Origin of the sequence: Kitasatospora sp. LaBMicrA B282 (assembly GCF_050325825.1) — a bacterium.
Taxonomy (GTDB): domain Bacteria; phylum Actinomycetota; class Actinomycetes; order Streptomycetales; family Streptomycetaceae; genus Kitasatospora.
In genome coordinates this window covers 1-56,335 of the sequence record NZ_JBNQTI010000018.1, presented here as the reverse complement: position 1 = coordinate 56,335, position 56,335 = coordinate 1, and the positions used below count along the sequence as shown (strand labels likewise).

The 56,335-nt window shown below is 72.5% G+C and carries 52 protein-coding genes and 2 pseudogenes (1 of these 54 cut by a window edge); 27 read left to right on the top strand and 27 right to left on the bottom strand.

Translation table 11 applies throughout. The annotated features are described in order from the left end of the window. The 8 genes from ACQRUO_RS08425 to ACQRUO_RS08390 form a co-directional block, all read left to right on the top strand. On the top strand, positions 1-267 hold the end of the coding sequence (locus ACQRUO_RS08425) for a TetR/AcrR family transcriptional regulator (protein ID WP_428315118.1). Its footprint begins 318 nt before the window's first position; 267 of the gene's 585 nt are visible here — the last part of the coding sequence; its start codon lies beyond the left edge, outside the window; the stop codon is at positions 265-267. A gap of 77 nt (positions 268-344) precedes the next feature. Continuing rightward, the gene (locus ACQRUO_RS08420) at positions 345-1,565 is read left to right on the top strand and encodes an MFS transporter (protein ID WP_428315117.1); all 1,221 of its coding nucleotides are present in this window, start codon (positions 345-347) and stop codon (positions 1,563-1,565) included. Positions 1,566-1,651: 86 nt separating this feature from the next. After that, positions 1,652-2,584, top strand: coding sequence for an MBL fold metallo-hydrolase (locus tag ACQRUO_RS08415; protein WP_428315116.1), 933 nt, complete (start codon positions 1,652-1,654; stop codon positions 2,582-2,584). A gap of 88 nt (positions 2,585-2,672) precedes the next feature. Beyond that, the gene (locus ACQRUO_RS08410; RefSeq protein WP_428315115.1) at positions 2,673-2,882 is read left to right on the top strand and encodes a hypothetical protein; all 210 of its coding nucleotides are present in this window, start codon (positions 2,673-2,675) and stop codon (positions 2,880-2,882) included. Further along, on the top strand, positions 2,869-4,260 hold the full coding sequence (locus ACQRUO_RS08405; protein WP_428315114.1) for an amidase: 1,392 nt from the start codon (positions 2,869-2,871) through the stop codon (positions 4,258-4,260). The genes ACQRUO_RS08410 and ACQRUO_RS08405 overlap by 14 nt, the downstream gene beginning before the upstream one ends. 259 nt (positions 4,261-4,519) lie before the next feature. After that, positions 4,520-5,293 carry an ABC transporter ATP-binding protein gene (locus tag ACQRUO_RS08400; protein WP_428315113.1) on the top strand — a complete coding sequence of 258 codons (774 nt, stop codon included), beginning with the start codon at positions 4,520-4,522 and terminating at the stop codon, positions 5,291-5,293. Between the two features lie 5 nt (positions 5,294-5,298). Then, positions 5,299-6,687 carry an FtsX-like permease family protein gene (locus ACQRUO_RS08395; RefSeq protein WP_428315112.1) on the top strand — a complete coding sequence of 463 codons (1,389 nt, stop codon included), beginning with the start codon at positions 5,299-5,301 and terminating at the stop codon, positions 6,685-6,687. Continuing rightward, positions 6,684-7,937 carry a sensor histidine kinase gene (locus tag ACQRUO_RS08390; protein ID WP_428315111.1) on the top strand — a complete coding sequence of 418 codons (1,254 nt, stop codon included), beginning with the start codon at positions 6,684-6,686 and terminating at the stop codon, positions 7,935-7,937. Before ACQRUO_RS08395 ends, ACQRUO_RS08390 begins: the two co-directional genes overlap by 4 nt. Positions 7,938-7,965: 28 nt before the next feature. Here the strand turns inward: ACQRUO_RS08390 and ACQRUO_RS08385 are convergent, their stop codons facing one another. From ACQRUO_RS08385 to ACQRUO_RS08375, 3 genes are read right to left on the bottom strand one after another with little or no spacing between them, the layout of a single operon-like run. Next, the gene (locus ACQRUO_RS08385) at positions 7,966-8,628 is read right to left on the bottom strand and encodes a response regulator (RefSeq protein ID WP_428315110.1); all 663 of its coding nucleotides are present in this window, start codon (positions 8,626-8,628) and stop codon (positions 7,966-7,968) included. A 33-nt stretch (positions 8,629-8,661) separates the two neighbouring features. Further along, complete coding sequence (locus tag ACQRUO_RS08380) at positions 8,662-9,708, bottom strand: hypothetical protein (protein WP_428315109.1); 1,047 nt, start codon at positions 9,706-9,708, stop codon at positions 8,662-8,664. A gap of 37 nt (positions 9,709-9,745) precedes the next feature. Continuing rightward, the gene (locus ACQRUO_RS08375) at positions 9,746-11,062 is read right to left on the bottom strand and encodes a PQQ-binding-like beta-propeller repeat protein (RefSeq protein WP_428315108.1); all 1,317 of its coding nucleotides are present in this window, start codon (positions 11,060-11,062) and stop codon (positions 9,746-9,748) included. Positions 11,063-11,434: 372 nt separating this feature from the next. Between ACQRUO_RS08375 and ACQRUO_RS08370 the strand changes: the two genes are divergently transcribed. From ACQRUO_RS08370 to pip, 5 genes are all read left to right on the top strand, one after another. Next, complete coding sequence (locus tag ACQRUO_RS08370; RefSeq protein ID WP_428315107.1) at positions 11,435-16,654, top strand: glycoside hydrolase family 38 C-terminal domain-containing protein; 5,220 nt, start codon at positions 11,435-11,437, stop codon at positions 16,652-16,654. After that, the gene (locus tag ACQRUO_RS08365) at positions 16,651-17,433 is read left to right on the top strand and encodes a peptidyl-prolyl cis-trans isomerase (protein WP_428315106.1); all 783 of its coding nucleotides are present in this window, start codon (positions 16,651-16,653) and stop codon (positions 17,431-17,433) included. Before ACQRUO_RS08370 ends, ACQRUO_RS08365 begins: the two co-directional genes overlap by 4 nt. Before the next feature lie 268 nt (positions 17,434-17,701). Further along, positions 17,702-18,163, top strand: a complete 462-nt coding sequence (locus tag ACQRUO_RS08360; protein ID WP_428315105.1) for a hypothetical protein — start codon at positions 17,702-17,704, stop codon at positions 18,161-18,163. Between the two features lie 202 nt (positions 18,164-18,365). Continuing rightward, positions 18,366-19,259 (top strand): GNAT family N-acetyltransferase, encoded by an 894-nt coding sequence (locus tag ACQRUO_RS08355; protein ID WP_428315104.1) that lies wholly within the window; start codon positions 18,366-18,368, stop codon positions 19,257-19,259. Positions 19,260-19,368: 109 nt separating this feature from the next. After that, positions 19,369-20,328 carry a prolyl aminopeptidase gene (gene pip, locus ACQRUO_RS08350; RefSeq protein WP_428315103.1) on the top strand — a complete coding sequence of 320 codons (960 nt, stop codon included), beginning with the start codon at positions 19,369-19,371 and terminating at the stop codon, positions 20,326-20,328. 151 nt (positions 20,329-20,479) lie between these two features. Here pip and ACQRUO_RS08345 read toward each other — a convergent pair whose 3' ends face one another. After that, positions 20,480-21,604, bottom strand: a complete 1,125-nt coding sequence (locus ACQRUO_RS08345; RefSeq protein WP_428315102.1) for an ABC transporter substrate-binding protein — start codon at positions 21,602-21,604, stop codon at positions 20,480-20,482. 315 nt (positions 21,605-21,919) lie between these two features. On the opposite strand from ACQRUO_RS08345, the gene ACQRUO_RS08340 reads away from it, so the two are divergent. Continuing rightward, on the top strand, positions 21,920-23,338 hold the full coding sequence (locus tag ACQRUO_RS08340) for a hypothetical protein (RefSeq protein ID WP_428315101.1): 1,419 nt from the start codon (positions 21,920-21,922) through the stop codon (positions 23,336-23,338). A gap of 33 nt (positions 23,339-23,371) precedes the next feature. Here ACQRUO_RS08340 and ACQRUO_RS08335 read toward each other — a convergent pair whose 3' ends face one another. Then, the gene (locus tag ACQRUO_RS08335; protein WP_428315100.1) at positions 23,372-23,971 is read right to left on the bottom strand and encodes a hypothetical protein; all 600 of its coding nucleotides are present in this window, start codon (positions 23,969-23,971) and stop codon (positions 23,372-23,374) included. A 148-nt stretch (positions 23,972-24,119) separates the two neighbouring features. On the opposite strand from ACQRUO_RS08335, the gene ACQRUO_RS08330 reads away from it, so the two are divergent. Next, entirely contained in the window at positions 24,120-24,263 is a 144-nt protein-coding gene (locus ACQRUO_RS08330) for a hypothetical protein (RefSeq protein ID WP_428315099.1), read from the top strand. A 141-nt stretch (positions 24,264-24,404) separates the two neighbouring features. Here ACQRUO_RS08330 and ACQRUO_RS08325 read toward each other — a convergent pair whose 3' ends face one another. Continuing rightward, positions 24,405-25,067, bottom strand: a complete 663-nt coding sequence (locus ACQRUO_RS08325; RefSeq protein WP_428315098.1) for a Type 1 glutamine amidotransferase-like domain-containing protein — start codon at positions 25,065-25,067, stop codon at positions 24,405-24,407. A 647-nt stretch (positions 25,068-25,714) separates the two neighbouring features. Here ACQRUO_RS08325 and ACQRUO_RS08320 point away from each other — a divergent pair. Then, a complete protein-coding gene (locus ACQRUO_RS08320; protein ID WP_428315097.1) occupies positions 25,715-26,179 on the top strand; it encodes a phosphotransferase in 465 nt (154 codons plus the stop codon). Between the two features lie 891 nt (positions 26,180-27,070). On the opposite strand, the gene ACQRUO_RS08315 is transcribed toward ACQRUO_RS08320, so the two are convergent. Together ACQRUO_RS08315 and ACQRUO_RS08310 are read right to left on the bottom strand one after the other, a co-directional pair. Continuing rightward, positions 27,071-27,958: a DUF6215 domain-containing protein gene (locus ACQRUO_RS08315; RefSeq protein ID WP_428315096.1), complete on the bottom strand. Its 888-nt coding sequence runs from the start codon at positions 27,956-27,958 to the stop codon at positions 27,071-27,073. A 67-nt stretch (positions 27,959-28,025) separates the two neighbouring features. Then, positions 28,026-28,439 carry a winged helix-turn-helix transcriptional regulator gene (locus ACQRUO_RS08310; RefSeq protein WP_428315095.1) on the bottom strand — a complete coding sequence of 138 codons (414 nt, stop codon included), beginning with the start codon at positions 28,437-28,439 and terminating at the stop codon, positions 28,026-28,028. Positions 28,440-28,524: 85 nt separating this feature from the next. Between ACQRUO_RS08310 and ACQRUO_RS08305 the strand changes: the two genes are divergently transcribed. Then, a complete protein-coding gene (locus tag ACQRUO_RS08305) occupies positions 28,525-29,337 on the top strand; it encodes an NAD(P)H-binding protein (RefSeq protein WP_428315094.1) in 813 nt (270 codons plus the stop codon). A gap of 220 nt (positions 29,338-29,557) precedes the next feature. On the opposite strand, the gene ACQRUO_RS08300 is transcribed toward ACQRUO_RS08305, so the two are convergent. The 5 genes from ACQRUO_RS08300 to ACQRUO_RS08280 form a co-directional block, all read right to left on the bottom strand. Continuing rightward, positions 29,558-29,878: a hypothetical protein gene (locus tag ACQRUO_RS08300; protein WP_428315093.1), complete on the bottom strand. Its 321-nt coding sequence runs from the start codon at positions 29,876-29,878 to the stop codon at positions 29,558-29,560. A 102-nt stretch (positions 29,879-29,980) separates the two neighbouring features. Then, positions 29,981-30,991, bottom strand: a complete 1,011-nt coding sequence (locus ACQRUO_RS08295) for a terpene synthase family protein (protein ID WP_428315092.1) — start codon at positions 30,989-30,991, stop codon at positions 29,981-29,983. Between the two features lie 141 nt (positions 30,992-31,132). Continuing rightward, the gene (locus ACQRUO_RS08290) at positions 31,133-32,104 is read right to left on the bottom strand and encodes a phosphotransferase family protein (protein WP_428315091.1); all 972 of its coding nucleotides are present in this window, start codon (positions 32,102-32,104) and stop codon (positions 31,133-31,135) included. 135 nt (positions 32,105-32,239) lie between these two features. Further along, a complete protein-coding gene (locus tag ACQRUO_RS08285; RefSeq protein WP_428315135.1) occupies positions 32,240-32,473 on the bottom strand; it encodes an RICIN domain-containing protein in 234 nt (77 codons plus the stop codon). Positions 32,474-32,502: 29 nt separating this feature from the next. Beyond that, on the bottom strand, positions 32,503-32,682 hold the full coding sequence (locus tag ACQRUO_RS08280; RefSeq protein WP_428315090.1) for a hypothetical protein: 180 nt from the start codon (positions 32,680-32,682) through the stop codon (positions 32,503-32,505). 478 nt (positions 32,683-33,160) lie between these two features. Here ACQRUO_RS08280 and ACQRUO_RS08275 point away from each other — a divergent pair, with 478 nt between their 5' ends. The 5 genes from ACQRUO_RS08275 to ACQRUO_RS08255 all read left to right on the top strand — a co-directional run bounded on the left by ACQRUO_RS08275 (position 33,161) and on the right by ACQRUO_RS08255 (position 36,518). Beyond that, the gene (locus tag ACQRUO_RS08275; protein WP_428315089.1) at positions 33,161-33,409 is read left to right on the top strand and encodes a helix-turn-helix domain-containing protein; all 249 of its coding nucleotides are present in this window, start codon (positions 33,161-33,163) and stop codon (positions 33,407-33,409) included. 21 nt (positions 33,410-33,430) lie between these two features. Beyond that, entirely contained in the window at positions 33,431-34,177 is a 747-nt protein-coding gene (locus ACQRUO_RS08270; protein ID WP_428315088.1) for a hypothetical protein, read from the top strand. 417 nt (positions 34,178-34,594) lie between these two features. Continuing rightward, complete coding sequence (locus ACQRUO_RS08265) at positions 34,595-34,840, top strand: hypothetical protein (RefSeq protein WP_428315087.1); 246 nt, start codon at positions 34,595-34,597, stop codon at positions 34,838-34,840. Between the two features lie 153 nt (positions 34,841-34,993). Continuing rightward, positions 34,994-35,191: a LuxR C-terminal-related transcriptional regulator gene (locus ACQRUO_RS08260; protein ID WP_428315086.1), complete on the top strand. Its 198-nt coding sequence runs from the start codon at positions 34,994-34,996 to the stop codon at positions 35,189-35,191. A gap of 250 nt (positions 35,192-35,441) precedes the next feature. Next, the gene (locus ACQRUO_RS08255) at positions 35,442-36,518 is read left to right on the top strand and encodes a terpene synthase family protein (RefSeq protein WP_428315085.1); all 1,077 of its coding nucleotides are present in this window, start codon (positions 35,442-35,444) and stop codon (positions 36,516-36,518) included. A 123-nt stretch (positions 36,519-36,641) separates the two neighbouring features. On the opposite strand, the pseudogene ACQRUO_RS08250 reads toward ACQRUO_RS08255, so the two are convergent. From ACQRUO_RS08250 to ACQRUO_RS08240, 3 genes and pseudogenes are all read right to left on the bottom strand, one after another. Beyond that, a pseudogene (locus ACQRUO_RS08250) lies at positions 36,642-36,811 on the bottom strand (IS5/IS1182 family transposase); the annotation flags it as partial. 51 nt (positions 36,812-36,862) lie between these two features. Further along, positions 36,863-37,414: a hypothetical protein gene (locus ACQRUO_RS08245; protein ID WP_428315084.1), complete on the bottom strand. Its 552-nt coding sequence runs from the start codon at positions 37,412-37,414 to the stop codon at positions 36,863-36,865. Between the two features lie 110 nt (positions 37,415-37,524). Next, positions 37,525-37,878, bottom strand: a complete 354-nt coding sequence (locus ACQRUO_RS08240; protein ID WP_428315083.1) for a hypothetical protein — start codon at positions 37,876-37,878, stop codon at positions 37,525-37,527. Positions 37,879-37,908: 30 nt separating this feature from the next. Between ACQRUO_RS08240 and ACQRUO_RS08235 the strand changes: the two genes are divergently transcribed. Continuing rightward, positions 37,909-38,820: a hypothetical protein gene (locus ACQRUO_RS08235; RefSeq protein ID WP_428315082.1), complete on the top strand. Its 912-nt coding sequence runs from the start codon at positions 37,909-37,911 to the stop codon at positions 38,818-38,820. A 570-nt stretch (positions 38,821-39,390) separates the two neighbouring features. On the opposite strand, the gene ACQRUO_RS08230 is transcribed toward ACQRUO_RS08235, so the two are convergent. The 5 genes from ACQRUO_RS08230 to ACQRUO_RS08210 all read right to left on the bottom strand — a co-directional run bounded on the left by ACQRUO_RS08230 (position 39,391) and on the right by ACQRUO_RS08210 (position 44,694). After that, the gene (locus ACQRUO_RS08230; RefSeq protein ID WP_428315081.1) at positions 39,391-40,107 is read right to left on the bottom strand and encodes a DUF6193 family natural product biosynthesis protein; all 717 of its coding nucleotides are present in this window, start codon (positions 40,105-40,107) and stop codon (positions 39,391-39,393) included. Between the two features lie 536 nt (positions 40,108-40,643). Continuing rightward, complete coding sequence (locus tag ACQRUO_RS08225) at positions 40,644-41,117, bottom strand: SRPBCC family protein (RefSeq protein WP_428315080.1); 474 nt, start codon at positions 41,115-41,117, stop codon at positions 40,644-40,646. Continuing rightward, on the bottom strand, positions 41,114-41,635 hold the full coding sequence (locus ACQRUO_RS08220; RefSeq protein ID WP_428315079.1) for an RNA polymerase sigma factor: 522 nt from the start codon (positions 41,633-41,635) through the stop codon (positions 41,114-41,116). The genes ACQRUO_RS08225 and ACQRUO_RS08220 overlap by 4 nt, the downstream gene beginning before the upstream one ends. Then, positions 41,632-42,534, bottom strand: coding sequence for an alpha/beta fold hydrolase (locus ACQRUO_RS08215; RefSeq protein ID WP_428315078.1), 903 nt, complete (start codon positions 42,532-42,534; stop codon positions 41,632-41,634). Before ACQRUO_RS08215 ends, ACQRUO_RS08220 begins: the two co-directional genes overlap by 4 nt. A 717-nt stretch (positions 42,535-43,251) precedes the next feature. Further along, complete coding sequence (locus ACQRUO_RS08210; protein ID WP_428315077.1) at positions 43,252-44,694, bottom strand: hypothetical protein; 1,443 nt, start codon at positions 44,692-44,694, stop codon at positions 43,252-43,254. 525 nt (positions 44,695-45,219) lie between these two features. On the opposite strand from ACQRUO_RS08210, the gene ACQRUO_RS08205 reads away from it, so the two are divergent. Then, positions 45,220-46,782 (top strand): serine hydrolase domain-containing protein, encoded by a 1,563-nt coding sequence (locus tag ACQRUO_RS08205; RefSeq protein WP_428315076.1) that lies wholly within the window; start codon positions 45,220-45,222, stop codon positions 46,780-46,782. A 154-nt stretch (positions 46,783-46,936) separates the two neighbouring features. On the opposite strand, the gene ACQRUO_RS08200 is transcribed toward ACQRUO_RS08205, so the two are convergent. The 3 genes from ACQRUO_RS08200 to ACQRUO_RS08190 form a co-directional block, all read right to left on the bottom strand. Then, entirely contained in the window at positions 46,937-47,749 is an 813-nt protein-coding gene (locus ACQRUO_RS08200) for a class I SAM-dependent methyltransferase (protein ID WP_428315075.1), read from the bottom strand. A 267-nt stretch (positions 47,750-48,016) separates the two neighbouring features. Continuing rightward, positions 48,017-48,412, bottom strand: a complete 396-nt coding sequence (locus ACQRUO_RS08195) for a DUF6355 family natural product biosynthesis protein (RefSeq protein WP_428315074.1) — start codon at positions 48,410-48,412, stop codon at positions 48,017-48,019. Positions 48,413-48,555: 143 nt separating this feature from the next. Then, positions 48,556-48,783, bottom strand: coding sequence for a hypothetical protein (locus ACQRUO_RS08190; protein ID WP_428315073.1), 228 nt, complete (start codon positions 48,781-48,783; stop codon positions 48,556-48,558). Between the two features lie 364 nt (positions 48,784-49,147). Between ACQRUO_RS08190 and ACQRUO_RS08185 the strand changes: the two genes are divergently transcribed. Further along, positions 49,148-49,630 (top strand): hypothetical protein, encoded by a 483-nt coding sequence (locus tag ACQRUO_RS08185; protein ID WP_428315072.1) that lies wholly within the window; start codon positions 49,148-49,150, stop codon positions 49,628-49,630. A gap of 271 nt (positions 49,631-49,901) precedes the next feature. Here ACQRUO_RS08185 and ACQRUO_RS08180 read toward each other — a convergent pair whose 3' ends face one another. After that, positions 49,902-50,498 carry a TetR/AcrR family transcriptional regulator gene (locus ACQRUO_RS08180; protein WP_428315071.1) on the bottom strand — a complete coding sequence of 199 codons (597 nt, stop codon included), beginning with the start codon at positions 50,496-50,498 and terminating at the stop codon, positions 49,902-49,904. 163 nt (positions 50,499-50,661) lie between these two features. Between ACQRUO_RS08180 and ACQRUO_RS08175 the strand changes: the two genes are divergently transcribed. After that, on the top strand, positions 50,662-52,122 hold the full coding sequence (locus tag ACQRUO_RS08175) for an amidase (protein ID WP_428315070.1): 1,461 nt from the start codon (positions 50,662-50,664) through the stop codon (positions 52,120-52,122). 414 nt (positions 52,123-52,536) lie between these two features. Here ACQRUO_RS08175 and ACQRUO_RS08170 read toward each other — a convergent pair whose 3' ends face one another. Then, positions 52,537-55,860, bottom strand: coding sequence for an AfsR/SARP family transcriptional regulator (locus tag ACQRUO_RS08170; protein ID WP_428315069.1), 3,324 nt, complete (start codon positions 55,858-55,860; stop codon positions 52,537-52,539). Between the two features lie 170 nt (positions 55,861-56,030). Here ACQRUO_RS08170 and ACQRUO_RS08165 point away from each other — a divergent pair, with 170 nt between their 5' ends. Beyond that, positions 56,031-56,216, top strand: a complete 186-nt coding sequence (locus tag ACQRUO_RS08165) for a hypothetical protein (RefSeq protein ID WP_428315068.1) — start codon at positions 56,031-56,033, stop codon at positions 56,214-56,216. A gap of 17 nt (positions 56,217-56,233) precedes the next feature. Here ACQRUO_RS08165 and ACQRUO_RS08160 read toward each other — a convergent pair. Beyond that, a pseudogene (locus ACQRUO_RS08160) lies at positions 56,234-56,335 on the bottom strand (IS5 family transposase); the annotation flags it as partial.

Below are 56,335 nucleotides of genomic sequence, written 5' to 3'. Positions count from 1 at the left end.
ATCCGCGACGCCCTGCTGGGCGACCCCGAGCAGGGCAACGCGGCCCGCTGCTCCGACTACGCCGCCGAGCAGTTGAAGGCCGTGGGCGTGCGCGCGGCCGGGCGCGGGGAGGCCGTGCCCGACGTGGAGACCCTGCTGGACGTGGTGGTCGCCCCCCTGATGTACCGCATCCTGTTCCGCCCCTCGGACCTGTCGGCGGCCTACACCGACCGCCTCGTGGCGACGGCGCTCGGCCGGACTCCCACCCCCTCCCTCCCTAAAAGCTAAAAGTTTGCGTTTCTGGCTGGCGCAGGGCTAATCTCTCTAACGCAAAGCGTTTGCCTTTAGGCAGTGAGAGGTGCTCCATGCTCAGCGTCGTAGCCCCGCCGTCCCCGCCCCGCCGCATGCCCGTGCTGGGCCGCCGCAGCGCCTTCCCCCTCCACGCCTCCGTCCTGGTCGGCCTGTTGGCCGCCTCGAGCGCACCGACCCCCCTCTACGCCCTCTACCAGGCCGCATGGCACTTCTCGGCGATGACGCTCACCGTCGTGTTCAGCGCCTACGCGCTCGCGCTGCTCGGGGCACTGCTGACCGCGGGCACCCTCTCGGACCACCTGGGCCGGCGCCCGGTCCTCATCGGTGCGCTGCTCGCACAGGCGGTCGCGATGGCCGTCTTCGCCACCGCCCAGGGCGTGTCGGCGCTGATCGCCGCCCGGATCCTGCAGGGCCTGGCCACCGGCGTGGCCACCAGCGCCGCCGGAGCCGCCCTGCTCGACTTCGAGGACCCCGACCGCCCGGGACGGGCGACCCTCGCCAACGGCATCACCCCGGTCGCCGGCATGGCGGCCGGCGTACTGGCCGCCACGGCCCTCGTGCAGTACGCCCCCGCCCCCACCCGCACCGTCTACCTCCTGCTGCTCCTGCTCTTCGTCGCCCAGGCGGCCGCGGTGCTCCTCACCACCGAGACCGCGCACCCCCACCACGGCGTGTGGCGCTCCCTGCGTCCGGGCATCGCCGTCGCTCCCGCCTCCCGCCCGGCCATGCGGCTGCTCGCCCCCGGCATCGTCGCCGCCTGGGCGCTGGGCGGCTTCTACTCCTCCCTCGGTCCCTCGCTCGCCCGGCTGATCGCCCCGCACGCCTCCCGCGCCACCGGCGGCCTGGTCTTCTTCACCCTGACCGCCGCGGCCGGCCTCGCCGTGCTGGCCGCCCGGCCGCTGCCCGCCCGCACCGCGAGTTCGGCCGGTACCGCGCTCCTGATCCCCGGGGCCCTGCTGACCCTGAGCGGCCCCCAGCTGCACAGCCTGCTCGCCCTGTTCGCCGGCACCGCGCTGGCGGGCACCGGCTTCGGCGCCGTCACCCAGGGCGCCCTGCGCCTGCTGCTCTCCCCGGCGGCCCCGGACGAACGCGCCGGCACGCTCGCCGCCTACTACGTGCTCAGCTACCTGGCCATGAGCATCCCCGCCGTCCTCGCCGGCCTGCTGACCAACCTGTACGGCCTGCAGACCGCCGTCTCGCTCTACGCCGTGACCGTGGTGCTGCTGACCCTGATCGGCCTCGCCCGTGGAGTGCGGCAGCCGAGCACCCCCTGACCGAGTCCTGCCTTCCCACACCGCACAGCACCACCCAGCCCCTCCCAGCCCAGCCCCACCCAGCGCCATCCGAAAGGGATCCACCCATGAGCACCGCCGCCCCCCGTCAGGCCACCGCCTCCACGAGCACGGGATGGAGCCTCGGCGACATCACCGTCCGCCGCGTCGACGAGATCGAACTGCCGCGGCAGACCGGACCCTGGCTGCTGCCGGACGCCACCAAGGAGGTCCTGGACGAGGCCTCGTGGCTGCGCCCCGACTTCGCCGACGCCGAGGTCCCGCGGCTGGCGAGCCACAGCTTCGCGGTGGAGGCGGGCGGGCTGCGGATCGTCGTGGACACGGGCATCGGCAACGCCAAGCCGCGCGCCAACCCGGCCTGGAACGGCCTCGACACCGACTTCCTGCAGCGCTTGGCGGCGGCCGGCTTCCCGACCGAGTCCGTGGACCTGGTAATCACCACGCACCTGCACACCGACCACGTCGGCTGGAACACCCGACTCGCCGGCGAGGAGTGGGTCCCCACCTTCCCCAACGCCCGCTACCTCACCAGCCGCACCGAGTGGGACCACTGGGCCGCCACCGAGCTGGACGAGGCCCGCCGCCAGATGTTCCGCGACTCCGTCACCCCCGTCCGCGACGCCGGGCAGTACGACCGCGTGGACGTGTCCGAGCAGGGGCACGAGGTGGCGCCGGGCGTCTTCCTGGTCCCGGCCCCGGGCCACACCCCGGGGCAGGTCGCCGTGGAGCTGCGCGGCAGCGACCGCCGGGCACTGATCACCGGCGACAGCATCCACCACCCCGTGCAGCTGTCCCACCCCCACGTGCACAGTTGCGTCGACATCGACTCCGCCCAGGCGGTCCGCACCCGCGCTCGGCTGCTCGACACCCTGGCGGACACCGACGCGCTGCTCCTGGGCACCCACTTCCCGCGGCCCACGGGCGGCACCGTCCGTCGGGAGAGCGGCCGCTACCGGCTGCTCGCCGAGCCCGCCGTCGAGATCCCGACCACCGCGGCCTGACCGCGGACCCGGCCGCTAAAACGAATCCTTGGCCTTTGAGCGTCGGGTCACTTCGCCGCTCAAGCCAGCACCGACAGGGAGAACCGCCATGCCCGCCGTCGAACTCACACCACCGGAGGCCGCCCGCTGGGCCGCCCGCGCCGGCCTCGCGCTGCCCGCCGAGCGCCACGCGGCGGTTGCCGCGGTCGCCGACCACATCCACCGCGTCGTCGCGGTGCTGCGCGAGCTGGACTTCGCGGACGTCCCGCCCGCGGCCGCCTACCGCGCCGGAGAGGAGCAGCACGATGCAGCCGTATGAGCTGACCCTGGCCGCCGCCGCGGACGCGATCCGGACCCGGCGACTGTCCCCGGTCGAACTGGTCGACTCCGTCCTCGATCGCCTCGAGGAGACCGAGCCGCACCTCGGCGCCTACGTCACGGTCGCCGCGGAGCAGGCGCGCCGGGCGGCCGGCGAGGCCGAACACGAGGCGGCGCACGGCCGTTACCGGGGACCGCTGCACGGCATCCCGATGGCGCTCAAGGACCTGATCGACGTCGGCGGGATGGCCACCACGGCCAGCTCCCGGGTCCGCGCCGACCACCGCGCGACGGCGGACAGCACGGTCGCCGCGCGGCTGGGCGCAGCCGGCGCGATCCTGCTCGGCAAGACCCACACCCACGAGTTCGCGTTCGGCCTGACCACTCCGCAGACCCGCAACGCCTGGGACCGGGCCCGGGTCGCCGGCGGCTCCAGCGGCGGCTCCGCGGTCGCCGTCGCGTCCGGCACCGCCACCTTCGCCCTGGGCACCGACACCGGCGGGTCGATCCGGGTGCCCGCCGCGCTCAACGGGGTCGTCGGCCTCAAGCCGACCTACGGCCTCGTCCCCCGTCACGGCGTCACCTCCCTGTCCTGGTCGCTGGACCACGTCGGCCCGATCACCCGCACCGTCGAGGACGCGGGCCTGGTCCTGACCGCGCTGGCCGGACACGATCCGCGTGACCCCGCCTCGCTGTCCGTGCCCGCCGTGGACTACCGGCCCGGGGCCGGCACGGACCTGACGGGGCTGCGCATCGGTGTGCCGCGCACCTACTACTTCGACCACGTCCACCCGGAGGTGGCGGCCGCCGTCCGGCACGCCATCCGGCAGCTGGAGGCCCTGGGCGCACGGCTCGTCGAGGTCGACATCCCGATGACCCGCTACATCCAGGCCACCCAGTGGGGCCTGATGGTGCCGGAAGCCGGCGCCTACCACGAGGGCACCCTGCGCACGGTCCCCGAGCTGTACCAGGAGGACGTCCGCATCCTCCTGGAGGCGAGCGAGTTGCTGAGCGCCGGTGACTACCTGCGCGCTCAACGCTCCCGCACGCTCATGCGCGCCGAGTGGGCACGGCTGCTGGAGGAGGTCGACGTGATCGCCGCCCCGAGCGTGCCGATGCCCGCGGTCGGCGCCGACCAGGCGACGGTCAGCTGGCCCGACGGCACCACCGAGAGCGTCTCCGACGCCTACGTGCGCCTCAACGCCCCCGCCAACATCACCGGAGTGCCCGCGCTGACCGTGCCGGTCGGCCACGACGCGGCGGGCCTGCCCCTCGGCATGCAACTGCTCGCCCGGCCCCTCGGCGAGCCCACGCTCCTGCGGGTCGGGCACGCCTACGAGCAGACGCAGCCCGCCCGGGCACTCGCCACCGCGGCCTGAGCGCCGGGCCGGGCCCGACGGTAGGACGGAGCCGCCGACCGGTCGTCGGGCTGCCTGTTCGCGGTGGACTCAAGCGGTGGGTACCAGGCGCGGTTGCACATCATCCCGACCCCCTGAGCCGGCGGCCACGCCACCACGAGCCCCTCGAAGGTCGGTGCCACCACCCGTGGCCACCACCCGCGGGGTTCGGTTTTCCGAACCCCGGATCCGGGGGTCGGCACGATCGTCCGGGCATGTCCCGCCCGCCCAGGATGAAGGCATGGCTGAGATGACGACAGACCCCGCCGCACCGACGGCGGGGACGTGGACGGGCGCCGCCGTGCGGGGGGAGGGGCTGCACCGTACGTACGGGCGGGGCGGGTCCGCCGTCCAGGCGCTGCGCGGGGTGTCCGTGGCGTTCGCGCCCGGCACCTTCACGGCGGTGATGGGGCCCTCGGGCTCCGGCAAGACCACGCTGCTGCACTGCCTGGCCGGGATGGACCGCCCCAGCCGGGGCGCGGTCTGGTGGGGCGACACCGAGGTGTCACGGCTGCCCGAGCGGCGGCTCGTCGAGCTGCGCCGCACCCGGGTGGGGTTCGTGTTCCAGGCGTTCAACCTGATGCCCGGGATGACGGTCGCGCAGAACGTCGAACTGCCCGGCCGGCTCGCGGGGGACCGGCCGGAGCGGGCGCGCGTGCTGGCGGCGCTCGCCGGGGTCGGGCTCGCCGGGCGTGAGCGGCACCGGCCCGGGCAGCTCTCGGGCGGCCAGCAGCAGCGGGTGGCGATCGCCCGCTCGCTGGTCGCGCGGCCCGAGGTGCTGTTCGCCGACGAGCCGACCGGCGCGCTCGACCGGGCGACCGGGCACGAGATCCTCGACCTGCTGCGCACGGGCGTGGACCGGGACGGGCGGACCTGCGTCATGGTCACCCACGACCCGGTCGCCGCCGGGTACGCGGACCGGGTGCTGCTGCTGGCCGACGGGCTGCTGGTGGACGAGCTGGTGCGACCGACCGCCGCCCAGGTCGGCGAGCGGCTGAGCCGGCTGGGCGGGTGAGGGCGATGGGGACCGTGCTGTCGCTGGCCGTCGGCCAGTTCCGCCGCCGCCCGGCGGCCTTCGCCGGCCTGGCCGTCGCGCTGTTCCTGGCGGTGGCGGCGGTGACGCTGTTCGGCTCGCTGTTCGCCGCCCAGGCCGCGGCCCCGGCCCCGGTCCGGTCGGCCGCGGTCGACGGGCCGGGCCTGATGGTGATCGCGGGTGCGTTCGGCGAGATCGCGATCCTGGTCGCGTTCTTCGTCGTCGTCAACGCGCTCGGCTTCACCCTGCGGCAACAGCACCGCGACCTCGCGCTCCTGCGGACCGTCGCGGCGACACCCCGCCAGGTGCGGTGCCTGGTGCGGGTCCAGGTCGCGGCGACGGTGCTCGGGGTGGCGCTGCCCGGCTGGGCGGCAGGCTCCCTCGCAGCCCGGTGGTTCCTCGCGGCGCTCCAGCAGCGCGGGATGGCCGCGCCCGGGATCCGGATCCCCGGCACACCCGTGCCCATGGCGGTCGCCCTGCTCACGGCGCTCCTCGTCGGGCTGGTGGCCACCGCCGTCGCGGCCCGGCGGATCACCCGGATCGCCCCGGCCGAGGCCCTGACGGCGAGCAGCACCGGAGTGGGGTCGGCGGGCGTGCTGCGGCTGATCGCGGGCGCGGGCGCGCTGACCGGCGGGGTACTGCTGCTGCGCCTGGCCGCGACCCGGCCGGCCGGCGAGCTGGACAAGGCGGGGCAGGCCGCGCTGCTCGCCTCGCTGGTGCTGCTGGTCGCGGTCGCGCTGCTGGGCCCGCCGGCGGCGCGCACCCTGGCCGCCGTCCTCGGCGCGCCGGTGCGGGCGCTGGCGCCGCGGACGGGCTGGCTGGCCGACGCCAACCTGCGCGGCTACGCGGCCCGGCTCTCCTCGGCGGTGGTGCCGGTGGCGCTCCTGGTCGGACTGTCGGGCACCATGTTGATCATGACGAGTACCGCCGAGCACGTGCCGCACGCCGGCAGCGCCGCGACCAGTGTCACCAAGGCCACCGACGTCTGGCTGCGCCAGGCGGAGCTGGCGTTGCTGGTCTGCTTCGCCGCGGTGTCCACGGTGAACACCCTGGTGGCGCTGACCGCCGACCGCCGCCGCGAGTTCGCGCTGCTCCGCCTGGTCGGCGCGACGCGGCGTCAGCTGCTGCGGATGCTGTCGGTCGAGGCCGCGCTGACCACGGCGATCGGGGTGGTGCTGGGCGGGGCCGTGGCGATGGCGTCGGCGGGGGCCTTCAGCCGGGCGGTGGCGGGGACACCGGTGCCGGTGGTCCCGGGCGCGGCGTGCGGGTGCGTCGTGCTGGGCGCGGTGGTGCTGACGGTGCCGGCGATCCTCGGCACGGGGCTGCGGGCCGCGAGCGGTCCCGCGGCTGACGCGCTGGGCGGTGAGCGCGGGTGACGCCGGCCGGCAGGCGACCCGAGCGGTATCTCGCCGTGCGGGGCGGCGAGTTCGCCTTCGCGGTGCTCGGGCTGCCGCTCGGGGTGCTCGGCGGGGCGTACGCGGTGGCGGTGCTGTACGGGGGAGTGCTGCTCTCGCTCACCGTGCTCGGCCTGCCGTTCGTCGTCGCCGCGCTGGCCGGGGCGCGCGGGCTCGGTGCGCTGCACCGACGGCTGGTCGGACGGCTGCTCGGCGTCCAGGTGGCCGCGCCGTCGGCGCTGCCGCGCCCGCACGGGGTGTTGGCGCGGGGGCGGGTGCGGCTGACCGACCCGGTCGCCTGGCGGTCGCTGCTCTACCTGCTGCTGCGGCTGCCGCTCGGGGTGCTCGGCTTCGCCGTCGCCGTCCTGCTCCCGCTCGGTTGCGGCTGGCTGCTCGGCTTCCCCCTGTGGGTCAGGCTGCTGGAGCCCGGACCCCGGTCGTTCGGGTGGCCGGACGCGGCCGCCGTCCCGCTCGGGCTCGCCGTCCTCGCCACGCTGCCCGCGGCACTGCGCGCGGTCGGCGCCGCGGACCGCGCCCTCGCCCGGCTGCTGCTGGGCCCGGCGAGGGCCCAGCAGCGTGTCCACGAGCTGGAGCGGGCCCGCACCACGCTGCTCGCCGAGAACACCGACCGGCTGCGCCGGCTCGAACGGGACCTGCACGACGGCACCCAGGCGCAACTGGTGGCCCTCGCCATCAGCCTCTCGCTCGCCGACGACACGCTGGACCCGGCTGCGGCCCCGCCGGACCTGGAACGGCTGCGCACCCTGATCGGCCGGGCGCGCGGTCAGACCGACGACACCATCGCCGGCCTGCGCCGCCTCACCCGGGGCATCCACCCGGTGGCGCTCGACGGCGGCCTCGCCGAGGCGCTGCCCGGCCTCACCGCCACCTCACCGGTGCCGGTCACCGTGCGGCTGGACCTGCGGGAGCGGCCGGAGGAGGCGATCGAGGCGGCCGTCTACTTCTGCGCGGCCGAGCTGCTCACCAACGTCGCCAAGCACAGCGGCGCCCGGACGGCCGAGCTGAGCGCGACGGCGGCCCGCGGCCGGGTCCGCCTGGTGGTCCGCGACGACGGGTGCGGCGGCGCAGCGCTCGGTGGCGACTCGCCGTCGGCCGGGACGGGGCTCGCGGGGCTGGCCGCGCGGCTCGCGGCGGTGGACGGCGTGCTGCGGGTGGACAGCCCGCCGGGCGGCCCGACGGTGGTCACCGCCGAACTGCCGAGCCGCCTGTGACGCCCGGGCGGGCCGCCCCAGCAGCGACCTACCCGCGCTCCGAGAGGTAGGCCAGCACCGCCTTGACCCGCCGGTTGACCGCGTCGGTCGCCGGCAGGTCGAACTTGGTGAAGACGGCCGCCACGTGCTTCTCCACCGCCCGCTCCGACACCACCAGCACGGCGGCGATCGAGCGGTTGGAGCGGCCCTGCGCCATCAGCTCCAGCACCTCGCGCTCACGCGGGGTCAGCGCCGCCACCCGGCTGCGCTGTCCGCCGCGCAGCAGGCGGGTGACCACCTCGGGGTCGAGCGCCGTGCCGCCCGCCGCGACCCGCTGGAGCGCGTCGACGAACTCCGCGGTCCGGGCCACCCGTTCCTTCAACAGGTAGCCGATCCCCGCCGCGCCACCGGCGAGCAGTCGGGAAGCCCAGGCGGTCTCCACGTGCTGGGAGAAGACGAGGATCCCGACCTCGGGCAGCTGCGCCCGGATCTCGACGGCGGCGCGGATGCCCTCGTCGGTGTGGGTGGGCGGCATCCGGATGTCGACGACGGCGACGTCGGGGCGGTGCTCGGCGACCGCGGCGATCAGTTCGGGGGCGGTCCCGGCGGTGGCGACCACCTCGCACCCGCGGGCGCCGAGCAGTTCGACCATCCCGTCCCGGAGGATCACGGAGTCCTCGGCCAGCACGACGCGCAGCGGCTTGTCGATCATGTCGTCCATTATCCGGACGCAAGCTCCACGCCGTCAGCAGGTGGGCATCGCAAGCCCGGGGAAGGCGAGCCGGTACTGCCCCCGGTACAGGGCCTCACCGCCGATCATGAGCCCGGCGGGGGACTCGACTCCCGCGCTGCGGGCGGTGCGCACGATCAGACCCGCGAGCTCGGCGGCGGCCACCTCCCCGGGACCGCCGGCATCGACGCGCCACGGCGCCCCGCCGTCGAAGCCGGCCGGCAGGGGCGGCAGGGCGTCTCGGGAGGTCCACCCGAGAGCGGCGGCGTTCTCCCCGCGAGCCGCCTCGGGCACCCGGTACTCGGTGTAGTCGACGTACAGGCGATCCGCGAAACAGCTGATGCCGAACAGCAGCGGGGCGCCTTCCCCGGGCAGCCGGCCGTACAGGGGCATGCTCTGGGTCAGCCCGGTCGCCAGGACCACGGCGGGAAGCGTCCGCAGGAACGCCCCCAGCGCGTTCTGCAACTGCTCCCAGTCACCGACGTGCTCCCAGCGCGGCTGCTCCAGCGGGTGCCCGCCGTCCGCCAGGACCGCGGCGAATCCCTGCCCGGCCTGTGCGTACCAGGACTCCCACACCTCGCTGCGCTGCAGCACCAGCTCGGGCCCGGCCACCCCGGCCCGCAGTTCCAGGGTCATCCGCTCCCGGCGCCAGCGCAGGAACGGCCTGCCCCAGGACGGCTGCGGGCTCCACCCGGACGGGCCGCGGAACCCGTGGGCCCCGACGTACGTCGCGTCCCCGAGCGCTGCCCGGACCGCGTCCGCGACCCGCCGGAACTCCTCGGCCTGCGCCCGCACGTCCGGAGCCGGGCGGCTCACCGGGACCGCCAGCTCCAGGTACTCCTGCCCCGGAGCCCACGCCCGGGCCGCCGCACCGACGGGCACCAGCACCGCGTCTCCGCCCGGCAGCCCGGTCACCACCCGGACCCGGTCCTCCGAGGCCCCGGCCCACTCCCAGCCCAGCCGGTCGACGAGACCACGCACGTCGTCCTCGGTCCACCGGAGCCCGACGAACGCGTTCGTCAACGTGCGGGCGACGGCCCCGACGTCCTCGTTGCTGATCATGATCCCTTCCTGTCAGTCACCCCGGACACTCCGAGCGTCAGCCGGTCGTCGGATAGGCCCGCAGGTCGGAGTGCCCGCCGTCGTACGCCAGCGCGGTGTACCCGTCGACCAGCAGGGGAGTGATCGTGGGGCCGGCCGAACGGTCGGCTCCGGTCCGCGCGTCGAGGATCACGGGACCGTTCTCGGTGACGCCGTAGGCCAGGCCGTGCCACAGGGCGGACACCTTGGGGGCGACACGGTGGTGGGCCGCGTCGGGCAGACTCCAGAGCTGATGCCCGTCGGTGGCGTCGGCCGCGACGACCGTGCTGTCGTTGGCGCACAGGATGACCGAGCGATCGTCATACAAGCACTGGGAGACCGCGGTACCGCTGTCGAAGCTCGCCACGGGCGCGGCGTGGCCGGTGGCATCGTCGACCAGCTGAGCGGACCATGCCCCGCTCTCGAAGTCCTGGGCCGAGACCAGCACCTTGGTCGGGCCGACCACGTCGATGCTGGTGTTGTAGACGTCGTTCGGCAGACTCCACACCTGGTGCCCGTCGGTGAGGTCGAGCGCGGTCACGGCGTCGTCGCCGCCGTCCTGGTGGACGACACCGACCACCTGGGAGCCGGCTACTGCCAGGGGAAGGAACGCGTTCTTCTCCCACAACGCCTTCCGGGTGCCGAGATCGGCAGCCAGCACCACACCCTGGTGGCCGTCGGTGACCTCGACGACCGCCGTACTGCCGTGCACGCCCAGCAGCGTGGCGGAAGGGCTGTTGGAGGAGGTCGGGCGCGGGTCGATCACTCCGTCCGGCACGTCCAGGAGCATCGACCAGGCGGCCTGCCCGGTGCCGGTGTCCAGGGCGGCCAGCTCGACGGACAGGTGCCCGGCCGTGGTGCCCTGACCGGGAACGTTCTCCAGGAAGGCCACGGCGGCGTCACTCTTCCCGTTGACGGTGGCGAGCACCGGAGCGCCGGCGGGGTTGTCGCCGTCCGACGTGCTGCTCGGCTGGGCGGCCGGATTCCGCGCGCCCAGGGTCGTCGTGACCTTGCCGGTCGTCACGTCCACGGCCTGCAAGGAGTCCGTGGTCGCGAGGTAGGCCGTCGTCCCGTCCAGCACGACGGGCAGCGACCTGCGCGGCCGGCCGAGGGCCGGCTCCTTGGCCATGCCCAGGGCCGCGCCCGGCAGGACGACACCCTTGCCGGCGTCGAAGGCGGTGGGCGGATCGTACGCCTGGCGCGGCGGTGCGGCCGGCACGGTAGGACGTCCACTGTCGTGAACGTCGCCGCCTCCCGGTCCGCTGCTCCCGCAGGCGGCGACCGAGGACAGCGTCAGGGCGGTGGTGAGCAGGCATGGAATCGTGCGGTAGCGCATGAGCAGCAGGTCCCCCAGAGTAGTCCGTCATCCGCGCACAGGGATCGGTCCGTGTCCACCTCGCCGAACCTCCGGCTCGACGCCTGCATGAACACGACAGCAAGCTGATCCCGTGTCAGCTTATCGACCCAAACGATCAAGGGGCGAATCCCTCGGTGCAGCAACGCGGCACTCCGGCCTCTCCCAGGCGAACCGCCTCCGGTGGCCGTCGGCCGGTCCTACGAATGGCCAGTTCAGGCTCACTTGGGCGCCGCCGTCATGTCTGCGTGGGTGTCGCACCCGCCGGACTGGCATCGTGACCCACCGTGGCGGGAGTCCGAGGGCCCGCGGATTCGGCGGGCTCGCTGCCCGGGCCGGTGCGGGAGAGATGACGTGACTGACGAACGCGCAGTGCAGACGACCGACGTGGCGCAGGACGGCGGCCTCGCCCGGCGGCGCTTCCTGTCGTTGCTGGCGGTGGCCTCGGCCGCCGTGGTGGGCGTGGAGGGCGGCGCGGTCGTCCCGGCGCACGCGGACGTGACCGTCCCCGAGGCGGTGCCGGTGCCGCTGCCCCACGACCTCGCGGGCGCCTCCTACGACCGCGACCGGGCGGCGGCCGACTTCGACGGGTACGGCTGGTGCTACCCCGCCGAGCAACTGCCGTCGGGGCGGACGCTGATCGCCGGGGTGCCGTTCGCCTTCCCGTCCTACGGCCCGGGCACGAAGAACTTCCTCGCCGCGCACGGTCAGACGCTCACCCTGCCGGCGGGGCGGTACTCGTTGCTGTACGTCATCGGCGCGGCCTCGAACGGGGACGCCGACCGGATGGCCGAACTCCACTACGCGGACGGCAGCTCGGTGCGGGTCCCGCTGCGCCTGACGGACTGGACCAGCAGTCCGCGGTTCCTGGAGGCGGTCGCGGTGGAGGCCACGCACCGGCACCAGGCCTCGGGCGACTGCGCGCCGCGGGTGCGGCTCTTCCTCCAGGTGGTCCCGTGCGATCCGCTGCGGGTGGCGCAGGCGTTGGTCCTGCCCGACGACGGGGACCTGAAGCTGATCGCCCTCAGCGCCCAACCGGCGGTGGCGGGAGCCGCGTTGAAGGTCACCGCGGTGGCCTCCACCGAGCTGTTCACCGGCTCGCGGGAGGAGCCGCGCCAGGTGGTCCAGGTGAGCGTGGCCAACATCGGCTCCCGGCCGGTCGGGCCGCAGGACGCGGCGACGGTCCAGCTGTCGGGGGAGGGCGTGCGCACACCCGAGCCGGCCGTGGTACGGGAGTTGGCGCCGGGTGGGCAGGAGACCGTCGAGGTGGGTGTGGTCCACTCCCGGCAACAGCCTGACGGCGTGGTGCTGCCGGCTGCGGTCCGGGCGGCGACCCGCGACGTGGTGGACACCCAGTCGGTGCGGATCACGGCGGCCGAGCCGGGTTGGACGATGTTCATGGTGCCGCACTTCCACTACGACCCGGTCTGGTGGAACACCCAGGGCGCGATCACCGAGACCTGGGAGAACGCCGGATTCCAGCGCCCGGGCCTGACGCTGATGCGGGCGCACCTGGACATGGCCCGCCGCGACCCCGACTACAAGCTCGCGCTGGCCGAGCTGGACTACCTCAAGCCGTTCTGGGACGGCTGCCCCGAGGACCGGGACCACGTCCGCCACCTGCTGGCCGAGCGGCGCCTGGAGCTGGTCGGCGGCCTCTACAACGAGCCCAGCACCAACCTGACCAGTGTCGAGCTGACCATCCGCAGTGCGGTGTACGGGATGGGCTACCAGCGGGACGTGCTGGGCGGATCGCCCTGCACCGCCTGGCAGTTGGACGTCTTCGGGCACGATCCGCAGTTCCCGGGGATCATGGCGGACGCCGGGCACACCTCGAGTTCCTGGGCGCGCGGCCCGCACCACGAGTGGGGGCCGAAGGGGCACGTCGGCGACAACCGACGGATGCAGTTCCGCAGCGAGTTCGACTGGATCGCGCCCAGCGGGCGTTCGCTGCTGACCAGTTACATGCCCAACCACTACTCCGCGGGCTGGGAGATGGACAGCGCCGAGACGCTGGAGGCCGCCGAGGCCACCGCCTACGAGCTGTTCCGCGACCTCAAGTCGGTGGCCGCCACCAGGAACTGCCTGCTGCCGGTCGGCACGGACTACGCCCCGCCGAACCGCTGGGTCACCCGGGTGCACCGCTCCTGGGCCGAGCGCTACACCTGGCCCAGGTTCGTCACCGCCGTGCCCGGCGAGTTCTTCGACGCCGTCCGCCGCGACCTGGCCGCATCCGGCACCGCGCTCTCACCGCAGACCCGGGACATGAACCCCATCTTCACCGGCAAGGACATCACCTTCATCGACACCAAGCAGGCCCAACGCGAAGCGGAGAACACCCTGCTGGCCGCCGAGCGGTTCGCCACCGTCGCCGCGCTGCTGGGCGCCCGGTACCCGGGGGAGGCGTTCGACAAGGCCTGGCGGCAACTGTGCTTCGGTGCGCACCACGACGCCATCACCGGATCCGAGAGCGACCAGGTCTACCTCGACCTGCTGGGCGGCTGGCGCGAGGCGCTGGAGCTGGCCCGCACCGCGCTCGACGGCGCGCAGGCCTTCCTCGCCGCCCGCGCCGACACCCGCGGCGCGGGCACGCCGCTGCTGGTCTTCAACCCGATGGCCTGGCGCCGCACCGACCTGGCCCGCGCCGCGGTGAGCTTCCCGGCCCCCGGCCCGGCCGGGCTCGCCCTGGCCGACCCGCAGGGGCGGCCGGTGCCCGCCGTCGCCGACCGGATCACCCGCCACCCGGACGGCAGCATCGCCACCGCGCGCCTGTCCTTCGTCGCCCGCGAGGTGCCCGCCACCGGCTACGCCACCCACCACGTGGTGGCCGCCCAGACCCTGCCGGCCCCTCAGACCCTGCCGGCTGCGACGGGCTGGACGGCCGCCGGCGGGCTGGAGATCGAGAACGAGTACTACCGCCTGGCCGTCGACCCCGCGCGCGGTGGCGTGATCACCTCGCTGTACGACAGGACGGCGGGCAAGCAGATGCTGCGCCCGGGCGGTTGCGCCAACGAACTGCTCGCCTACGACGAGTACCGCGACGGACCCGGCGCCCCCGCCGGAGGCCCCTGGGTCACCGTCCCCAAGGGCGCCCCGGTCGCCCGCAGCAGCGACCGCCCCGCGACCGTCACCGTCGAACAGAGCCCGATCGGCCGGCGCGTCACCGTCCAGGCCGACTTCGCGCAGTGCCGGTTCACCCAGCGGATCACCCTGTGGCAGGGCGTCGACCGGATCGACCTCAGCACCCGGATCGACGGCTACACCGGCACCGACCGCCTGCTCCGGGTGCGCTTCCAGCCCGCCGTCACCGGCGGTATGCCGGTCGCCGAGGTCGGCGACGCGGTGGTCGGCCGCGGCTTCGGCTTCCCCGACGTGGACTACGCCGAGACCCCCTGGACCCTGGACTACCCGGCCTACAACTGGGTCGAACTGGGCGCCACCCTGGTGGTCGCGCTGACCGACAGTCCCGGGGGCGCGCAGCGCGCGGCCCGGGCGGTCAGCGTCGCCGAACTCGTCGTCCCCGATGCCACCGCCTACAACACCCAGGCCCGCGAGGCGGTCACCGCGCTGGTGGCCACCGGCGTCACCGCCACCACCTCGACCCACGACGGCCCGCGCTACGGAAGCCTGGACGTCGACTCCAACCTCCCCGACCTGCGCATCTCCGTCGGCTCCGCGACCGAGAACCGCTTCACCGCCGCCGTCCTGGCGGCCGCCGCGCCCGGTTACCGGGCCGAACTGGACCGCGGGCTCTCCCGCGCCCGCACCGCGCGGGTGTGGGTGCCGGCCGCCAGACCGCTGGCCGACGTCTGGCTCCCGAACGCCGACCTGCGCGACCCGCTCGCCCTGCCGGTCCTGGTCATCGCCGGCCGCACGCCCGCGGACACCCGGGCCGCCCTGCACGAGCTGGCCGCCGAACTGCGCCGCGCACCGCGCATCGAGGTGGTCCAGCCCGCCGAACTCGACGGCACCACCGGCCAGGTGGAGCCGTACGGCTTCGCCGTCCTGAACCGCGGCCTGCCCGGCTACACCGCAGCCCCCTGCGGAGACCTGTACCTCGGGCTGCTGCGCTCCTCCACCGGCTGGCCCTCCGGCACCTGGATCGACCCGCCGCGCCGCCGGCTGCCCGACGGGGCCGCCTTCCAGACCAACCACTGGAGCCACACCTTCGAGTACGCCTTGATCGGCCACCACGGCGACTGGCGCGAGGCCGGCCTGGCCCGGCGCGGACACGCCTACAACACCCCGTTCACCACCCGCCAGGAGACCGCCCACCCCGGCTCGCTGCCGGCCGCCGCCGAACTGCTGGCAACCGACGGGGAGAGCGTCGTGGTGACCGCCTGCAAGCCGCGCGGCAACCCGATGGCCGCCATGGCCGGCACCGAGCAGGACCCCCGCCAGGGCCTCGTGATCCGCGCCTACGAATCCAGCGGCCGCCCCACCACCGCGCGATTCACCTTCGTCCGCCCGCTGACCACGGCCGTGGGCGTCGACCTGCTGGAGGCCGCACCGCAGGCCGCCGGCGGCGTCCGGGCGCAGGGCGGACGGATCGACTGCACGTTCGGCGCCTTCGAGATCCGCACCCTGGCCGTCACCGCGGAGCCCACCCTGTCGGACATCCAGGGACCCCGGGGCACCGAGCTGGCCCCCGCCACCGAGCCCGCCCAGCCCGTCTACGCCCCCTACTGGCGCCACAACAAGGGCGCCGCCCCGATGGGCTACCAGATGACGACCATCCAGGCCTCGCCCGAAGCCGTCACCGGCACCGGCCCCTACGACCTCGACATCACCCTCGCCTCCTCCCACACCCGCCAGGACGCCACCGGGACGGTGGAACTCGTCCTGCCGCCCGGCTGGAGCGCCACCCCCGCCACCCGGATGTACTCCCTGGCCCCCGGCGCCCACCTGCGCTACACCGCTCGCGTCCGACCCGCCGGCCCGGGCGGCCGGTACTTCGTCGGCGTCCGCACCAAGGACACCCGGGGCCAGGCGTTCGAGGACGTCGTCACCGTCGACCACACCCCCACCGCCCGCGCCGCGGACCTCCCCCTGCCACTCGCCCTGCCCGGCTCCGAACCCGACCACCCGCTGCCCGAGACACCCCGCGAACGGGACCAGGCCCTGTCCATCGACCGGGTCACCCGCAAGGCCCGCCTCGTGGTCCCCGCCCAGCCCACCGACAGCCCCGACCGACCGGTCACCCCCGCCGAACTCACCGTCACCCTCCCCACCACCGACCTGACCCTGCGTCCGGGCGAGAACGGCGAACTCCTCGTCGAGCTGCACAACCTGGCGGCCGGCCCGATCCACGGCGAGGCCCAACTGATCACGCCCTACGCCCTGTGGCACCGCACCAGCCCCTGGACCCAGCCCTTCACCGTCGACCCCGGCGGCACGAACACCCTGCGCTACCAGGTCACCGCCCCGCCCGACACCCGCCCCGGCCACTGGTGGGCCCTGGTGAAGGTCATGTACTTCGGCCGCCTCCACTACACGCCCACCGTCTCGATCACCGTCGCGGAACCGGCCACCCCGAGCACCGGCCCCGCCGCCCGCGCGACCGCCGCCCGGTGACCGGCCGCCTGATGACCCGCCGCCCGATGACCGGCCACGCGCACGTCGTCGCCCGCGTCGGCGACCGCACCGTCACCACCGACGACCTCGACGCCCGCCTCGCCGCCATCCGCAGCGGCCCGCTCGGCCCGAGACTGCCCGAGGACGACACCGCCTCCGCACGACGACTGCGTTGCTGGGTCGCCGGGCTCCTGGCCTCCGAAACCCTGATCCGCCACGAAGCCGCCCGCCTGCTCCCGGCCGCCGCCCGCCCGGACCCGCCGTCACCGGGCTCCCTCGCCGCCACGGCAAGCCACCTGTTCACCCACGTCACCGCCGACGTCACCGTCGACGAGAGCGAGCTACGGCGCTACTACGACGCCAACCCCGACCTCTGGACCCGCCCCGAACGCCGCACCCTCCGCCAGGCCCTGCGCCCCCACGCCCACCAGGCAGCCGCCCTGCGACCCGAGGACCTGGGCCCACCCGAGAGCCTCACCCGCGGACAGTTCACCGGACCCCTCGAGGACGCCGTCTTCGCCGCCCGGCCCGGCGACCGGATCGGCCCGGTCCACACCGCCTTCGGCTGGCACCTCGCCGTCCTCGACCACGTCGAGCCGGCCCGCACCCTGCCCTACCCGACCGTCCGCCCCACCATCCACGCCGACCTCCTCGCCGCAGCCCGCGGCAGCGCCTTCGACGACTGGCTCACCCTCCGCCGTGCCGCCCTCGTCCGCCTCGCCCCCGGCTACGAACACCCGGGCGACCCCAACCAGCCGGACCACGTCCACCGACACTGAGAGCGGCGTGACCAGCACCGAACGTCCACCCGTGGCGGGGCTGAACGCATCGACGGTGGGGCGCGTACCCCCGGGCAGAAGCTCTGGCAGAGCCCGACCGGCAGTCGAGTCGGGGACCGAGTGCAAGTCCCCGGCGGCCCGGTCGGGGGCGGCAGCACCTGTGGTGCGGCCGTGCCGACCGGGTGGAACCCAGGGCCGAGCGGGCGTCGGGCCCGCTCGGCCGCATCCGGCGCATCCCCGCCCTCCTGCCAATCCCCTGGAGGTTACTGTGTCCGCGCTTTCCCCTGCCCGAAACCGGGTGGCCGCCCTCACCGCCGTGCTATGCCTGGCGGTGGCCTGGATCCACGTCCAGGACCAGGGCGGCCTGCCCGGGAGCAAGACCCCGCGTTACGTCGGGATCGGCTACTACCTGCTGGAGACGACCGGCCTCCTGTGCGCCCTCGCCCTGCTGAGCGTCGGTCGGACCAGCCTGAGCAGGCTCCCCTGGCTGCTGGCCACGGGCGTGGCGCTCGGGCCGATGGCGGGCTACCTGCTCTCCCGCGGCCCCGGCCTGCCCGGCTACACCGACGACAAGGGCAACTGGACCGAGCCCCTCGGCCTGCTCAGCCTGGCCGTCGAGGCGGCACTGCTCACCACGGCCGCGACCGTCCTGCTGCTGGGCCGCCCCGTCCGGCAGGCCGGGCCGACCGCACCGCGGCCCGCGACGGTTCGCCGGCACTCCTCGCTCTGAGGGGTGGGCGAGTCGGTCGGGGCAGCGCGGCGGAAAACTCGTTGCGCCGCGCGCGCCGGCGCCCGTACCGTCTGCCCGCCCCCCGAGATCGGGAACAGGCGCCGTCGAGAAGGAGGTGTGCAGCGATGCGTAGGAGTGTCCAGCACGGGAACCCGCGTCCTGGCAACGACCGTTCACCCCACCTCCTCACCACGGAGCTCTCTTGTCACACCCCACGTCCTACCGTGTCACCCCGCTGATCGACCCCGAGCGCGGACCCGCCGGCCACCGCCTCGCCTGGCTCGCCGCCGATGCCGACGGCAGTCCGGCCGGGTCGGCGTTCCTGCGCCTGTTCACCGCCGCCGGCCAGCAGCACCTCGCCGAGCTGGCGATCAACGTCCACCCCACCGAGCGGCGGCGCGGCGCCGGCTCCCGCCTGCTCGACGCCGCCGTGACCGCCGCCCGGGCGGACAGCAGGCGGTGCGTCATCGCCCAGGCCCGCGAGGGCCAGCCGGGCGACCACTTCCTGGCAGCCCGAGGGTTCCGCCGGGTGATGACCCTCACCTACGCACGGCTCGCACTCGCGGAGGCCGACCCCGCCGCGCTCGATTCACTGGTCGAGGCACCGCACCCCGGCTACCGGCTGATCTCCTGGGACGGCACGGTGCCCGACGAGCTCGCCGAGACCTTCACCGCCTCCCGCAGCGCGATGGACGACATGCCGATGGAGGGAACGGACTTCGGCCGGGTCGTCTGGGACGTCGACCGGGTGCGCGCGGCGGCCGCCGCCGTCGCCAGGCGCGGCGAGCTGCTGGAGACCGTCGCGGCGGTGCATGCGGCGAGCGGCGAGATCGTCGGCTTCACCGAACTGGTCGTCCCGGCCGGCGGCGTGGGCGACGCGCAGCACTACGGCACCGGGGTGCTGCCCGAGCACCGCGGCCGCGGGCTCGCGGTGTGGATGAAGGCGGAGTCGATCCGCCGCGCGCGCGAGCGACACCCGGAACTCGCCGGGCTGCTCACCGATACGGCGGGCGACAATCCGTCCATGCGGAGCATCAACGACGGGCTCGGCTACCGGGCGACGCATCGCACCTTCGAGTACCAGCTGGACCTCTGACGGCTTGTCACGCAGCCGTGGCGGGGTCGCCCAACGCCGGCCCCGCCCGCCAGGTCGGCGGAAAAAAATCGCGGAGCCCGACGGCGATCGCGTCCTAGGATCGACGGTCATGGTTGACCTCTATCCTCCCACCGACCCGTACGACCACGGCCTCCTCGACACCGGCGACGGCAATCACGTCTACTACGAGCAACTCGGCAACCCCAAGGGCAAGCCCGCCCTGAGCGTGCACGGCGGCCCGGGCGCGGGCGCGCGGCAGCGGCCGATGAGGGTCTGGGATCCCGAGCGCTACCGCCTCATCCGCTTCGACCAGCGCAACTGCGGCCGCAGCACTCCGCACGCCAGCGACCCGGCGGCGGACATGAGCCTGAACACCACCCAGCACCTGATCGACGACATGGAACGCCTGCGCGAACACCTCGGCATCGACAAGTGGCTACTGAGCGGCGCCTCCTGGGGCTCGACGCTGGCCCTGGCGTACGCGCAGCAGCATCCGGAGCGGGTCAGCGAGATCCTCATCTCGGCGGTGACGACGACCCGTCGCGCCGAGATCGACTGGCTCTACCGGGGCGCCGGGCGGTTCTACCCCGAGGCGTGGGAGCGATTCCGCGACGGCGTCCCCGAGGAGGAGCGGGACGGCGACCTGCTCGCGGCCTACGCGCGGCTGATGGAGAACCCCGACCGGGCGGTCCGGGAGAAGGCCGCCGCCGACTGGCTCACCTGGGAGGACGCCGTCATCTCGAACGAGCCGAACGGCCGGCCCGGCATGTACAGCGACCGCGAGGTCGACGCGCAGCTCGCGTTCGTCCGGATCTGCGCGCACTTCTTCAGCAACGGCGCCTGGCTCGAGGAGGACCAACTGCTGCGCAACGCCCACAGGCTGGCCGGGATCCCGGCGATCCTCTTCCACGGCCGGCACGACATGGGCGGCCCGGTCCAGACGGCGTGGGAGCTGGCGAAGGCCTGGCCGGACGCGCGGCTGCACATCATCGAGGACTCCGGTCACGCCGGCAGTCTCACCATGCAACTGGCGGAACGGGAGGCCATCGAGGAGTTCAAGAACCGCTGACCCACCGGGCGGCCGGGCCGATGTTCCTGGAGGGCCTTGATCCTCTGCCGCGAACGAGGGCGGACACCCGCCCGGCCGCCCCCATCCGGCGCGCCATCACGCCGGTCATCGCCCAGCACCGCTGATGGGCTACTGCGTCCCGAAAGCGGGCTCAGCCGGTGTGGAGGACGCGGAAGCGGTCAGGGGCGGCCGGGTCGCGGTCGGCGACCTGGACGGGCGCCCAGGCCCACTGCCAGACGTCGATGCCGGGCATGCGGGTGAAGCGGATCGGGCCGCGGGTTCCTTCGACGGCGAGGCGCGGCCAGGCCTCGGCGATGCGGGCCCGGTCCGTACCGTGGGAGCGCAGCGCGGTGGCGAGGACGGTGGCGGTGTCGTAGCCCTCGAAGGCGACGAAGGAGGGTTCCTCGCCCAGCTGTTCGCGCAGGGCCGCCGCGACCCGAGTGCCGAGCGGGCTGAGCTGGTCGGGCAGGTAGCGCAGGAAGGGGATGCCGGCGCCGTCGGCGCCCAGCAGGGTGACCCATTCCGGGAGCTCCGGCTGCCCGGCCGGGGCGCCGATCAGGAGGTCGGGCAGGCGCGGGTCGCGGCGCACGGCCCGGACGAGCGGCACGGCCGGGTCCGGGTGGCCGACCAGGAGGAGCAGAGCCGTCGCGTGGTGGTCGGCGAGGGCGTCGCACACGGCGGCCGGGTCGAGTGCGCGTGCGTCGAGGTCGAGGACGGTGCCGCCGTGTGGCGTGACGTGGTCGCGCAGGATGCGGGTGCCGGCGGCCCAGTAGACGCCGGGGTCGGCCGCCACGGCGATCCGGCGGTGACCCACTTTCAGAAGGTGGTCCGCGTAGCTGCGCCAGCCGTGGGACTGAGCCGGGGCGAGGCGGGCGATCCAGTCGGTGGGCTGCTCGGTGAGGTCGTCGAGAACGGCGGAGGAGCAGAGGTACGGCAGGCCGAGGGCGGCGGCCCGGGCGGCGGCGGTGCGGGCGACGACGCTGTGGAACTCCCCAGCCAACGCGGCCACGCCCGACTGGGCGAGTTCGTCGACGGCCGCGGCGGCGCGCTCCGGATCGGCTGCGGTGTCCCTGACGACCAGCTCGAGGGGCCGCCCCAGGATGCCACCACCGGCGTTGACCTCACCGACGGCCAGCTCGAGCCCGGCGAGCAGGTGGCGGCCCGCCCCGACCCAGCCTGGCCGCGACAGCGGGACGAGGGCCCCGACCCGGACGGCCGATGCGTCCGCGCGATCCGCGCGATCCGCGGCGGAGGATGCTGACGTGGTGCTGGTCAAGGGTGACACCTCGGCGGCTCGGCTCGGTCGGGACCGTCAGCCTATCGAGGTCCGAAGTCCGCGTTCCAGGGCGTCTCATGGGAGAGTCCAGCGCGTGGCTCGGTAAGGAATCCATGGAGGGATGTCGAAGCCGATCGCTTCAGCAGTAGCACTTGTCCCCGGAGTGTCCGGCTGTGCACTGTTCGCAATGTCCTTGCATACGAGGCCAGTTGACATAACGTGAGCATCACGAGCAGACTCCCGCGCAGCGTGGCGGCTCGCCGGCGGAAGCGTGTGGAGCTGGCGAGTCGTCTCACATCGCCAGAGAGGACGCTCATGCGAAGGCGCATCAGGCACCTCGTCACCGTGTTGACGGCAACAGCCGCGCTCGTCCTTCCCACAGCTGCCACGAGCGTGGCGACGCCGGCTTCCGAGAGACCGCACCTCGTGGCCGAGCTGTTCAGCGGCCCCGCAAACCTGGACTGGACGGCCACGACGGCAGGACTGAAAGCAGGCAGGCCACTGGCCGCGCTGGGTCTCACGGCGCGCGGCACGTCCGCCGCCCCGACCCTGGCCTCCGAGACCAAGGAGAGCCAAGCGCACGCACGCGACGGGAGCACGGGTCCGCGCGCGTCGAGTCACGTGACCAACGCCCCGTTCGATCCCACGGCGGAACCGGCCGAGCTGACCTTGGCCGACTGCGCGTCAGGCGCCGCCGCAGGCCCGGTCTACGCTCCCGACCGGTTCGACATCTGTGAGACTGCCGTCCTCGGGGCCCGCGAGCTCGAGGAGCCGGGCGACATCGTCCAGGGTGTGGCGGAGTTCACGGACACCCTCATCGGGGGCGCGGGATTCGGTGACCAAGCGGACCGGGCACTGGCGTTTCAGGAGTACATCTCGAACGTCAGCGCATTCCCCGTCGGGCCGGCCTGGAATCCGGCGATCTTCTTCGACTCGGAATCGTTCTGCACCGCGGTGCTGGGAAGCGGAGCCTGCCGGTCCCGCACGGACTTCCACGTCGGTCTGCTGACGGACTGGCTCGCCAACGGCGGGGACTCGTGGCAGTTCGCGCTGACCGTGCCGCCAGGCGGTGGCGTCGGGCGCGACGACATCATCAAGGAGGTCCTCAACGAGGGCTTCAACGTGGTCTTCCCACCCCCCTTCGATGCCAGGAACCCGATCGTCAAGATGCCGGACCTCAACGTGCGCTGGGACGACGCCTCCTATGTCAAGAACGGCTACGGCGGGGACGGAGCAGCGATCTTCGACTACATCCCGCCGCTGATCTACAACATGCACGGGCAGGGCACGGACGAGGTCGCCGCCCACATCGCCGACGCGTTGCTCTACCCGGACCAGACGGTGCCGGCCGAGCCGCCGGGAGTGACCAAGGTGCTCCCCGGCTTCATCGACAATCCACTGCACCGCCTGTACCGCAGGTACAGCCCGCCGACCAGCGTGCTGCGCTACGACCGCAACGGCAGGATCGCCCGCGGCACGTGCGGGGCCCGCAACGGCCTGGACTGCGATGAGTTCCCGATGGCCTCCACGTACGAGGGAGCGGCGAAGGCCGAGTACGAGCCGTACTCGGACCCGAACGCGTACTCGGTCAGGCTCGTCGACCCGGAGCAGAACAGGACCGCCGGGGGGATAGCCAAGCTCTTCTACCGCTACTACCGAGTCCTCGATCCGGGGTACGACGCGAACTACCACCCGCAGAACTGGGACGCCTTCTACGTGGAGATCCTCAGCTGAGAGCAGGGCAGTCGCTGGGGGTCGGAGGGGCAGTCAGCAGCGCAGACCGACGATGCCCCAGCCGCGGCGCTCTGCCTCCGTGACCACCTCTCCCCAGTCGGCGAGGAGGTCGGCAAACGCGTCGAAGGTGTTGATCCATCCGTCGGTATCTGCGGCGTGCCGGCCGAACGGCTTGCGCAGAAGCTCCAGTCGGGGCTCCGCATGCCGCCACCAAGCGGCGATCAGCGGCACCTGGTCAGGCGGACGCCACAGCAACAGGTCTGCCTCCCAGGTGCACAGCCGCTCCGGAAGCTCCGAACCGACCCCGGCGGTGCCCTCCAGGCCGTGCCAGAACAGCGCATCGCTGAACAGGTCCAGCGCCCGGCGCACCGTCGGCTCGACGAAGTCCCGCACGTGGTCCCAGCGGTGGCCGGCCCAGAAGTGCGGCTTGTACGAGCCGAGCGCGTGCCGGAAGGCATACCTGCCGTACCACTGCTCATCCGGCTGCGCGGGCCACGACCACCCATGTTCGGGCCGGTCGCTGCTGTACGCCGCTCCGAAGGCGGCATCGATCAGCAGTTCTTCCCTGGCACCGGGCGCTGCCGCCTCCACCCGCGGCCAGTCCACGATCAGTGTCACCATCCCCATACCCATCACAGCAGCCTAGGACAGGGAGGCCGGTGGTGATCAAGTGAGGCCAAGGCAGCTGCTCCCCGCTACCGGCGGTTCGCCACCGAGCCGTCGCTCGGAGAGCGGGGACGTCCCTCCCCGCGGGAGGCCACCACGCGAGACACTGCCTGCCATGACTGACTGGGCCATCACCACACCCGGGCCATACGACCGGCAAGCGGTCACGGAGGCCGTCGACCTCTTCGAGACCGTGCTGGGCCACGGCGTCCACACCGTCGACGGGGTTCTCGAGGGGCTGCGCACCCGTGATCAGTGACAAGTAGGGAACCCGCGCTCCACCTCGCCCAGGCCTCCCCGGGCCGCCCTGCCCGGCCTGTTCCACGTCCGGCGCCACGACCGCGCGCTCGGCCGGGGCGAGCAGGCAGGGTCGTGAAGGCGACGGGTCCCCCGTGGCTGTTCAGAAGAGTCGCCAGTGACCTTCGGAGACGATCTCGACGACTCCGTCGACGACCTTGAGGGCGGTTTCGTCGTCGATGGCGTAGGCCGGGTTCGGGAGGGTGGCCGCCCAGCGTTCGGCGTCGGCCATGGTGTTCTCCGGCAGGGCGGGGTGGTCCAGGTGGGGGAAGAGGGAGAAGTCGACGAGGCCGAGGGTCTCGTCGTTGCCGGTGGGCGACTTCCATTCGACGAAGTCCTCGCCGATGCGGGGCGTCATCACCATGCTGCCGGCGCTCAGCCCGACCCATACCTTCTCGTGCAGGGAGGGGAGCAACTCCGCCAGGCCGGACTGGCGCATCCAGTGGCACAGGTACAGCGCGTCACCGCCGTTGGCGAGCAGGACGTCGGCCTGCTGGACCCAGGGCAGCCAGCGTTGCGTGCCGATGCTGGGCAGGGCGGTGAGTTCCAGGACGCCCATGGATCGCCAGCCGAGCTCGCACATCGGGGTGGTGGACTGCCCGGTGATGAAGCGCCAGGCTCCGGCCGGGCTCCCCATGGGGTGTCCGTAGCCGGCGGTGGGGATGCACAGGGCGTCGGCTTCCTCGATGGGCTTGCCGAGGAGGTCGACCAGGGCCTGCCGGATGCTGGGGTTCTTCACTCCGGCGGAGGTGAGGAGCAGTTTCACGATGCCTCCAGCGCAGGGGTGATCGTCCCTGCGGACATGGTGCCGGATCCCGCCGTGGCAGGGCGGACAGCCGGGGGCGGTCTGGGCGTTCGCAGTGTGGCACACCGGTGTGACGGTCCTCGCGGTGGTCACGTCGATCGCCGGCCGCCGCCGGTTGAACCTGCACCGGACGTACCGGGCCATCGGTGACCAGGACGTGAAGGCCGTCGCGGCCGTCCTGTCCGCTGGATGCATGATCCGAGGTGAGCGGGCGTCACATGGCGATCGGTGTGCGCGGCGGACCCGCGCGTGCCCTTCCCGCTGTGCGGACGCGGCCACCCGGCCCGGCTCCGCCGGCACCGGTCACGAGGCCGCTCGGACGCTCCATCACGAAGTGGCGTCCGTTGCCATTGTGATGGTGCGTCAGGGAGGGGACGGCCGCCCCGCTGCCGCTGGGTCGCCGCGGACGGCGCCCAGTTCCAGCACACCGCCTACCACCAGACCGGTGCCACCACGAACTACCAGACCACCGGCGACGACGACTGACCACCGGGACCAGCGCCCCGGGGCCGTGCGCAGACCCGCCATGGCCTCGGGGTGGTGAGGACGAAGACGAGAAGGGGAAACAGTGACGACGTCCGAGGACAGGTACTGCCCGTCCTGCGTTCTTGGCGGCTACCGACTTCGGCGTGGTGGGCTCCCAGGGCTGTCACGCCGTCTACGAGGGCGAGGACGAGGACAGCCGGCCCGTCGCGATCCGCGCCGTGTGCCTGGACGCCGAGCAGCAGCTGCACCGGCGCCTGGAGACCGAACTTGCCTCGCTGGCCCACCTGTCGGGCACCGGGCCGGCACCTGCCGTGCTGGCGAACGGGCAGGACGACAAGCTGCGCTACCTGGTCACCCAGTGGCTTCCCGGGCAGACCTGGCGGGCGCACCGCAAGGAGCACGACGCCCGCCAGGCCCACCGCCTCCTGCCGGCCGCCGCCTTCGCCCTGGCCGCCCTGCACCGCTGCCGCCCCTCGACGGCCCGGCCGCCCGGCACTGGCCGGCCCTGTCCCGGACCCTGGCCACCGCACTGTCGTGGGCCCCGAAGGACCGTTACCCCGACATTGCCTCCTTCGCCCACGCCCTAGGCGAGGCCACCACTCCCACCGACTGCCGCACACCGGCAGGTGACAGCGGCCCACGCTGACGCCGACGGCGAGGTCCCGCAGGGACGGAGCGGGAAGCAGGTCGGCGTCGGGGGCGGACCGCGAAGCGGGGGAGCAGGGGAGAGGGGTGGGGCTGCTCGCAGGCCAGGAAGCGCATCGCGGCCGTGCACAGCCCACATCCAGCGGCAGGGTTGTGTCAGCGAGCCTCGACGCGCATGAGCAGTTGGGGCGGTTGGGTGGTCAGGGGGGTGAGTCCCCAGCGGTCGGCAATGGTGGCGAGGACGAGGGTGGCCTGGGTCCTCGCGTACCGGTCGCCGATGCATTTGCGGGCGCCGGCACCGCGGCGACGCCGAGTAACTACAACACCGCCGCTTGGGCCAACGCCTACAACACCAGCGGTTCGGTGAGCCTGAACACCAGCGGAGTGGCGATCGGCAGCTACGACGTCTGGCTGCTCGCGCGGACAGCGTCCAACGGCGCCTACGACACCCTGGCCGGCCCAGTGCCGCTGGTCGCGGCGGCCCAGACCGGCACGGTGAGCCTGCCCGTGATGAGCGTCTCGCCGCGGGGGGCCGGAGCAGTGGGTCCCGGCGGTGCCGCCACCCTGCGCCGTCGCCGCCAGGCGGAGATCAACGGACTCCAGCCTTCCTCGTCGTACCTGACGGGCTCCGGCAGGCACGAACAGCGCGAAATCACCACCCCCGACTCACTGGCCTCGACCACCGCACCCCATCCGCCGCACCTGACCACCCGTCCGGCGAACACTGCGAATCCACGGGTTGTTCTTGTCACTGGGTGGTTGGTCGGTGCGCTCCGCAGCGGGTGGCTTCGTCCAACTCGGCGAGAGCGAGGGGTCGTCCGGCAGGCAACCGGCTACTGGGCCGCGCCCGCCGGTGCTTCCGCCCCCTGGTCCATCCCCGAGTCCGTCCACGGGTCCGTGCCGGTTATCGTCACCGTCCCCGCTTCAGTGCCCGTCCTCGCCCCCGTCGCCGGTGGCGGGCTGGCGGGCGGGGCGGACGGGGCAGTCTGGGCGGCGGTGCCCGCGACCCAGCCCGGCAGGTTCGGCAGGACCGCTTCGGCGATCCGGTAGAGGCTGGCCTCGTCCGGCGGCGCGGTGTCCTGGCGCCAGATCGCGAGTTCGTAGGAACCGCCGTGCCCGTCCGGGTGCTTGCCGATCACCAGGTTGTCTGCGACCCCGTTGGGCGCGCGCGAGGACGAACCGCCGCCGAGCGAGAAACTGATGCCGATGGTGTCCATCTGGTAGGTGGTGCTGAGGTGGCCGCGCACCGAGCTGCGGTGGTGCGCCGCGGAGCCGAGGATCTCGGCGTCGGTCACGTCCATGTCGTCGTCGTCCGTGAGGCGCAGGGAGATCTGGCCGATCTGGAGCTCCGCGCTCTTGTCGACCTCCTTGGTGCCGTCCGAGTTGGTCCAGTGCGCGCCGGGTCCAGCCTCCGTGACCCGGTCCATCGGTGATCCGACGAGGGCCGGCAGATCGGGGCGGTTCAACGCGGCGCACAGCACCGGGTACTCGGGCGAGTCGTCGGCCGCCGGGGCCTTGCAGGCGGCAGCGGCGGCGGGCTTCTTCGCGGCCTGCTCGTGGTGCTGGAGCACCAGCAGCCCGCCGAACAGCACGGCGCCCATCGCCAGGGCCGCCACCACCTGGACACCCACCCGCATGTTCTCTTCGGTGCCCGTGCCCTGCTCCCCGCCCTGCGCACCGTCGGGATGTGCCGACAGCCCCGTACCCTCGTGATCAGTCACGGGCGGGACACTATCCGACGACAAGTTCGGATGCATAGGAGTTATCAGGGCGCCGCCGCCCGTCCGGTCAGCGGATTCCGGCGTCGGGATGTAGGGCATCCCATTCCTGGCGTGCCCGTGCGATCGCATCGCGCTGTTCTGCCGACCAGTCGGCGAGGGCTCTCACCAGATGTGTGAGGCTGTGGCCCATCGTGGTGAGCTCATACTCGACTTGCGGGGGCACCGTCGGGTGCACGGTCCGGCTGATCAGTCCGTCGCGTTCCAGCCGGCGCACGGTGAGCGTGAGCATCCGCTGCGAGATACCGGGTACGGCGCGTTGGAGTTGGCGGAAACGGCGGACGCCCTGGGCCAGTTCGACGATGACCAGGACCGACCATTTGTCGCCGATCCGGTCGAGCACGTCGCGGATCCCGCAGTCCTCGTGCTCGTCGCCGCAACTGACGACAGGCGAGGTGGTTACCGCTGTGTGCCCTGCTGACATGGAAGTGCCTCCTTACGCCCTCCGGCGCAAACCCGCAGGATGATCCCGGTTACCGAAGAGAACCTACCGGAACGGGAAGACCCTGATGATCCTGGTTACTGGCGCCACCGGCGCCCTGGGCACGCTGATCGCCGAGCGGCTGGCCGACTGTGACGACACTGTCCTTGGAACGCGCGATCCTCGGCGGCTCCAAGCCAAACTGCCCGTACGTCGCATCGACTTCGACGACCCCGCCACTCTCATCAAGGGCTTCGAGGGCGTGGACGTGCTGCTGCTGATCTCCGCAGGCTACGGCGAGGACGACACCGTCATAGCCCGGCACGGCGCCGCCATCGACGCTGCCGAGGAGGCCGGCGTGGGGCATGTCGTCTACACGAGTCTGACCGCCGACGGCGATCACCTCGCCTACGCCCTGCCACACCGCTGGACCGAGCGTCGACTCCAACAGAGCACCATGGGCTGGACGATCCTGCGCAACGGTCTCTATGCGGAGTTGCTGGCTGGACTCGCGGCGCCGTCGGCAGACGGGCGGATCACGGCCCCGCTCGGCGAGGGCCGCCTGGCAGCCGTTGCCCGCGCGGACCTGGCTGACGCCGCGGTACGTGTGACGGTTGAGGCCCCCGCTCATGCGGGGCGCATCTACGAACTCGTCGGCGAACAGGCCATCGGCGGTGCCGACCTGGCCCGCGCGCACGGGCCGCACGTCACCTACGAGCCGCAGACACTCGCCCAGGCCCGTGCACACATCGCCGCTTCCGGCGCCGAGTTGTTCCAGGTGCCGATGCTGGTGAGCACCTACTCCGCCATCGCCGCCGGATTCATGTCCCGCACCGGCGGTGACCTGCGGCAACTGCTGGGTCACGCACCCCGCTCCCCGCTCGCCGCCGTCCTCGCGTAGCCCCTGGAGCAGCGACGGCCGGCAGCGTCCGTGACCGCACCGGCCCGCGCGGTACTCCGGCACGGCGACTTCACCAGCCGGGACGACCTGATCGAGAAGATGGACGCCTGGATGATCCAGCGGAGCGGAACGTCCCCGCCCGTTCCGCTGGACCCACCAGGGCACTCCGCTGTCACTCGAGGAGGCGGCCTGACCCCTCCACGAACTCTGCGGGGTGGCACTAGCGCTGTTTCAGGGCGATCCACCGCCCGGGACGGGCCAGTGCCATCAGCATGAGGGGCCAGACGGGCTGGGAGTGGCAGTGGAACTCGACAACGGACCCGTCTGTCGCGGTGAACGTGCGTACGGGACTGCGGCGCCTGCCGGTCGAGGTCAACCGGAGGGTGTGCGGGCCGGACGGCAGCCGGGTCTCGAAGACCTCGTCCGGCGCGATGCGCCCGACCTCCTGATCGTCGAGCAGGACCGACCAGGAGGTGTGGCGGTCCTGGACCGCCACCGTCGCCCCCGGCATCGAGCGCTCAATGCGCAGTGTCGTGGTCATCGTCTCCGCCTTTCACGGGGGTGCACATCCGTCCGTCCGACACCTACCGGCCCGGCCGAGGGCGCACCGGCGCCAACCCGGCGGACCTGTGCGGCCAGAGCACTAGAAGAGGTAGGCCGCCGATGTGCCCAGCCCGCGGGGCTTCGTGAGCGCTCCGAAGGTTGTCCGGCCGAAGCGGCCGGTCAGTTCGTGCCACCGGTACGAACCGGCCAGCGCCTCCTGCAGGGCTCCGACGAATTCCACCGCCTCGGGCGGTACGGCCCCGGGGGCCTCGGCGAGGGTGTCCACCCTGGCGGTCAACAGGGCGTTGACGACGTCCTCGGCGCCGCGCCGGTCGCTTCCGAGGACCTTGCGGGCCACCTCCACACCGTTGTTGCCGACCGTGCCCTCGTCGACCTCCCGGTCGTAGGACACGATGTCGTTGTGCAGGCTGACGCCGTCCACGAACGCGTCCAGGGCGGTGCGGAACTCGCGGCGGCCGTGGACGTGCTGCGGGAGCTCGCCGATCGTGTGTTCCATCAACACGGCGGTGAACTGCAGACCACCGAAGTCGCGGCGGGCCCCGAGGTATTCGATCAGGTCGGTCACGGCGTGGTCGACGTGGTCGAGCTCCCAGAGCACTCCGTCCAGGAAGCGCCGCACGCTGCTGACGAACCGGTCGCGCCAGGGCAGGGTCATGGTCGCGGCGGTGCCGGTCCACAGGTCGGCGAAGGCCCGCTCCACCGGATTGTTCGGGACGAGCGGCCGAGGGAGGCCGTCCAGCGGCAGGAACTGCATCAGCCGTTCCACCTGGGCCCCGGCCGACGCCTGGTCGTGATCGCGACGGAAGAGCGGCAGGAACAAGTCGTCAACGAACCACAGTGCGACGTGCCAGTCCGTGATGAGCTCCAACTCGCGGGCGTCGGCATCCGGGTGGGTCAGGGCGATGAACAGCGGGAAGTCCGCCCGGCTGAACGTGTCCTCGCTCCACCGTTCCGGCCACTCCAGGTACTCCTCGTCGAACATGCCCATCCGCCCCGCCCACTCCTTGGCACGTACGCGGGCCTGATCGACGTTCGGGTTGAGCCGGGACTGGAACGGCATGTGGAACCGCGGCTGCGCAGGAAATCCCATGATCGGCAGTTTCCCGCTCCGGCGCCCGCTGCGGGACCCGATCATGCCGCAGTCACCCGAAAGCGTTGAGTTGCACGCCGCACCGCAACCACCGGCCGACGGTGCTCTTCAGTGCCACGCCCGGGCCCGAGCCGACTTGGCTCAGCCCAGTGCGTCCATCAGGGAGGTGAGATAGGCATCCAGCCGCTCTTCCACGGCTCGTGTCGTCAGCTCGGTCCGTCCTGCCGCCCGCCATGGCTGCGCCAGCCACTGCACTTCCTCCGAGAACGCCAGTGGCTCCCGCACCTGCCAGTACAGCCGCTCGTCCACGGCCGCGGCCAGCATCCCGCCGGCCTCCTGGTATGCCTCGGTGAAGCGCAGGCCCCACACCGGGCCGTGCAACAGAGCGAGATTGGTGGCGCAGTGCGCCACGTCCAGGTCCGCCGGGCCCCAGGAGGCCGCCGCCCAGTCGACGACGCCGGTGATCCGGGCCCCGGCGGCACCGGCCGGGTCCTCGGGCGGCAGGTCGAACAGCACGTTGCCGGGCTGGAAGTCCCGGTGCAGGAACCGCCCTTCGTAGCTCGGTGCGGGGTTGCGGATCACGTCGATCGCGGCGGCCCAGGCCGCGGCGTCGGCGCCGTCGGGGGTCACGACCGTGTCGGCGGTCGTCAGCGCCACGTACTCCCGGGGTCGGACGGCCGGCCGCACCGCGTGGACCGCCACGAGTTGACGGGCCAACAGCGGCAGGCGCGCCTCCAGCCCCTCGTCGTCGAGGACCGTCCGGCCCGGCAGGTGGGTCATGAGGAGCGAAGGGTACTCGCAGTGTTCGGAGGTCGGATCGACGGCGACGAGTCCGGGAGCCGGCACGCCGGTGCCGGTGAGCGCGGTCAGGGCGTCGGCCTCCCTATGCAGGAGCTCCTCGGCCGGCCCCTGCCGGGGCGCGTCGACGAAGGAGCGCAGCACCAGGTGCCGGGTGCTTCCGTCCCGCGTGCTGATGGTCAGCCTCCGCATCTCGGCGGTGGCGCCACCGTGCAATGCCTCGGATCCGACGATCCGCTCGCCGGCCTCCAGGTGCCGGCGCGCCCAGGCCAGTGTCAACGGTCGGACGGTCGCCGCCTCGTCATGGTTGGTCACCGTGCCACCTCATCATCCGGACGGCGGCACGCGCGAACCCTTTCGGACCGGTCCACCGGGTCCGCTTGTTCGAAGGTGCTGGATCAATCACAAGCCGACCCCCCGGCCAGGTCCGTGCTCGCCTGCGAACACGGGTCAGCTGATCGTCCACTGCTGCTGCGGCGAGTTGATGCTCACCTGCTGCGTGAGCGCGGCCCCGTTGGCGCTCGAAGCGGCGGTGAGCATCAACCCGCTGCACACCGAGGAGACGAGGTAGGAGCCGTTCGACAGCGGCGTGAGGGTCCAGAGCTGGTTGGTGTTGCCGTTCACGGCCCAGGTGTCGAGCTGGGTGCCGGCGTGGGGGCTGCTGCCGGGGACCTCGAGGGCCAGGCCGCCGGAGATCAGGGTGTGGGTGCTGCTCAGGAGGGGGTGGCGAACCGCTGGGTGGCGGCTGGGGTCGAACCGGTCGTGACGGTGGCGTGGGGCGCGCCCGCCGCGCCCACCGCGCCCGCCGTGGCGACCGAGGCGGTGGTGGTCAGACCGGCGGCGGCGGTCAGGGCGAGGGCCGTGGCGGCAAGCGTGCCGAGGAGTTTACGCATTCGAGTGGCTGACACAGAGACTCCTTCGTCGGTGTCCGGGTGCGCCGGGCGGGCGGCGAGCCGGAGGGCGCGGGGGGCCTCGCCATCGGCAACAGAGCTTCGTGTTCGGCCCGTTCGGCTGCTGAAGAGCACATCATCGAGCCGGTCGAGGCACCAGGAAGAAGGACGGGACGAACCACGGGAAGAACCCGCGTCCGACCGGACGAACCGGCGGGATCAGTCACCCATGCCGAGGATGCACCAGAGTTGACGCTGCATCAGCTATCAGGTAGCCGTTCCCGCCACGACGACGGACGCGCACGGTAGGGCAGCCGCAGGCGGGGTCGCCCACCATCCTGCTGAAGGGGAGGGTTCGGGGCCCGACACTCCTGCTCTTCCGGGTGCGGGACGTGTTGTGGTGTCCGAACACCAGGGGAGGGTGTGTTGGTCGAACAGTCGAACAACGGAGTTCGCGCTGGGCCGGTGCGGCGGTGGACCGGTGAGGGGGTTCGGCGAGATCCTGCGTGAGGGCCGCCGGTCGGCCGGGCTGACCCAGGAGGAGCTCGCCGAGGCGGCCGGCCTGTCCGCCCGGTCGGTCAGGGACCTCGAGCGGGGCCGACGCGGGCGCCCGCAGCGCCGCACGGTGGAGCAGTTGGTGTCGGCGCTGGGGCTGGCGGGGACCGGCGCCGCGGGGCTGCTGGCGGCCGCACGCCCCGGTCGGCCGGCGGACCCGCCGTCGGTGCGCTGACTGGAGTACCTGGCCCGGCGGGTGCGCGGCCTGCCGCTGCTGGTGCTGCTGGCCGCGCGCCCGGACAGCGGGACGCAGGTCGAGCCGCTGCTGGAGCAGCTTGCCGCGCAGTCGCACTGCCGGCCCGTCGAGCTACCGCCCCTCGCCGCCGACAGTGTGGCCTCGCTGGTGCGGACCAGGCTGGGGGAGGAGTCCGACCCGCGGTTCGCCGCCGCCTGCGCCGAAGCGACCCGGGGCAATCCGCTGCTCCTGCGCGAGCTGCTGCGAACACTGGCCGACCACGGGGTCAGGCCGGCCGGCGATCAGGCGCCCGTGGTGGAGGAGTTCCGGGGCCGGATCCTGGCGGGCACCGTGATCAAGCGCCTGGCGGGGGAGCCGGAGCCGGTCGGCGCGCTGGTCCGCGCCCTGGTGGTGCTGGGGGACGGCGCCGACTGCCGGGGCGCGGCCGAGCTCGCGGGGCTGGCAGCGGCGAGCGCCCGGGAGACCGGCCGCCGATTACAGCGGATCGGGGTGCTGGCGTCCGGTGGAACGGCGCGGTTCGAGCACCCCTGGTCCGCGCCGCGATCGCCGAAGCCCTGGTGCGGCCCGTGGAGTCGGCCGACGGACATGCCCGGGCGGCCGAACTGCTCCGGCGCGAGGGGGCGGCCGAAGCCGAGGTGGCGGCCCACCTGCTGCTGGCCGAACCGAACGGTGAGTCCTGGCGGGTGGACGTCCTGCGCCAGGCGGCGCGGGCAACCCGCGGCCGAGGGGCACCCGAGGTCACCGTGACCTATCTGCGCCGCGCCCTGCGCGAACCGATGACGGTCGAGGAACGCGGCCCGCTGCTGCTGGAGCTGGGCGCGGACGAGTTGCAGGTCGACGTCGGTGCGGCCCGGCACGGCCTGGCGCAGGCCGCGGAGGCGCTGACCGACCCGTACTCCCGGGCCCAGGCGGCCCACCTGCTCGCCCGCGCACTGTTCCTCGGGCAGCGGCGCGAGGACGCCGTCGACGTGTTCGCCCGCGCGGTGGAGGACCTGCGGGAGGCGGAGGACGGCAGCGGGACCGCCCGCGAGGTGTCGTGGCACCTGCAGGCCCAGATGCTGCTGACCGGCTACGACCAGCTGTCCACCCTCCCCGCCACCCGGCCGTGGGCCCGACGACTGCGGGAGCACGCACTGGGCCGGCGACACCCCCGGGGAGTGCGCGGTGCTCGCCGCGCTGTCCGTCTCGGCCCTCAGCGGCGACGCCGACGCCGCCGTCGTCGATGGCCTCGTCGACCGGGCGCTGCGCGGCGGTCTGGCGGGCACGGACGAGTCGCAGATGCTGCTGAGCCTGGCAAGGGGCTGGCCTTCGTGGCCACGGACCGGCTCGAGGACGCGGCGGCGCGGTTCGACCGGATCGCCGATGTGGCCGGGCGCTGGGGCTCCTTCCTGGAGATGTTGGCGGCGCTGACCTGGCAGGTGTCGGGCCCGGCGCAGCCTCACCCGGGCACTGGACCTCGCGCAGGCCTGCGGCAGCGTCCTGCTGGCCGGCCGGGCGCGTCGGGCGTTGACCGGGTTGGGCGTGCGCCCCCGCCCGGTGCCACCGCCCGCGCCCAGCCTGTCGATGACCGAGCACCGCGTGCTGGCGCTGGTCGGGGCCGGCCACAGCGACCGGCAGATCGCCCAGGCCCTGCTGCTCACCCCGCAGGATGTGACCGTCCTGCTCGGCCGGGCGGCCCGCACCCTCGGCGCGACCGACCTGGCCGACCTGGCCGACCTGGCCGGCCGGGCGCGGGGCCTCGCGCCCGCGAGCCCGCCGTGACCGCGCGACGACGGCCACCTCGCCCCGGCTGAGCCTGGGCGCGCGCGGTCTGACAACACGACCGCCTCAGGGGGCGCGCGCCGCCTGCCGCGCGCTCGTCGAAAACCTGGCTCGCTCCTGGCGTGGTTCGGAAACGTACCGGCTTGGCTGGAGGGTCGTTGGTCTGTCAACGCGTGAGACGGCTCACGCGTGCGCGCCGGCCGCCCGGGACGGTCGGCCGGCGTGGGTCCTTCGCATCAGGAGCCGACCGGTGTTTGATCTCGACCGCCGCACTTCGCAGTCGCAGGAAGCCTCACGCGCCGACCTAAGCGTTGACGCACTCGACTTCCTGACACAGTACGGCCTGCACCCCGCCCCCGAGACGTACTTGGCGCACGGGTACGTGGACCTGTGCCTCATGGCGTGGCCGACCGCCGGCGGCTTCCCGCTGCGCCTGGCCATGCGGTGGGCGCTGTGGACGTGGACGACCGACGACCTGTTGGACGGTGACCTTCGTACCGCCCCGCCGGAGGTGATCGAGCGACTCACCCGGTCGCTCCTGTGCGTCGGCGCTGACGGCGTCGAGCCCGCACCCGACGACCATCCCGTCGTCCATGCACTCGCGGGGCTGATCCGGCAGACCCGCATGACCATGCCCGACTTCTGGTGGCAGCGCTACCGCGAGCAGCTGGACGCCTGGATCGTGGCGGCGCGCGACAAGCTGGTGCACTACCTGCAGCCGGGGCGGACACCCACGCTGCGCGAGTACCTGATGCTCCGTCCGGCCGACGGCGGGATGCTGCTGGCCGCCATGTGGTGCGAACTCGCCGACCAGTGCATCACGCCGCACTGGACCGACCCCATGGTGCGCGACCTCCTCGATGCCTTCTCGACCTGCGGGATCCTCGCGAACGACCTTGCGGGCGGCAGCGGCGAAGGCGAGACCTTCAACGCCGTGGCCGCCCGGATGGCTGATGGCGACCTGTCCGAAGCGCAGGCGCGCCGGGACGTGAGTGAACGGCTGGAGGCGGAGGAACGGCGCTTCCGGTGGCTGTACCAGGCAGTCAGGCGCGGCTTCCCCGCCGGACCACCCCCTGCAGTCGCGACCACCACCAGCCCCCCGGGAGACCTGGTCCTGGACACCCACCGCTTCGTGCTCCTCCTCGATCAGTTCCGCGTGGCCCTGAGCGCATGGACGGACTCCAGCGCCCGGTACCCGGTGCCCGGCGCCCCGCGCCCGGTGCGCCGCGCCCTGCACAACGTCCTGATCTCCCCAGCCCTCCGCACGTGGCGGGCGGTGGGGCTGTGCTCCTGGCGGACACGGTTGAACGGTGATGCGTCGCTCTGAGAGTCCGCAGCGTGTCACCACGCCACCAGCACCTGCCGGGGCTCGCCCCACCTCGCTCGCCCGCCGCCCTTACTCCTCGACCGACCCGGACGCGGCCGCCACCACAACCGGACCTGACGTCCTCCCAGCTCGCTGAACGCCCTTGAGGGCCCTGATGTGAAGCCCATCGATCGCGGCATCGTCCACGTCCAGGATGCTTGTCGCCCGTAGCTCGCCAAGAAGAACCTCGTGCAGCCGGGGCCGGACCCGGCGTCGGTCCAGTCCCGCAGCCGACGCCGGGCGGTCACCCCCGAGTCGTTGTCACCTGGCCGGGGTCGTCCATCGCCCCGGCAACACATGATCGGTCAGGCTCGAACGGCAGTGATGGTCTGCGGACGGTGACCCTGCGTGGAGATGAGGGTGAGGGTGCGGGTCTTGCCGTTGTACTTGGCCTGCACGTCGCTGAGCCGGCTCCCGTAGGTCCAGGTGAGGTGCGCCGACGCGTCGCCGGAGACGGTCGCCGGGACGCTGGCCGCGGTGGCCCCACTGACATCCGGGTCATCGGTGGCCTGCGGGTTGTCGATGGTGATGGTCAGCGTCTGCCCGGACAGCGCCCACGTGCCGGAGCTGTCCTGGGGGGACGACTGCTCCTGCTGGTCCTGGATGTCGGCGAAGTGGCCTTTCCAGGTGCCGGATTCGGTGATGGTGAGGGTCACGGTGGTCCAGTGGGCGCCGGGCGTGGACACATTCCAGGTGCCGGCGGCGAACTTGCCCAACGCCACCGCGCCGAGCCCGCCGCTGCCGCTGCAGGCGGCCAGCGCCGCGGTGAAGGCGGAGGCGCCGAGGAGCCGCAGTGCGGTGCGGCGGGGAAGGACGGAGGTTGCAGTGCGCCAAGTATCGAGCGGTCCCACTGGCATGGCTCCTCGTTCAGAGTGCGGAACAGGCGCTCGCGCGCGTCCTCGCCCCCGTCACCAGAACGCCGCGGACGGCTCCGCCGGGAGCCGGTGTCGAGCGGGTGGTGAAGAACCTACCTGTGTACTGGGTCAGTTGGCAGCCGTTCCGCGTAACCAGCGGCGCTTCGGCGCCCGGCGGAGCTGAGCGCGCCCAGCGCGGCCCGGGCCCACTCGAGGTCGTCGAGGGCCGCTACTGCCGCACCGTCGGCCTGCCGCAGGTGCTGCTCGACGTCCGCGGCGACCTGGTCGGTCTGCAGGGTGGCAGAGCGCGACTCGTCGCCCTCGACCGGCGTGTACACCGGCGTGTACCCGCCACCGTGGTTGGGAACCGGCGGTCGGTGGCGCCCGCCGAGCCGGTACGGGAACTCGTGCGGGCGGCAGAGCCGTTGTGACGGAGCGGCGGCGTGTGCTGCGGTGTCACTGGACACCGCGGCGTGCGGCAGGGGGAGAGGGAACTGATGCAGCGAGCCACGTTCGCGCGTTGGTCGAGCGCGGTGCTCGGGATGGCAGTGACGCTCACCGCGTGCGCTGAGGGCCTTCCGATGAAGCCGGCCGGAGCGAAGGTCACGGAGGCGCGCGCGAGCGCCGTCGAGCTGATGCTGGGCAACGCGCGCACCGGTGGAGCCCTGACACAGACCACGCTGATGGCGGTGATCATCAAGTACGGCGGCGGCTTCGTGACCTCCGTGTCCGCGAGCGGTACTCCGGGTACCGTCGACTCGGAGCTGCAGCTCGACGCCGTCCTCGGCCCCGGGACCGTCCGATCCACCGTGCAGGGCGAGACGATCCTGGGCCCGGCCGCGATGAGGTGCTACCGGTTCACTGCCGGCTACCAGGACCCCGCGGCCGGGTACCGGGCGATCAAGTGTCCGGCGGGACTGGGCGCGGACCAGGCCGCCCGGTTGGCCGCGCGGCAGTGGGCGGTGCAGGAGGTGGCGTCGCGGTACGGCATGGGAGGGCAGGGCGTGGCCCGTGCCCTGCCGCAGACCGTGGAACAAGCCGAGCAGCTGCTCGGTGTCGGCCCCACGGGGCAGTACCCGGCAGTCCTGCCTCCGTCGACCGCCTCTGCCCTGCCGCAGCCCCGCGTCACCTCCACCGTCACCGCCTCGCCGGTACCGACAGCCACGGCAAGTCCACAGCCGTTGACCGCGTCCGCTTTCGCGGAGTCGGCGGGCCTGGCGGCGCTGGCCGTGCCCCAGCCCGACGGGGGCTGCGTCTTTGTCCGGTTCGCCCCGGAACCTGCTGACGAGCCGCACCCGGGTGGCCTCGACACGAACGGATGGGCCGCCCCCGTCGACGCCGCATGCACTGGTTCGGCCGCGCTCGCGACCGCCGGGTACGCGACGATGGACCCGAATGCCGGAGGGTGACAGGAGACGGGGACGACCTCCGGCAGGGGCCGGTCCCGCATCGTCAGCAGGCCGGAGGTCAGCGCCGGGAACGTGCGCACCACCACGTGCCGGCGGTGCCCTTGCCTGCACCGGGGATGCGGGGGACGCACACTTTACCTCCGCCTCGCTGATGTCACTCCCCGCGCAGCGCTCGTGGACCACGTCCACGGCCATCTGCCTTCCCTTCACGAGCGGAGGAGGTGCGGGATCCGGCGGGGACCCGGCGGACGAAAGACTCCGATACGCGTGCTCGGGGCAACACTTCTGGGTGCCCGTCGCGCGGGTCCCCGGCGTCCTGCTGATTGACGGGCCCGAACGCGCGGAGTGGTCCCGACGTCAGCCGGACCCCGCAGCCCGATTTCCCGCCCCCGGGGCGACGGCGACCGACGTCCGGCTTGCTGATGGTGAATCGGTGGTCTGTTGTTGCTGAGGGAGCGGTGGGGTGCCATCTGGATGCAGTTCCCGATGGAATCGGCCGGCTTGGTTCCGGGTGGCGTCGAGTGCACTCGGGCGCGACAGCAGCCATGGTCGGCCCCCGGTGCGCCCTGGTCAGCGGGCTGGACCGGTGTCCTTGGGTAGGGCGGCCACCACGAGGGCGACGGCTTCCTCGGGGCTCGCGGTATGTGCGACGACGTCCCCCTTGTCTCGTACGACGCATCGCCCGTCAGGGAGTGGATCGATCGAATACCCGACCCGGACATACGGGAACCGGGCGCGTGTGGAGAACCAGAGCATGAAGTGGCTGGTGACCGGTGTCAGCCGACGCAGTTCCGGCTGGGCGTATGCCGCCTCCAGGAGCGCGAGGTTGCGGGGGCTGCGGTCCCAGGGCGAGAGGCGGAGGGAGTCGAGCGTGTGACACCAAGCCAGTTCGACTGCGTCGAGCGGCTCGCGCTCGTGGGCGACGGCCCAGTCCCCGTACTGGATGAACGGGGCGACTTCCCGGGTCTGTTCGAGGCCTGCACCGCCCATCCAGGCGGTCGCCGCCCTGACCACCGTGGTCAGCTCGGTGGCCACTCCGGTCGCGAGCCAAGCGCCTTGCCCGTGGCAGCGCACCCAGTAGCCGCGCTCCTCGCGCAGGACGAGTACGACCACGCGCCGGTCGTCGTTGCTGAACTCCGCACTACGCTCCCCCTTGTCCTCCGGCATGGGGAGGGAGAGGTCGAGCTGGGCGGCGGTGCGACACAAGGTGTCCGCGAGGCTGCTTCCGGTCTCTGGTCGGGTGTGGGGCACGGGGTCGGGGACCGGGTTCGCCGAGGAGGAGGTCATGGCCCCAGTCTGCCGGTGAACTGTCATGCCGACCCGGGTGTTGACGGGGCTCGCGAAAAACGGCCACCCCGTGCACGTGGATTGGTGCGGGGGCGTTCACAAGGCGGACCGTAACCCGATCCGCCGACACGGGCCGTGGGCGGCGCAGGGCCGTGCCGCGCCGCCCGAGTGCTGCTCCTACCCGGCGGGCCGGCCGACACCGGATCGCCCCCGCCCCCGCCCCCGGCCGCGCAGGGCCGCCCGTGGCCGGCCCTGCCCCTCCCCAACCTGGCCAGCCCGGCCGGGCGCAAGGCCCACCGGGTCGACACCACCCACATCACGGCTGCCGAGTAGCGGCCAGCCCGTTTCGGGCTCCTGACACGATGGCGAACCCCTCACGCAGGTACCCCGGCCATCGGACGCATGACCTGAGGCTGTGGCCCACCGTCCCTGGTCGGGCATCTCTGCTACAGGGACAGCTCTGAGCCGCTGCCGCTGCCACCGCTTCCGACTGCGCACCCCACTGCGCCCGGGTCTCCCCTCGTACCGCCGCCTGATCACTCCCGCAGGCCCGGGTGTTCGGCGAGCCGGCGCAGGCCGGTGGCGCCGAGCAGACCGGTGAGCGGGCGCAGCAGCCGGGCACCCGGGACGCGCAGGCCGCCGAGGGTGGCGAACCGGGTGCCCCCGCCCTCCGGGACGGCGGCCATCGCGCCCAGCACGAACCGGCTCTGCATCACGCACCAGCCCGGCCGGAGGACCACCTCGAAGTCGGCGCGCCGGCCGAACCGTCCGACCGCGTGGGCCGTGCGCCGCTCGGTGTCGGCGGAGGCGTCGTCTGTGTAGCGGAAGCTCAGCACGGTGGGCAGCAGGTTCGGCAGCTCGCCCTCCAGGTCGGAGGCGACTGCCCAGACCCGGTCCATCGGCGCCGGCAGCACGATCTCCCGGTAGCGCATCGCGCCCGGCACGGTGGCGGCCAGCACCCGTAGCCGGCGGACGGGGTCGAGCTCGGCGACCATCCAGTTCTCGGTCACGACTCCCACACCTTCCGAAAGCTCTGCCGGGCCCGGGCCAGTCGGGACCGCACGGTGCCGAGCGGGACGGACAGCATCGAGCTGGCCGTGTTCTCGTCCATCCCCACCACGTCGCGCAGCACCAGCACCGCGCGGTGTTCGGGCGTGAGGCGGGCCAGGGTGTCCTCGATGTCGGCGGCCAGCTGCGGGTCGCCGGCCGCGCGCAGCTCGGCGAGCGGCTCGGCGACGGTTCGCCCGGCCCGTTGGACGGCCCGGACCGCCTCGCGCACCGCGATGGTCCGGGCCCAGCCGAGCAGGGCGGCCGGCTCGCGCAGCTGGCGCAGCCCGCGCAGGATCACGATCAGCGCCTCCTGGGCCGCGTCCGGCCCGTCCTGTCGGGCGATCGGGCCGCAGATCCGCCCCACGTAGGGGGTCAGCCGCTCCATCAGCTCCGCCAGCGCCAGCGGGTCCCCGCGCTGGGCGGCCCGTACGAGAGCGGGGTCGATCCCCGGCTCACCCTGCACCACGACTGCCGTCACCCCCGCTCGACCCGGACCCCGGGCATTCTGCCAGCGCGTCCGAAGAGCTCGCGCGCCGCCTCGGCGATCGCCTCCGGGGCCTCCTGGGGCAGCAGGTGACCGCCCGGCACGACCCGGACGTCGATCCCCTCGACTTCCCGCGTCGGGCGGGTCACCGGGTCGCGGTCGCCGCAGAGCATCAGGGTCGGCACGGCCAGCCGCTGCCCGCGGTGCCGGCCGCTGGCCAGCGCAGGGATGTCGTGCAGCACGAACTGCCAGAGCCACTGCTCGGCGGCCCGGGACCGGGCGGGCGTGCGGACCCGCTGGACGAACTCCTCCAGCACCTCGGGCTCCCAGCAGGACGGATCGGCCGTCCAGTGCCGGAGCACGAAGCGGGTGAAGCCCGGCCAGTGCCGCAGCACCCGGCGGCCGATCCCCGGGTACTCCCAGAACGCCGTGTACCAGAACCGCCAGGCGTCCAGCGGCAGTTTGCGCTCGGCCCGGCGCCACGGGTGCGAGGTGTTCAGCGCCAGGTAGCCGGCCACCCGCTCGGGGGCGGCCAGGCAGAGCAGGAAGCCGAGCCAGCCGCCGCACTCGTGACCGATCAGCCGGACCGGTTCGCGCAGCTCCAGTGCGTCCAGTACGGCCAGCACGTCCGCCACCAGCTCGGAGCTGCGGTAGCCGGACCGGGGCGCCTCGGACCAGCCGCAGCCGCGCAGGTCCAGGCAGAGCACCCGGTGGTCGGTGGCGAGCAGCGGCAGCACCTTGTGCCAGGCGTACCAGTGCTGGGCGAAGCCGTGCAGCAGCAGCACCGGCGGAGCCTCGGCCGGACCGGCCTCGGCGACGTGGAAACTGACGCCGCGTGCGCTGACGTACCGGTGGCTGACGCCGGCCTGCTGCGGCATCGGGCGGTCCCCCATGGCTCTTCCTCCTCGTGAGCGAGCCCCCGTGCGGGCTCTCGGGAGGAAGAGGCGGGGGAGTCCGACTTCTATCCTGTGACCTGCATCACTTCGGCCTCCGGTCGGTCAGCCGAGCCTGGCCCCGCAGGCGAGCCGCCGGGACAACGCTCCACCGCCTACTCCCGCAGCCCACGCGATGAACCAGACGCCGACGTTGCGCACCTCCCGCCCCAGGAAGCTGCGGCCGCCCGGGTTGGCGAGGCGATGGTGCCGGCCGGATGCCGCGGACGTAGCCAGCCTGCAGGGCGGACGTGTGGCGAGGTGCCGCCGGACGGCGAAAGCAGCGTGCTCGGCCTGTCGCGGTGCGGGCCAGCCCGGCCGTCCGGTCCTGCGACGCCCCGCCCGGCATGGGGGCACCTGCGAACCGCGCTCGCTCCAGTACGGCCCTCGCCCGCTCCACCGCCGCCCTGGCCCGCCCGGCCTCATCCCTCGGCACCGGGGACGTCCGGGCCTGTGGTCGGATCGCGTCGCTACGACAGCCCGGCTGCCTCCACGGTTACCCGCCCGGTGGCAGCTGCACCGAGCTGAGCTCTCCCGCCTGATCCGCAAGAGTCCCGACGCCACGCGCCGCGCGTGCGCTCGGGCAGCCGCTGCCTCCCGAGGATGGCGGCGATCAGTGCGACGTGCCTTCGGCGCCGGCCTGTCGTGCGCACTGTCCGCAGTGACGCTGGAACGAGATCACCTCGGCGAGTAGACAGAGAATGCCGCCAGGGCGGCGAGGCCCACACCTGCGTCTCGAATCTGTTGGTTCACGCCTTGAAAGAGTGTGGTCAGGTAGCTTCGGTCCTCTGGCACAGCCTGCTGGCCGGCAACACGCGTCAATGTCGCGACGGCAGCGTTTTGGTTGGCCTGAGTGTTCCGCGCCTGAAGTGAACGGTTCAGGTCATCTGCCTGCTGATTGGTATCCACCACGACGAACCGTACGCGCGCTCCGTTGGGCCATCCCGTAGCTGCGGGGTTGTTGCCTGACAGGGCGTTGGAGATGGCAGCACCGAGCGAGCGGTTGCTCTCCCGATCGATCTCCCTCAGGCTGAGAACAGGAGATTCGCCGCCTTCCGCGAACATGGCCATGGGCCACTCGTCCACGTCATGCAGCGGGGGCACGCGGTTGTCGCGTCGGAACTGTCGAATCCGCGCGGTGGTCTGCTGGCGGCGTGTACGAGCATCGGCACTGGAGCGGTCGAGGGTCAGGATCGCGGTGTCCGGGTTGGCTTCGGTGGCGATGCGGATGTGTGCGGCGGCGGACCCGAACTCCTGAACGCTGATGATCAGCGTCACGTCCGCTTCGGTGGCATCTCTCTTGCGCAGCTCGATGCGAGGCTCGGTCTTGCTGTCCCCGCTGGTGAGGCTCTTGTAGATGTAGTCCTGGCCGGTGCGCTCCCGGAATTGCTGCGAGGCCCACAGGAAACATGACAGGGGACTGGTGTCAGGGTTGGTGTCCTGAATGTACCAGCAGACTCTCGGCTGGTCTTCAGCGCCGACCGGGCGCGGGGTTTTCCAGGTTTGCCGCTTGTCATTGGCGTCGCACTTCTGGGTCCCCACGGCAATGGTGGAGAATCCCCAGTACTTCCACCAGCCGTCACTGAGATCGTCCTGCGCCCTCAGGCATTCGTCTCTCCGGGACCCGGAAAGGCTTTTGATCCGAGTTCCGGAGAGGTCCCACTCCTGCTGGCTGGTGTTGCTACAAGGGAGATTACCGACGCCGTTGACCGATGACCAAAAGCCACCCAACGTCGCCGCATCCAGGCACAGCGGAGTGTCGGAGTACTGGTCCGGGTCCGCGACGATCTGTCCGTACTTCGTGACGAGCCACCGCTTGTTGTTGCCTCGCCAGGTGTCGGACCCACCACACGTCATGACGGTATTGACGACGGCACTATCTGATTTGTCGTACCCGTGATACAGGCATCGGTCCGAAAACCAGTCCCCACCCGGATTGTCAGCGTAGGCCCTGATGTCCCCATATCCGAGATTCAGATCGACGCCACGATCACCTACAGATGCTGCAGCGGCGGGAGCCCCAAGCATCGGAGCAAGGCAGAGAGCTGCCGCCCCCACGGTCAGGGCCTTGCGGAAAGAGAGGCGCCGCGTTTTCGGCATGACTGTGCTAGGGAACCGCATCTAACTTCCTCACCGGGGCGTGCCGAGACTGGAGTCGGCTGGCATCAACGGATGGCGATTTTGTATGGGTAGCCTACTTACTGTTCTCTTATCTGCTCGGTAGTGATCTGCCGGGTTCACCCGGTTGCCGTACGGATCTCGCAGATGCGAGGCAGACGCGGGCCGCACTCCGCCCTGCAGCGCTCTCCGAGCAAGGCGTTGTCAGTGGCGACCACCTCCGGCTTCAGAGCGGGGCCGGCGCCTACTTCGTCGTTTTTGGCAATGAAGTAGTGGTGGAGTCGCTGGGCAGGGCCGTGCGCTCTGTCAGTGGTGGTGCCGAAGGTCGGGCCAGGGGCCGCTGGTGTGAACCGACGGCGTGTCAGGCCGAGTGGATGCTGTGGCTCGGGCTGCGTGTTCCACAGTGGCCGAAAGAGCCCGTGGCCCGACTGGGCCGCGGGCTCGAGGCCCATTCCACCCGTGGGGCGGTGAGTCCGGCCTGCACACGAGCCCCAGCTGCAAGACCTCCCGCAGCACAGAAGGACAGCGATGGATCCCCACGCGGCTGCAGTCACCTCGAACGGCCCGACGCGCCGGACGGTGCTGCGGGGGCTGGCAGCCGGGGGGCTCGCTGCAGGCCTGAGCACCAGGTCGTCCTCGGCACTCGCAGCGGGCACGGCCGACGGATGGAAGGCGTTCGCCGGCCAGGTGCGCGCGGAGTTCGAGGCGATGGGCCTGGTCGGCGCGGCGGTGGCCGTGGTGAGCAGCGACCGCGTTCTGCTGACCTTGCCGCTCGGTGTCCGCAACCTCGCCGGCGGTGTACCGGTCACGCCCTCGACGCGGTTCCTGGTCGCCTCGACCACGAAGTCGATGTCCTCGCTGCTCGTCGCGACCTACGTCGACCAGGGCAGGCTGGCGTGGGACCAGCGGGTGATCGACGCCTGGCCGGGCTTCCGCGCCCCGACCGACGAGCTGACCCACACCCTGAAAGTCCGCGACCTGCTCGGCATGGCCAGCGGGATCGACGAACCGCCGGCCCTGTCCGGCCTGCACGAGGGCGACCCGACCGCCCCCCAACTGCTCCAGTCCCTCGTCAACCTCCCGGTGAAGGCCCCGCCGAACACCACCTTCATCTACAACAACACCGTGTTCTCCGCCGGCGGCTACCTGCCGCTGCTCCACTCCGGCATGTCCGGCGACAACCTCACCGGCCTGTTCGCCGACGACCTGCGGCAGCGGCTGTACGGGCCGGCCGGCATGACCGGAGCCGTGATCGCCGACGACCCACGCGGACTCGTCGCCGACTTCATGACCGGCTACGGACCCGACCTGACCGGAGCCAACACCCAACTCGCCTACGGACCCGTCGGCAGCTACGCCCCCGCAGGCGGCACCCTCGCTTCACTCGACGACATGGCCGCCTACGTCCGCATGCAGCTGCGCCAAGGCCTCTCCGTCACCGGCCACCGGGTGGTGTCGGTGCAGAACCTCGCCGAGTGCTGGAAGCCGCACATCCCGATCCCCGTCTCGCCCGAGCTCGATCCCGACGTCACAGCGTCCGGATACGCCATGGGCTGGATCCACAACCAGTACTGCGGCGGGACCTCGCTCATCTGGCACAACGGCGGCATCGACGGCTTCACCTCGTTCATCGGCTTCCTGCCCGAACACGACCTGGGGCTGGTCGTACTCAACGCGATGAACCCGACCCCGACCGGCGTCTTCTTCTACCTCTACGTTCTCAACCTGCTGCTGGGCGAACGCTTCGGCCTCAACAAGGGCGTCGCGGCCAAGGTCCACACCCAGTACGTGGCTGCGCTGGACGCGCTTCGCGCCCTGGGCCGCCGGACCCGACCCGTCAACCCGACGCTCACTGAGCCGTTCCTGGGCTTCTACGAGGGCGGCTACCGGCTCACCCCGCAGGGCGACCACCTCGACCTCCAGCTCGGGCCGCGGATCATGCCTCTGCGCGTCCTCCCGGACGGCACCTACGTGGTCACCGCCGGACTGCTGCCCGAGACCAGAGTCCTCCTGAACCGGGACCCCGACCACACCCCCCGGATCGAGCTGGTCGGGCTCGATACGGTCCGCCGGACCGTTGGTCTCCGGTAGCAGCCATCGGCCCGCGCGAGGCCGACGAGATACTCAGCGTCACCGATTGTGTCTCGGCAGGTCGTTGCCCACCTGACCTGACCTGACCTGACCTGACCTGACCTGACCTGACCGCCCGTCGGCCGCGCTGCTGACCTGGCCCGGCCGGTGGGGGTCAGTGACGGGCGTCGGCGGCCTTGACCGCTCTCGTGGCGAAGTAGCCGGAGAGCCAGCCGGCGGTGGCGTCCGACTGGTGCGGCGCCTCGGCGAAGCCGGTGATGGCGAAGCCCGCTGCGATCTGCCCGCCGAGCTGGTCGGTGAGCGTGTGGCTGTACTCCACCGGCGCGTCGAGGCCCCACAGCCGTTCCCGCTCGGCGGGTTCCAGGTGGGTGAGGTCGCTGTAGGGCAGGCGGTGGCGCACCACCAACTCGCCGCGTGCCTCCAGGGGCTCGGCGTCGAAGAGGTAGACGTCCGGGTTGAGGAAGCCGGACAGCAGCGTCCCGCCGGGGCGCAGCACGCGGTGGCACTCGCGCCACACCGACCCCAGCTCCGGGATGAACAGGTTGGAGACCGGGTGGACGACCAGGTCGAACGAGGCGTCCGGGAACGCGCTCAGGTCGCGCGCGTCGCCGAGCACGGTGCGCAGGTCGAGCCCTTCGCGCGCCGCGACCATCTCGTCCTGCTCCAGCTGACGGGGCGAGTTGTCGAAGACGGTCACCCGCGCGCCCGCCGCGGCCAGCACCGGAGCCTGCTGCCCGCCGCCGGAGGCGAGGCAGAGCACGTCACGACCGGCGATGTCCGGCGGGAACCAGGTCGGGTCGACCGGCTCGTACCCGATCAGGACGATGGACCACTGGCCGGCCCGCGCCTTCGCGATCACCTCGGGGCCGACCGGGCGCGACCACTCGTTGCCCTCCTCCACCTGGCGGTCCCAGGCGAGGCGGTTGTGCGCGACGGGATCGACGGGCTCGACGGGAGTCTGGCTCATGCGCCACACCCTAGTTGCTGCAGTTGCTGCACCGCACAAGTTCCGCCGATGGCTATCGGGCGGTGGGCGCTTGTTGATGCCCAAGGGCCGCCGCAGTCCTCAGGTGGGCGGGCCCGACCGGGCGGTGCGCACCGCCCGGGGCCCGCAGCCGCAGCCGGGGCGGGCCGCGGGGAGTTGCTGGACGCGGTGGTCGCGGCGCTCGCCGGATACCCGCGCCCGCAACTGCGGGCCCCGCGACGCGGGTGGTGACACCGGGCGGTGGCCAGGTCAGGGCCCGGTGTCACCGGGGTGGGAGCACAGTCCGCCTTGGTAGGTGCTGTCGTACCAGGCACCGGTGGCATCCAGGTCGAGGTTGGTGCGCCCGGGGCCGACGCAGCGGTGGTAGTCGGACCGGGGAAACCGCGTGACCTGAATCCACACGTCGGTGTTGGTGGCGCAGTGCTCGTAGTAGGCGCGCTCGCCGTCGCGGCTCGTTCCAGCCGCAGCCTGACCGGGTCTGCTCGGGGGCGGCCGTCGCAGGGGTGACCGTCGCGAGGGCCAGGGCGCCGGCCAGGGCAACGGCTGCCAGGCCCAGCCGCGATCCGCGCTGTACCGTCGGTGCGGCGAATGAGCCACGACGTTCCCGGGCTCGCTGGGAAGTGTCCATACCCGGTCAACGATCATGAAAAAGCGCGGTCACGGCCGCGCTGTGATGAGGGCCCGTGACGGATGCAGGCCCGCAGGGCAACCGGCGGGGCTCCCCGCGGTGCTGCGGTCGGACCCGAGCAGTCGGCCAGTTGGGGCCCGGCACTGCCGGGCCCCAACTGCTACCTCGAGCCTGCAGCCTGATCAGGCCAGACGGTTCCGGCGGCGTTGTCCGCGCTGACCTCGGCGCTCACGTGCACCACGTGGATGAAGGGGTGCGGGCCCGCCTCGGTCTGCCAAGGCCCGTAACCGGCGTTTGCCGCGATCACTCCGGCGACCGCCACTGCGGCGAGTCCGGCAGCGGCGATGGTCCTGACGAACCAGGTTTCCCAACCATGCATGATCATCATCCCCCGTGCTTCACGACTTGCCCTCATGGCAAGCACAGATGACGCTGATTCAAGCACTCGTGGCAGATCTCGTACAGGGCAGTGCCCGTGCGCCAGGGTGTGGGTGACGATCCGCAGCAGGCCGAATGCGGCCTCAGGGCAGTCGCAGGCGGCGCGTGGACGGCCACACCATTCAGCTCTGTCGGGGATCTTGTGATGACGTAGGACCCGGGATACCTGGTCACCGCCCCTGAACCGGCCGGGGCAGGTCCTTCCCTGCAGCAGCGACGTTCTACCTTGGTGCCATGGGAGCGGTGAACGCGAGGTGGCGGGTCGAGTTGACGCACGAGGACGTCCACGTCGGTGAGCACGGTACCCGCGCTCGGTGCCTGCCCGAGCCGTGGATGTGCGATGTCTTCCATGTCGCAGTCTGAGGGACATCCGGGTCCTCGACACGACCCGCGGTGAGTGGATCGCGGTCCTCGAACGCCTGCGTGTCGTAGCCGACGAGACCGAGGTGGAGCACCCCTACCCCAAGCTCGATCCCGTGCGTCCGGACTTCGGGGACCTCTTCCGCGTCTGGGCAGACGAGCCGGAGGGCCGAGGGACGAGTTTCTCCTTCCGGGCTCGCTTGGGCGCTGTGTGGTTCTTCGCCGTGCCCTGCGATGAGGAGGAGATCGAGTTCTCCGTCTGGCCCGAGGACGTCCTCGACGGGGCGGGGGTGGCCTCCGTGCTGCGGTTCCTGGTCGAGGTGGCGACGGCCAGTCGACGACGGGCCCTGCTGACCGCCGAGACTGTCCGGTATGACCCGGGGATGCCGACGCTGATCTCCCACGACCCTGTCGCCGGCATCACTGCTCACATCTGAAGGGTGTTGTGGCCGTGCGCTGTCGCACGGTCAATGGGGCGAGGAGTACGCGCTGGCGTAGGAAGCGCAAGGCTGGGAGGTCGTCGGCAAGGACGCGGCCCATCCAGCCCGGGAGTTGGTCCCTGCGGGGCTGGTGGAGCACCTCGGCGGGGTCGCGGACGTGCCGTGCAGTGGTGTCAAGGTGAGGGCAGGCCGAGCGGATCTCCTTCAGTTCCGCGGCGTTGGCGTCGACGGCGGCGAGATGACCGTCACCGGGCGCGTGTGCCGTTCGTCAGGGAGCCGGACTGCGGTCCAGGATCGCCTCGACGATCCGCATGAGGCGCTCGCCCGCGTGTGGGACGCTTCCGTTCTGAGTGCTCACCTGGGCTCCTTCGAGGACGAAGGTGATCTCCGCGGCCGCCTCGTCCGGATCGGGCAGGCCGGCCCGGGTGCACAGGTCGGTGAGGCGGCGCAGCTGAGCGGCCTTGTGGGCCTCGATCAGGCGGCGCGCCGGATGGGTGCGCTCGGGCAGTTCCGCGAGGGAGTTGATGAACGGGCAGCCCCGGTGGGAGATCTGGGGAAGTCCGTCGGCGATGAACCGGGCCATTCCGAGGATCTGCGCCCGGGGGTCCTGCGGGTGGGCGTCCGCCAGCCGTTCGAAGGCCGCGGTGTAGTCGGCCGCGACGATGCGGAGCCACTCCTCGACCAGCGCGTCCTTGGTCGCGAAGTGGCGGTACAGCGCCATCTTGGTGGTCTCGGCCCGGTCGGCGATCGCCTGGACGCCCACCGACTTGATCCCCTCGCGGGAGAAGAGTTCCTCGGCCGCGTCGAGGATCCGCTCCCGGGGCGGCAGCTTGGCCACCCTGCTGCGCCTGCTGACTCTGTCCATGTCCGCGTCCATGTCCGCCGTACGGGCCCCTCGTCGCTGCGGCGGGTGGTTGCGCCGCCTGACGGCAATGCTACGGTACCGGTCAGTCCTGGGCGATACCGATCGGTCTCATGCAGTACCGATCGGTATCGCCGTTCGGTGTCGACCCTTCTGAAGGACGCACATGAAGCTCTCCGAATACGTGACCCATGACGGCGTCGGCCTGGCCGACCTGGTCGCCCGGGGCCAGGTGACCAGCGCGGAACTCGCCGCAACCGCCCGGCTGGCGTACGACGCGGTCAATCCGCTGCTCAACGCCGTGGTCGAGACCTGGCCGGCGGAGGACACCCCGACGCCGGGCAGCACGCCCCTGGCCGGCGTGCCATTCCTGATCAAGGACCTCGCTGTCACGATGTCCGGCAAGCGGACGGAGCTCGGCAGCCGTCTCGCCGCAGGGAACGTCGCCGGGGCCGACTCCTTGCTCATGATGCGCTTTCGTCGCGCCGGGCTGGTGACGCTCGGACGCACGGCCACGCCCGAGTTCGCCTACAGCACCACCACGGAGGGCACGCTGTACGGCGCCACCCGCAACCCCTGGGATCCGGCCCGCAGTCCCGGCGGCTCCAGCGGAGGCTCGGGAGCCGCCGTCGCCGCGGGCATGGTCCCGATCGCGCACGCCACCGACGCGGCGGGTTCCATCCGCGTCCCTGCCGCCGCCAACGGTCTGTTCGGGCTGAAGCCGACCCGCGGCCGGATCTCGATGGGCCCGGACACGGACGAGGTCTTCAACGGGCTCGCCGTCCACGGCGCCCTCAGCCGTTCGGTGCGCGACAGCGCCGCATGGCTGGACCTCGTCCACGGCCCCGAGACCGGTGACCCTTACGCCGCCCAACGCCCCGCGCGGCCGTACGCGCAGGAGGTCACCCGCTCCCCGGGCCGCCTGCGGATCGGTCTCCTCAGCCGGCCCTGGGGCGGACGGGGCCTCGAGCGCACCGTCCTCGACGCCGCGCTCCGCTCGGCACGGCTCGCCGAGTCCCTGGGCCACCGGGTGGAGGAGGTCCAGGTCGGCCTCGGCGTCGACTGGGAGGAGTTCGTCCTGGCCAACGCCCGTCTCTGGGCCACCAATCTGGTGACCTGGATCGACGGGTTCGCGGCGGCCTTCGGGCGGCCGGTGGACGCCACCACACTCGAAGCCGAGACGCTGGCCAGTTACGCCTACGGACGGCAGGTCAGCGGGACCGAGTTCGTCCAGGCCCTGGCAATGCGCAACAGCGTGGCGCGCGCGATCGGCCGCTACTTCACCGACTTCGACCTGATGCTCACCCCGACCCTGCCCGAACTGCCCCTTCCCCTGGGCACATACGCGGCCGGTGCCGAGAACGGCGACGGTCTCGGCTGGGCGGGGCAGCTCTTCCACCGCTCGCCCTTCACCGCCCCGTTCAACGTCGCCGGCACCCCCGCCATGTCCGTCCCCCTGGAGACCGACCCCACCACCGGCCTGCCCATCGGCATCCAGTTCGCCGCGGGCCACGGACGCGAGGACGTCCTCTTCCGCCTCGCCGGCCAACTCGAACGGGCCGCCCCCTGGGGACATCGCACTCCACCGGTCTGGGCGGGCACCGCCACCGCCGTCACCGCCCGCTGACACGCCGCGACCGGGCCGGCTGCGGGACGGCAGCACGAGCGGTCGGCCCCCCGAACCGTGGCGTCGCTCGACGTTCCGGGGCCCGAGCCCGCCCGGGTCGGGCAGGGCTGTCGGGACGGTGAGTGCGGCCGGGAGCCGGCCGGCGGCCACCTGCTTGACGGCGTCGGGATCGGCCATCGCGGCCGCCGGGGTCTGCTCCACCCGCTGCACGGCGACGTTGCCCAGCCGTAGCCGGGCCTGCGCTGCTTCCCGGAGCGCCGCACCGACGAGGTCCTCGAGCAGCTGGCGGCGGCGTCCCATGAGATCGCGCACCGCAGCCGGCGTCCTGGTGGGCCTGGGTGATGCGGATCGCGGCTGCGACCCGGAGGACTCGCCCCGGCAACCGTAGGCGAGTTACCCCTGACAGCTGGCATGTCAGCTGAGGGCGGCTCGGCGTGTGTTCTCCAGCCGGGCGAGCCAGGCGGCGACGCTAGCGGTTTGTGGGGAGTTGATCCGTTGGCGGATGAGGAGGGCCTGGCGCAGTGTGTCGAGGGCGGTGGCTGTGTCGCCGAGGCGTTCGTGGCAGCGTGCGGCGCCTTCCAACGCGCGCGCTTCCTCACGTGGCCGGTTGATTCGGCGTGCCAGGGTCAGCGCTTCCAGGTATTGGGGTAGCGCGGACTGTGGACCGGTGGTGTCCGCGTTCAGGTCGCCGATGCTGTTGAGTGCCTCGGCCTGCAGGGCGTCGTTGTTCTGGGACCGGAAGGCGGCCAGACACCGCTGGAGAAGGGCGGAGGCGGTGGTGTGCTCGCCGAGTGCGTGGCGGGCTCGGGCGAGCGCGTGCATGGCCATGGCCTCGCCGACCGGGGCGCCGATGTTCCGGAGTTCGGCCGATGCCTGTTCCAGCAGCACTGCGGCCGCTTCGTGGTCGCCGGCTTCCGACCGGATCCTGCCCAGGGTGTAGGTGGCACTGGCTGCCCCGAGGCGGTTGCCGAGCTTCCGGTAGGCCACCAGGGCGCGTTCCTGAAGGGCGGCCGCCTCCTGGTGTTTCCCGGTCTCCAGCAGGACCGTGCCCAGGTCCCTGAGTACGCTGGCTTCCCTCTGGTGCAGCCCGAGTTCGCGGAAGGAGGCTGCGGCCCGTTCCAGCAGGTTGGCGGCGGTGGCGGAGTCTCCGGTGGAATGGCTCGTGCGGCCCAGCTGGAAGAGCACGCTCGTGTGCCCGACGGGGTCGTCGAGGTTCTCCTGGAGGACCAGGGCCTGGCGAAGGAGCGTGCCAGCCGAGGGATAGTCACCGCTGATCAAGGCGGTGGTGCCCAGTTCGCACAGGGTGTTGGCCTGCCCTTCAAGATCACCGAGCGTCTGGAAGAGCGCCAGCGCCTGCCGACTCAACTCAGCCGCGCCGGCGAGGCTGCCTTGCAGGGCCTGAAGACGGCCCAACTCGTACAGGGCGGTTGCCTCGCCGAGTCGCTCACCGAGCCGTTCGTAGATCTCCAGCGAGTGCTGAAACCGCTGCTCCGCTTCCTGGAGACTCCCACTCGAGTGGCAGATCCGGCCGATGGTCAGCAGTGCGTTCGCCCCGGCGATGGTGTCGCCCGGGTCTTTCGGTGGGGTGGCGATGACGGCGTGCTGGAGGTCGACGCTCTCCTGCCAGCGGCCCTCGAAATGCAGGTAGACGCTCATCTCACCGGTGAGTGCGTTCGCGGCGTCATGGCGGTCGTGGGTGCGGGCGTGCCGGACAACACTCAGCAGGTTCTCCTGTTCCGTGCGCAGCCAGGCCAGCGCTGCTGCTCGGCCGGCCAGCTCGGGCTCGGCCGGCAGGGTGGTGGTAGCGCTGATCGGTGACGCGCCGGGGCGGTGGAGGGGGCTGAGGTGGTGGTCGGCGCGGCGCGCGGTGTGCAGGTAGTAGCCGAGCAGTTGCTCCAGCGCGCGGCCGATCTCGGTGTCGGGCGCGACACCGGGCAGGGTGCGGACGTAGGCGCGCGTCAGGTCGTGCATCCGGTACCGGCCCGGAGCCGCCTGGAGGAGCAGGCTGCGGTCCAGGAGGGACTCCAACAGGCGCTCGGCGTGGCGCAGATTGGTGTCGAACATGTTCGCGGCGGCGTAGGCGTCCAGGTCCGGCCCCGGGATCTGTCCCACCAGCCTGAACATGCGCTGCTCGTCCTCGTACAGTGCGGCGTAGGAGACGTCGAACAGGGCGCGGAGGTTGCGGTCCTCGTCCTGGAGATGGGACAGGGGGTCGGTGTCCTCCCGGATTTGGGCGAGGAGGTCCTCGATCCGCAGCGTTCGGTGGTGGCGCAGGCGGGCGCCGATGATGCGCACCGCCAGTGGCAGACCGCCGCACAGGGCGACGAGTTGGGCGACGGCCGGGTGGCCGGGCGGAACGCGGTCCGGTCCGGCGACCTTCTGGAGCAGGGCGAGCGCGGCGTCGTCGGGCAGGACGTCCAGGTTGATCAGGTGGGCGTCGTCCAGTCCGGCCAGGACGGTTCGGCTGGTGACCAGGACCAGGCAGCCGGGGGTCCCGGGAAGAAGCGGGCGGACCTGGGCGGTGCCGGCGGCGTTGTCGAGGACGATCAGCGTGCGGGTGCCGGCCATGCGTGAACGGTAGAGCGCCGCACGCTCGCCGAGGTCGTCGGGGATGTTATCGGCCGGCACGCCGAGGGAGCGCAGCAGGAAAGCCAGTGCGGCGTCGGCACTGACCGGTTCGAGGCCGGCGGTGTTGCCGCGCAGGTCGACGAAGAGCTGGCCGTCGGGAAAGCTCGTACTGACGCGGTGTGCGGTGCGCACGGCCAGGGCGCTCTTGCCGACCCCGGCCATGCCGTCGATCGCGGAGATCACCACCATGCCGGCCTCGTTCCCACCGGGTGCCGAGGCCGCCAGGGCGAGCAGTTCCGCGAGCTCCTGGGAACGCCCGGTGAAGACCCGGGTGTCGAGGGGCAACTGCCGAGGGACATCCGCGAGGGCGACATGGGCAACGGGGGCAACGGGCGCGGGCTGCGTCGGTGTGCCCGTCAGGAGCAGGGTCGGGTCGACACGCAGGATCCGGGCGTGCAGGGCCTGGGATGCCGCGCAGGGTTCGACGGCGAGCTCGTCGGCCAGCGTGCGGTGCAGCGCCCGGTAGGCCTCCAACGCGTCGGCCTGCCGGCCGGAGCGGTACAGCGCCAGCATCAACTGGCCCTGGAGGGTCTCGCGCAACGGGTGCTCAGCGGACAGGCCGTACAACTCGCCGACGAGCTCCGCGTGGCGGCCCAGCTGGAGGTCGGCCTCCAGCCGTGCCTCCAGCGCGTGCAGCCGGGCCTCCGAGAGCTGTGCGACGAGGGATCCTCTGGCGCAGGCCGGGACGTCGGCCAGCGGCTCGCCGCGCCACAGCGACAGGGCCTGGGCGAACCGGGCGGATGCCGCCGCCCAGCGTCCGGCGGCCGCGTCCTGCCGCCCCGCGGTGCACCAGTCCTCGAAGACGTCGAGGTCCAGCTCGCCGGCCTCGACCCGCAGCAGGAAGCCGGCGGGCGCCGACCTCAGCCGGCCGGCCTCGCCCGGCCCGAGCGCCCGGCGCAGCCGGAACACCAGGTTGGCCAGTGCCGACGCGGCCGCCCCCGGTGGTTGCGCGCCCCACAGCAGGTCGGTGAGCCGATCGGCGGAGACCGGCTGGTTGGCATCCAGCAGCAGTGCGGCGAGCAACGTGCGAATCTTCACCCCGCGCACTTCCAGCGGCCCGTCGTCCCCCACGACTTCGAACGCACCCAACAGCTTGAATTCCACGAGCACCCCCGGTGTCCTGCCCCCGTATCAGTGCTGATCACCCTACGCCCCGTCATCTACACGGGATCTACGGGCGATGTGAACGCCGACTGCGAACGTTGCGTCAGCGGGTCACACCGCACGGTGTGACACCACCAGCCGCAACCGCGGCACCACTGGTTCAAGGAGATACACACATGTCCAATGGCATCGATCTGCAGGTCAAGTCGAGCTCCGTGTCGCGCAGGACGTCGCTGGACGCGCTGCTGACCGCCAGCACCGTCGGAGTCTGGGGCCCCGACCTCACGTCGGGCCCCGTCCCGGCGTGCCAGCAGGGCCCGGGCCCGTGCGACAGCCCGCGGTGCTACCCGGGACGCTACTAGGCGGTGTCGTCAAAGGGTCAGGCCCACATGAGGAGTGAGGCGAGGGTAGCGGCGGCTTGGTAGGTCACGGCGGTCTTGTCGTACCTGGTGGCCAGGCCTCGCCACTGCTTCAGGCGGTT

What these genes read in the sequence shown, in the direction of transcription:
- ACQRUO_RS08205 (WP_428315076.1), top strand. Translation starts at nt 45,220, where the DNA reads ATGGATCCCCACGCGGCTGCAGTCACCTCGAACGGCCCGACGCGCCGG.
- ACQRUO_RS08230 (WP_428315081.1), bottom strand. Translation starts at nt 40,107, where the DNA reads ATGACCTCCTCCTCGGCGAACCCGGTCCCCGACCCCGTGCCCCACACC.
- pip (WP_428315103.1), top strand. Translation starts at nt 19,369, where the DNA reads ATGGTTGACCTCTATCCTCCCACCGACCCGTACGACCACGGCCTCCTC.
- ACQRUO_RS08335 (WP_428315100.1), bottom strand. Translation starts at nt 23,971, where the DNA reads ATGGGTATGGGGATGGTGACACTGATCGTGGACTGGCCGCGGGTGGAG.
- ACQRUO_RS08375 (WP_428315108.1), bottom strand. Translation starts at nt 11,062, where the DNA reads ATGCGCTACCGCACGATTCCATGCCTGCTCACCACCGCCCTGACGCTG.
- ACQRUO_RS08415 (WP_428315116.1), top strand. Translation starts at nt 1,652, where the DNA reads ATGAGCACCGCCGCCCCCCGTCAGGCCACCGCCTCCACGAGCACGGGA.
- ACQRUO_RS08340 (WP_428315101.1), top strand. Translation starts at nt 21,920, where the DNA reads ATGCGAAGGCGCATCAGGCACCTCGTCACCGTGTTGACGGCAACAGCC.
- ACQRUO_RS08165 (WP_428315068.1), top strand. Translation starts at nt 56,031, where the DNA reads ATGTCCAATGGCATCGATCTGCAGGTCAAGTCGAGCTCCGTGTCGCGC.
- ACQRUO_RS08385 (WP_428315110.1), bottom strand. Translation starts at nt 8,628, where the DNA reads ATGATCGACAAGCCGCTGCGCGTCGTGCTGGCCGAGGACTCCGTGATC.
- ACQRUO_RS08410 (WP_428315115.1), top strand. Translation starts at nt 2,673, where the DNA reads ATGCCCGCCGTCGAACTCACACCACCGGAGGCCGCCCGCTGGGCCGCC.
- ACQRUO_RS08190 (WP_428315073.1), bottom strand. Translation starts at nt 48,783, where the DNA reads ATGATGATCATGCATGGTTGGGAAACCTGGTTCGTCAGGACCATCGCC.
- ACQRUO_RS08420 (WP_428315117.1), top strand. Translation starts at nt 345, where the DNA reads ATGCTCAGCGTCGTAGCCCCGCCGTCCCCGCCCCGCCGCATGCCCGTG.
- ACQRUO_RS08295 (WP_428315092.1), bottom strand. Translation starts at nt 30,991, where the DNA reads ATGGGATTTCCTGCGCAGCCGCGGTTCCACATGCCGTTCCAGTCCCGG.
- ACQRUO_RS08310 (WP_428315095.1), bottom strand. Translation starts at nt 28,439, where the DNA reads ATGTCAGCAGGGCACACAGCGGTAACCACCTCGCCTGTCGTCAGTTGC.
- ACQRUO_RS08305 (WP_428315094.1), top strand. Translation starts at nt 28,525, where the DNA reads ATGATCCTGGTTACTGGCGCCACCGGCGCCCTGGGCACGCTGATCGCC.
- ACQRUO_RS08405 (WP_428315114.1), top strand. Translation starts at nt 2,869, where the DNA reads ATGCAGCCGTATGAGCTGACCCTGGCCGCCGCCGCGGACGCGATCCGG.
- ACQRUO_RS08245 (WP_428315084.1), bottom strand. Translation starts at nt 37,414, where the DNA reads ATGCCAGTGGGACCGCTCGATACTTGGCGCACTGCAACCTCCGTCCTT.
- ACQRUO_RS08180 (WP_428315071.1), bottom strand. Translation starts at nt 50,498, where the DNA reads ATGGACAGAGTCAGCAGGCGCAGCAGGGTGGCCAAGCTGCCGCCCCGG.
- ACQRUO_RS08280 (WP_428315090.1), bottom strand. Translation starts at nt 32,682, where the DNA reads ATGCGTAAACTCCTCGGCACGCTTGCCGCCACGGCCCTCGCCCTGACC.
- ACQRUO_RS08200 (WP_428315075.1), bottom strand. Translation starts at nt 47,749, where the DNA reads ATGAGCCAGACTCCCGTCGAGCCCGTCGATCCCGTCGCGCACAACCGC.
- ACQRUO_RS08215 (WP_428315078.1), bottom strand. Translation starts at nt 42,534, where the DNA reads ATGGGGGACCGCCCGATGCCGCAGCAGGCCGGCGTCAGCCACCGGTAC.
- ACQRUO_RS08395 (WP_428315112.1), top strand. Translation starts at nt 5,299, where the DNA reads ATGGGGACCGTGCTGTCGCTGGCCGTCGGCCAGTTCCGCCGCCGCCCG.
- ACQRUO_RS08400 (WP_428315113.1), top strand. Translation starts at nt 4,520, where the DNA reads ATGGCTGAGATGACGACAGACCCCGCCGCACCGACGGCGGGGACGTGG.
- ACQRUO_RS08175 (WP_428315070.1), top strand. Translation starts at nt 50,662, where the DNA reads ATGAAGCTCTCCGAATACGTGACCCATGACGGCGTCGGCCTGGCCGAC.
- ACQRUO_RS08195 (WP_428315074.1), bottom strand. Translation starts at nt 48,412, where the DNA reads ATGATCGTTGACCGGGTATGGACACTTCCCAGCGAGCCCGGGAACGTC.
- ACQRUO_RS08260 (WP_428315086.1), top strand. Translation starts at nt 34,994, where the DNA reads ATGACCGAGCACCGCGTGCTGGCGCTGGTCGGGGCCGGCCACAGCGAC.
- ACQRUO_RS08235 (WP_428315082.1), top strand. Translation starts at nt 37,909, where the DNA reads ATGCAGCGAGCCACGTTCGCGCGTTGGTCGAGCGCGGTGCTCGGGATG.
- ACQRUO_RS08330 (WP_428315099.1), top strand. Translation starts at nt 24,120, where the DNA reads ATGACTGACTGGGCCATCACCACACCCGGGCCATACGACCGGCAAGCG.
- ACQRUO_RS08300 (WP_428315093.1), bottom strand. Translation starts at nt 29,878, where the DNA reads ATGACCACGACACTGCGCATTGAGCGCTCGATGCCGGGGGCGACGGTG.
- ACQRUO_RS08380 (WP_428315109.1), bottom strand. Translation starts at nt 9,708, where the DNA reads ATGATCAGCAACGAGGACGTCGGGGCCGTCGCCCGCACGTTGACGAAC.
- ACQRUO_RS08210 (WP_428315077.1), bottom strand. Translation starts at nt 44,694, where the DNA reads ATGCGGTTCCCTAGCACAGTCATGCCGAAAACGCGGCGCCTCTCTTTC.